Below are 57,397 nucleotides of genomic sequence, written 5' to 3'. Positions count from 1 at the left end.
GCATGCCCGCCACCACCCATGCCGCCGTCACATCGGAGGCCCCCGGCGCCCCGCGCGGCCGTGCCCCGCGCCGTTCCGTCCTCTTCTTCGCGTTCGCCTTCGCGGTGATCGCCGATCCGGTTTCCTCCGTGGCGTACGCGATCGAGGCGGCGCTGCGTGCTCTGCACGGCGACCTGGCGCTGCTGCTGCCCACGATGAGCCTGGTGATCGGGCTGGTCGTCGTGGTCACCGCCAACTACTGGCAACTGGTGCGCCGCTTCCCCAAGGGCGGCGGCGCGGCCGCGGCGGCGGCACGGGCGTTCGGTCCGAGGTGGACGTTTCTGCCCATCGGGGCGCTGGTGGTCGACTTCGTGCTCACCATCGGCATCTCGATCGCGGCAGCGTCGAGCGCGGTGATCGCCCTCTTCCCGGGTCTGTCGGCCTTCCGTGTCCCGCTGGCCTTGGTGCTGCTGCTCGTGGTGGCCGGGCTGACCTGGTTCGGGCACGGTGGACGGCTGCTGTTCGCCGTCATGACCGTGGCCTTCGTGGTGATCTCCGTGGCCGTGCTGGTCCTCGGATTCGCCGCACCCCACGCCACCGGCCACGCGGTCACCACGCACGACGCCGGCCACCCGGCGATGCTCGCCGTGGTGCTGGCCTTCCCGGTCGCCATGGCACTGGCCACCGGGGTCGAGGCGCCGTCGACCGCGATCGCGCAGCTCGGCCAGCTCGACGACACCCACCGCCGCCGTTTCGGCCGGGGCACCCTGGCCCTGCTGGTGGTGATCGTCGGCGGTCTGACGCTCGCACTGACCGCGCTCGCCGTCCGGCTGCACATCGGTATCCCGGGCGCCGACTCGACGCAGATCGCCGACATCGCCCACGCCGCCGCCGGACCGGGCTGGCTCTACGACGCCTTCCAGCTGACCAGCTCGCTGCTGCTGCTCGCCGCCGCCAGCTCCTCCTTCCAGGCCGGCCCCGGCCTGCTCAAGGCCCTGTCCGGCACACCCGAGCGGCCGGGCGTGCTGCCGCCGGTGCTCGGCCGGACCAACCACCACCACACCCCGTACTGGTCCGTGGTGGTCTACATGGCCGCGGCGGCGCTCATCATCGTCGCGGCGGCCGGCCAGGAACAGGAACTCGTCCTCTTCTACGCCGTCGCCGTCTTCGTCAGCTTCCTGGTGGGTCTGCTCGCCATGACCCGCTTCGCCCGCAGCGAGGACAAGCCCGTACTGGCCTGGGTCAACGGTGTCGCAGCCACCGCGGTGGCGTTCACCCTGGTGGTGAACCTGCTCCGCGGGTGGCCGATGCTGTCGATGGTGGCCACGCTCCTGATAGCCGCCGGTCTGTACGTCCGCTGGAACCGGGCCGGCCGGCCCAGCGGCATCGAGGACGTCGAGGCCCAGGCCGAGGCGGACTGAACCGACGGGTGGGACCCGCGCGGGGCGGCGGTCAGGCGGTCCTGCCGCCCCATCGGGGGTCGGCGCGCTCCCACTCCAGCGCCCACTGCCTCATCCGGCGCCGGTCCAGCAGAGCACGTACGGCTCGCGCGGAGCCCCAGACGGTTCCTCCCACGGCCATGGCCGCGCCCGCGCCGATGAGCGAGGACCTCAGCAGCGCGTCGGACCGGTCCGGAGGCCGGGGCACCAGGTCCCCGCGGGAAGTGATCCATACCGGCACGCGAGTCCCCTCAGGGGTGTGAGCGGGCACCGCGGCCCGCCCGGTCCGCGGGCGGCCGTCGGGAGTCGTCCACCGGACCGTCGCGCCGGCGTTGTCGCCCACGTCCGCGTGTGTGGGCGCCGCTTCCCTGACGCGCCCCAGGAGGACCGCCACGACCTGTCGGCGGGCGGAGCGGTCCTCCTCGAAACCCCGGTCCGCGGCCGCTGCGGCCACCGTGCCCGCGGCCGCGCCGCCCAGCACGCCCAAGGTCCACGCGGCGAGCAGCAGCCACGCCTCGACGACATCGCTGGTCCGCCGGAGCGGACTGCGTCGCCACCGCCAAAGCCTCGTACGGAACTCCTCGCACCGGCTAGGCGTCATCGCCATGGGCCGACACCCCCTTACGAGCACCAGCGCCTCTCCGTGGTGTTGTCCGGAACCGTAAGGAATGCTCCCGCCGAGCGAAAGACCCGGGAAGCGGTTATTGCCGCGGGCTGCCCATCTCCGCGGTGAAGAGCACCGGGTCGCTGTCGAAACCCCGGATCATCTCGTGCGGCTTCCAGGTTCCCGCGGAGTCTCTGGTGAACTCGACCACCGTCGCGGCAGTGGCATCGGCGACCTCCTGGAAGTCGTCCGCGATCAGCTGCCGGTACCCCTGGACGACGACCACCCCGGCGTTGGAGATGTCTCCGAACGTCCGGGGCCCGCTGTTCTGGTGGATGGCCACCCCGACCACCACACGCTGGTACTCGGGCGCCAGCCGGTCGGGCTCCAGCACCATCACCTCGACGAACCCGAAGCCCATACCGGTCTGGCTGTGCCGGCTCATGTTGATGGTGCCGTCCGGCGACCGGCTGTCGTAGTGCACGACGTACACCGGCCGCCCGTAGGGATCGTCCGACGAGTAGGTCGCGGCGATGATGTCGAGATGCCGGGGTGCTTCCCCGAGAGGGCTCGGATCCCACTTGAGCCGCACCTCGACCTTGCCCAGCTCCTTGCCGCCACCGCTCACCCTGCCGCTCCCCACTCAGCACCGCCGCGAACACCTCTGGTCAAGTATGTGTTCTGGACGCGGCTTTGACGCCTCCTTAGCGGTTTCTCACCGACGCCGAGATCGTGTCGCTCATGGTGCCCGGCTCGGCGCGCCGGCCGCTCAGGGGCTCCCGTGACCGCGGGCGCAGGCGGCGGGTCACGGCCGCGGCGCTCCGGGCTTGTGGCGGGCTTGTGGGGAGGGGGGTGGTGTCGAAGCTTCACGAGTTCCCGGACCGACGTGGCTCGGGGATCTCTTCTGAGCCACCCCCCTTGGTCGCGCGCTCTTCGTAGAGACAGCAGACCGACCCGACGTTCCGCAGCGTACTTGCAGCCGCTTCGGTTCTCGTCGTCCGCTCCGTGCGAAAATCCCAGGTCGGGTCACGTGACGACGGGGCTTCGGCGCTCGATGAGGAGGACGTCTCGCCAGAGGCCGTGAAGCTTCCCGATGCGTTCCCGGGTGCCGATGACGCGGAATCCCGCTCGCCCGTGCAGCGCGAGGCTGGCGGTGTTCTCGGGGAAGATTCCCGATTGGATCGTCCAGATCCCGGCGGCCTCGGTGGAGCCGATCAGTTCCTCCAGCAGTGCGGCGCCGATGCCGTGCCCGCGACTGGCGGGGTGGACGTACACCGAGTGCTCGACGACGCCGGCGTACGCGCATCGGTCCGAGACCGGTGCGGCGGCGACCCAGCCCAGGACGCCGCCCGCGTCGTCGAGGGCGACGTACCGGTGCCGCGGCAGCTTGGTCGTGTCGAACGCTTCCCAGCTGGGGGCGGTGGTCTCGAAGGTGGCGTCGCCCTCGTCGATGCCGAGCCGGTAGATCGTCAGGACCTGCCGGGCGTGCTCGGGGAGCATCGCGGCGACACGGTAGGTGCCGGCCGTGGCCATGTCAGCTCGTCGGGGCGATCTCTTCGATCAGGCCGCGGATGCGCCCTTCGATCTCGTCGCGGATCGGGCGGACCGCCGCCACGCCCTGCCCGGCCGGGTCGGGGAGCTGCCAGTCGAGGTAGCGCTTGCCGGGGAAGACGGGGCAGGTGTCGCCGCAGCCCATCGTGATGACCACGTCGGACGCCTGGACGGCCTCCACCGTGAGCACCTTGGGCACCTCGGCCGCGATGTCGATGCCCGCCTCCGCCATGGCCTCCACGACGGCCGGGTTGACGGTGTCGGCGGGGGCGGAGCCGGCGGAGCGGACCTGGACGCGGTCGCCGGCGAGGTGGGTGAGGAAGGCGGCGGCCATCTGGGAGCGTCCGGCGTTGTGGACGCAGACGAAGAGCACGGACGGCGCGGCGGTGTCAGGCATGGGCGGGGTCCTCCTGGGGCGTGGGGACGGCGGGGGCGGTGAAGTAGCGGCGGGCGTACAGGGCGACGTACACCAGGCCGATGAGGGCGGGCACTTCGATGAGGGGGCCGACGACGCCGGCGAGGGCCTGGCCGGAGGTGGCGCCAAAGGTGGCGATGGCGACGGCGATGGCCAGCTCGAAGTTGTTGCCCGCGGCGGTGAAGGCCAGAGTGGTGGCCCGCGAGTGGTCGAGCCCGACCGCACGGCCCAGGGCCATGGAACCGGCCCACATGACCGCGAAGTAGACCAGCAGTGGCAGGGCGATGCGGGCGACGTCCAGGGGCTGCGAGGTGATCGCGTCGCCCTGCAGGGCGAAGAGGACGACGATCGTGAACAGCAGGCCGTAGAGGGCGAACGGACCGATGCGGGGGATGAGCCGGGACTCGTACCAGGTGCGGCCCTTGGCCCGCTCGCCGATCCGGCGGGTGAGGTAGCCGGCCGCCAGGGGGACGCCGAGGAAGATGAGGACGCTGCGGGCGATCTGCCACACCGACACGTCGAGGCCGGTCCGTTGCAGGCCCAGCCAGCCGGGCAGCACGGACAGGTAGAACCAGCCGAGCGCCGCGAACGCGATCACCTGGAAGACGGAGTTCAGGGCGACCAGGACGGCGGCGGCCTCGCGGTGGCCGCAGGCGAGGTCGTTCCAGATGATGACCATGGCGATGCAGCGGGCCAGTCCGACGATGATCAGGCCGGTGCGGTAGGCGGGCAGGTCCGGCAGGAACAGCCACGCCAGGGCGAACATGAGCGCCGGGCCGACGATCCAGTTGAGCAGCAGGGACGGCAGCAGCAGGCGGCGGTCGCGGGTCACGGTGCCGAGGCGGTCGTAGCGCACCTTGGCCAGCACCGGGTACATCATCACGAGCAGGCCGAGCGCGATGGGCAGGGACACTCCGGTCACGGTCACCCTGGCCAGTACGTCGCCCAGGCCCGGGACGAGGCGGCCGAGGCCGAGCCCCACGGCCATGGCCGCGAGGATCCAGACGGCCAGGTAGCGGTCGACGAAGGACAGGCGTCCGGCCACGTTCCCCTCGGGGGCGGCAGTGCTCACGAGGCGGCTCCGGCCGGTGCGGTGCGCGCGGGCAGAGGCTCGCCGGCGGGGCGGGTCAGGATGCCGGCGAGACGGTCGGTCATCTCCGGCACGAGCCAGTAGTAGACCCAGGTGCCGCGCCGCTCGCAGTCGATCAGGCCCGCCTGCCGCAGCAGCTTCAGGTGATGGGAGATGGTCGGCTGGGACAGGTCGAAGGCCGGGGTCAGGTCGCAGACGCAGACCTCGCCGCCCGCCCGCGAGGCGATCATCGAGAGCAGGCGCAGCCGCACCGGATCGCCCAGCGCCTTGAACACCTTCGCCAGCTCCGCGGCCTGGTCCTCGTCCAGGGGAGCGGTCAGCAGCCCGGAGCAGCACGCTCCGACGTCATCGCTGCGGCCGAGCACCTTCAGCTCTTGTTTCGACATGCCTCTATGTTGACAGTTTTCGATCCAACGCGCAATCTTGCATCGACAGTCATCAATGCAAGTGGATGGGAGCCCGTCATGTCCCGCGCTCAGCTCGCCCTGCGTGTCAGTGACCTGGAAGCGTCGATCACCTTCTACTCGAAGCTGTTCGGCACCGCACCGGCCAAGCGGCGCGAGGGGTACGCCAACTTCGCCGTCACCGAGCCCCCGCTCAAGCTCGTACTCATCGAGGGCCGGCCCGGCGAGGAGACCCGTCTGGACCACCTCGGCATCGAGGTCGACTCCACCGACCAGGTGGACGCCGCCACCACCCGGCTCAAGGACGCCGGCCTGGCCACCTTCGAGGAGAACGACACCTCCTGCTGCTACGCCCTCCAGGACAAGGTCTGGGTCCACGGCCCCGGCAAGGAGCCCTGGGAGGTCTACGTCGTCAAGGCCGACGCGGACACCCTCGGCAAGAACGCCGGCCCCGGCACGGCCGGCGACGGCTGCTGCACCGGCCGGACCACCGAGGAGAACCCGGCGGCGGCCGGCGGCGCCTGCGGCTAGGCACCGGCGCCCTGCCCGCGGCGGCGCCGCGGGCAGGGCACGGCCGGCCGTCGGCGGCCGGACCGGTGGCCCGCGCGGGGCCGGGAGCCGGGTACGCCGGGTCGGTCAGGTGCGGGTGATCGTCCCGCATCCCGTGCCGTCGGACTTGGAGCCGTCGCTCAACGGGTGGCTGCGGTCGTAGGGGTCCTCGGCCGGGCCGGTGGCCGGGGCGCCCGAGGGGGCTTCGAGGGGGAAGGTGGGGTGGAAGTAGCCGTCGTAGATGCCGCACTCGTCGTTGTAGAACTCGGCGTTCCAGTGCTCCAGCATCAGCTTGCCCGGGGTGACGTCCCACCGGTTCGGGTCGGACAGCACCAGGGTGAGCTTGCGGCGGATGATCGTACGGGCCACGAAGTCGCTGTCTCCGCCGGCCTTCACCAGCGGATAGACGAAGGTGTAGTCGGCCTGCACACGGACCTGGCCCGCCCGTTCGGCGGCGAACGTCATGTGGCCGCGCACCTTGACGACGTCACCGGCCAGGCGCACCTCGTGCGGGTCGAAGCGGCTGAAGAGCGAGACGGGCTGGTTGTCCCGCGTGGGCTTGTCCAGTGCCCGGCGCAGCCGGGACAGCACAGCGGGCTCCTTCGGGTCGATGAGGGCGAACGCCTCGTCGGGCTGACCGCCACGCAGGACGTCCGGGTTCAGATTGGCCGCGACCAGGAAGTCCTTGGTGCGGCGCAACGCGAGCGACACGTCCTCCCGGCTCAGCCCGGCCACCGCCTTCGCCGCCGGCGGCTCGATGGCGGCCGCCCCGTCCGCCCATCGCGCCGCGGGCGAACCGCGGAACGGGTGCTCGAGGGTGGGCAGCGCCGTCTGGTCGGTCTCGTCCGGAGCGCTGGACGGCGCGGCCGTCTCGGCGGGCAGCCGCGACGGGGAGGCATCGACGGCGGACGCCGCCGAGTCGTGGCCGGGGAGCCGGTCCAGCAGCAGCGACGGCCGGACGGCGACCAGGGCGACCGCCACGGCCAGCAGCACACCGACGGCCGACCACGCCTGACGGCGGCGGGCACGGGTGCCGTTGATCTCCTGCCAGGCCGGGCCGGTGCGCCAGCCCGGCGGTGTCCACGGCTGCGGCTCCGCCGCCGGCTTACGCCGCCACCTCCGGCGTCCGCCGCCCTCGGAGTCCGTCGCCCCGTCCCGCTCGCGCAGCCGTCGGGTCACCATGCGCGCCCGCGCCGACGGCTCCTCCGGTCCGGCGCCGCCACCGCCCTCCGCGGCGTCCCGAAGAAACGCCTCCCACTGCTCGTCGGATATGGATGACTGATGGTCAGGTCGGTTGTCGGGCTGCTCGGGAGGTGGGGCGGTGGTCACTGGCTCGCTCTCGTCGTACCGTGCGAAAGATCTTCACAGCAGTGTTTCCGCTGCTCACGATGGGTGCACAGGGTCGTTTGAAAGCCGTGATCAAACCGGTGCGCGGCCGAGGCAACCGGAGGTGGCGGGGAGGCGTCGGTCGGCCGCGGGGCGCCGGTCACGCGGCGTGGCCGAAGACGGTCAGGCGGCGTACGTCCACGGCCGGCCGCGATGGTCCACCGCGCCGGGGCCGGCACCTCGGTCTCGCCCCCTCGGCACGGCATCGGCCCGGCCCCCTTCCGGTCCCTCACCGTCCGGCGGCCGACCGGTGGATCACCTGGCGGGCGTCGCTCCGCTCACCCGCGTCGTGCTCTTCCGCGAGCCAGGAGTGCGGCGGCGGCGCCCGTGAGCAGAGCGAGGCTCAGTCCGAGAACGACCGCGTCGACGAGTGACGGCCCCTGCGTCCGGGCCCATACGCAGCCGAGCGCGAAGGCCGCGGTCACCGCGACGCGTCCGGCGGCTCCCCCGGACGCGATCAGAGGAGCCCTTCCGGCCATGCGGCGGCGGTACTTCACCACGAGGATCACCGCGGCGGCCAGTATCAGTACGTCCGGTCCGGCAAAGGCGCCCATAGCCCGCGAATACCCCTCACGTTCCGGAGGCCGCCGTCCGTCGCCGGCCGCGCGCCGGCTTCTCGGAAGGCCCCCGCCCAACCTTCACGATCAAGGGGCGCAACCTAGCACGGGCGGCCGGGCCCGGACAGCGGGCGGGGCGGCCATGGGCCGGTTCGAGCCGGACCACCACCGCCGCCGCTCAGACCGAGTCGTCGAGAAGGGGCATGTGGCGTTCCGCGAGCGGGCCGACGCCGAGGTCCTCGCGCATGAGCCCGCGCATCTCGGCCGCCGCCCGGCCGCGCGCCTCCCAGCGGGCGCGGTCCTCCGGGCCGCCGACCGCGGTGCCGTAGGCGTAGCCGTCGCAGATGCGTCGCAGGCAGTGGAACACGCCGTTGGACGCCCTGACGACGGGCTGGGGCGCGATGAGCCACATCCGTTCGGACGCGATGGCTATGCCCGAGTCCCGGAAGGCCTCGCGCAACGCGAGGGCCCGCTCGTCGTCGGACGGGTGCTCCCGCCGGGCCAAGGCCCGCAGGGTCTCGCCGAGGACCTTCACGGTGGTGGTGTACTGCGTGTAGACGTCGAGCCGCAGCCGGAGGGCCTCCTTGGCGTCGTCGTGCTTCCACCGGTTCCGGTCGGCGATGACGGTCGCGACGATGCCGATCGCGGCACCGGCCAGGGTGGAGAGCAGCGGCAGCGAGTCCATGCGGGCCAGCTTGGGGCATCGTGTGGCGGCGGCACCAGGGGTGGGGCGGCGCCCGGACACCGCCCTTCAGCCGATGGTGACGACCCGTGCCCAGGACGGCGGGATGTCCGGCACGTAGTCGGGGTCCTCCTCGTCGGCGGCGCGGGCGGGGCGGGGGAAGAGTCCGACGACGGTACGACAGGGTGGTGGCGCGGAGGGCCAGGGGGTCTGGCCGTCGGTGAGGGCGACGATCACATCGGGGCGGGGCCGGGAACACAGGGCCCGAGCGAACCCGGAGCGCAGGTCCGTGCCCCCGCCGCCGACCAGCGGGATGTTCTCCGCGCGGCACAGCGGTACGGCGATCCCGGCCGCCGCGTCGCAGGAGAGCACCGAGACCAGGTCCCGCCGCCCGCCCACCGCCCGGGAGATCGCCGCCACCTCCAGCAGCGCGCTGCCCAGCTCGGCGTCGCTCACCGAGCCGGAGGTGTCGATCACCACGCACACCCGGGGCGGCGTGCGGCGCAGGCTCGGCAGCAGCACCCCGTGGACACCGGCCGAGCGGCGGGAGGGGCGCCGGTAGCTGTGGTTCTCGCCCGCCCCCGGCGCGCCGGCCGCCGAGCGGACCGCCGCGCCGAGCAACTGCCGCCATGGCTGGGGCGGATGGAACGCCTCGTCGGCCCACCGCCGCCATCCCTCGGGCGCGTCGCCGGGCCGGCCCTTGATGCCCTCCGCGACCCGGAAGCGGACCGCGTCGCGCTGCTGCCGGCTCAGTCCGTCCGCCCCGTCGGGCCCCAGTTCCCAGGGCCGCTGACGTCCGTCGGCGCCGCTGCCGCAGTCCAGCCAGGCCAGGTCCCCGCTGATCCCGGACATCGACGCCGTCCGCAGGTATTCCTCCATCAGGAGCCCACCGGGCAGCCCCAGCAGGGACGGCAGGACCGCCCCGGCCGGCATGGGCAGACCGTCGCCGTAGATGTCGTCGTTGATCTCGAAGTCGGCGGCGATGTTCTGCCGCAGCCGCAGCCACGCCCGGTCCTCGGCCGTCGCGCCGCGCCGCCCCGGCCCGGGGTCCTCGTGTTCGCACGCGTACCGCTCGCCGCGTCCGTGATGGTTCCGCAGGAGGTGGGAGACCTCGTGCACCCAGACGCCCGCCAGTTCCTCCAGCGGGGTGCGGGCCACGAAGCCGGGCGAGACGTAGCAGCGCCAGTGCGCGTCCACCGCCATCGTCGGCACCGAGCGGTCCTCGACCACGTGCAGCGCGAAGAGGGCGGCGGCGAGGTAGGGGCGGACCTTCACCGCGTGGAGGCGGGCGGCGAGCAACTTCTCCAGATCCAGGGGCGGTCCGGGGCGGGAGCCGCTGTTCCGTCCGGCGGGGGTGGCCGGGGAGGGTGAGGCGGTGGTTCGCGCCGGACGGAGCGGCGGGGGTGCGGGCACCGGGCGGGGCGAAGGGCGCGGCGCCGGGCGGTTCGCGGGAATCGGCGTCATCGGCGTGTGCCCGTCGCAGGCGCGGGGCCGGCGGGACGGGACGGAGGGGCCGGCCACGGCCGGGCCCGCCGCGCCGATACGAACGCCGCCGGTGCCGGCTCCGACTTGGCGGAGCCGGTGGCCGAGTCCACCGACCGGTCGGCCCGTTGGGCGAGTCCGATCACTCCGGCCAGGCGTTCCACCGCCTCCGGCACCTCCCACTCGTCGCGCCGCAGCGCGGCCAGCGCCGTCGCCGGGGCGACCAGCAGGTCCGGTGCGCCGGTCTCCAGCGCGCGGACGAGCACGGCCCAGCCCGCCTCCCACCGCTCCCGCCGCGGCCGCGCGCCGACGGCGGCCACCACCGCCTCCAGCGCCGCCTGCCGCAGATCGCCCCGCTCCGGCAGTTCGGCGGAGGCCGGGTCCGCGAGCAGCGATTCCGGGTCGGGGAGGTCCATCCGGTCGAGGTGGGCGAGGAGTTCGAACCCCGGTCCGTCCCCCACCGCCCCCCGCACCAGCAGCGCCAGCACCTCCTTGGAGACGCCGGCCGCCGTGCCGAAGGCGAGCAGGGTCAGCGCGGCCTCCCAGCTGCGCGGCGAGGGCCAGGCGCCGCCGCGCCGCGTCTCGGTGCTCGGCAGCCGGTGGATCAGCGTCGGCCTGGCCTCCAGGAACCCGCACACCGCGCGCCGGGCGTACGCCACCGCCGCCGGCAGCCGCTCCGGCACCAGCCGGGGCAGTTCGGCCCGGGGCCAGACCCCGCCGAGGCCGCGCACCACCACCTCCCGGTCGTGCACCCAGTACAGATGCACGAACCGGTTGGCGAGCGGCGGGCTCAGCTCCCACCCGTCCGCCGCCGAAGCGCGTGGATTGGCGGCGGCCACGATCCTTACGCCGGGCGGCAGTTGGAGCGCGCCGACCCGCCGCTCCAGGACGACCCGGAGCAGCGCGGCCTGGACCGCCGGCGTCGCGGTGGAGAGTTCGTCGAGGAAGAGCAGGCCCCGCCCGGCCCGTACCAGCTCCACGGCCCACTGCGGGGGCGCCATCGGTACGCCCTGTACCGCGGGGTCGTCGCCCACGATGGGCAGCCCGGAGAAGTCGGACGGCTCGTGGACGCTCGCGATGACGGTGGTCAGCGGCAGGTCGAGGGTGGTGGCGAGCTGCGTCAGCGCGGCGGTCTTGCCGATGCCCGGCTCGCCCCAGAGCAGCACGGGCAGATCGGCCGCGACGGCCAGGGTGAGCGCTTCGAGCTGTTCGTCGGGGCGCGGTTCCGTGACGCTCGCGCGCAGGAGGGTCAAAAGCTCTCCCGCTATGGCGAGTTGGGGGTCCGTGGGGGCGGACACCGGGCTGGGGAGGAGAGTGGCGGAGGTCATGGGCATCACCTGGGTGGAAGGGGGACGGGAACGGCCGTCCCGGATGACGGAGGGTCCTGCGGCGCGGGCGCGCGGTGCGAGCCGCCGGTGCGAGCCGCCGGTACGGCCGAGCGTGGCGGGGCCGAGCGTGGCGGGGCCGAGCAGGCGGGAGCGGATCGGGCCGGGCGGAGCAGGCGGGATCGGACAGGACGGGAGCGGACAGGGCCGGGTCAGATCTGGCCGGTGCGCGGCCGGGGACGGCTGGTTCGCTTGCGCCGCAGCGCGATCGGCGTACGGCGGTCGAGCCGGGGGCGGTGGTCCGCCTCGGCGGGCCCGGCTCCCGGGGCGCGCCGGGCCGCGGGGTGCGCGGCGACCAGCCCCGAGCGGAAGAGCCCGTGGTCGACTCGGCGGGCCGCCGCCGACTCCAGTTCCCTTCGCAGGGGTCCCGCGCGCAGCACCGCGGCGGGGCCGAGCAGGCCCTCGACGACGGCCAGCGCGCCGGCGACGTCGCCGTGCCCGAGCCGCTCCCGCACGGCGGGCAGCGCCTCCGGATCGCGGTGCACCGCGTCGATCGCCCGCAGGCACGGCAGCGCGGGGCCGCCGAGCGCCACGAGCAGTTCCTCGCGGCGCAGTTCGACGGGGTGGTGGTCGACCGCCGTGAGCACCCCGTCCCGCAGCGCGATCCGGTGGATCTCGCCCCGGCATTCCACGCGGTGCGGATCGTGGGGTTCGGGGACGGGACCGGACGGCTCCGGGCCCCGCGCGAGCGGGCCGACGGCCGTCAGCGCCTCGGCGACGAGCGGATGCAGCCGTTCGGCCCGGGTCAGCCCGTGCCGCAGCAGCTCCAGATCCGGGAGGACCCGGGCCGCGGCCTCCGGGAGCACCGGGAGCGCGGCGACTTCCTGGGGCGGCAGCCCGTGGCGCAGCGGCCGGCAGGTCGGGACGTGGCTGTCGTCGGGGGCGACGAGTTCGAGTACGGCGCGGGTGCGCGCGCCGAGCCGTACGGTGAAGGCGCCGCGCGGACGTCGGTCGGCCCGTAGGAGCAGCTCCGCCTCGGCGGCCCACCTGCCCGTCGCCCAGGGGGAGCCCTGGTCGCCCGGACCGCACCGCCGCGCCAGTTCGCCGCCACGCGCGACGTCCCAGAGGTGCCGGTGCAGGTCGAGCCGGAAGCGCCGGTCTGGGTGCGGGTGGGGATGGTGTCCGGCGGTGCCGTCGCCGGGCCCCTCCCAAAGGGTCAGGGACATCCGTTGTCCGGCGTCCGCGCGGGCCGGTGGCGTCCGCACCACCAATTGGGCGGCTGGGGCGCCGTCGTGACCGGTGTACCGGGCGAGGGAGATGGTGAGCCCGGGACGCAGGCGTCCGTCGGGGGCGATCCGGGGCATGTGCCAGCGCAGCAGATCGGGGGCCAGCCGGCGCAGGTCCGCACGCAGGCGGGTGGCGAGTTCGGTGCCGTGGCGGTGGCGCACGGCGCGCAGATCGAGATCGGCGTCGATCCGGGCGGCGGCGCAGGCCCCCGCCCAGTCGCCGGCCGCACGGCGCGCGGTCGCGGTCTCGATCATGGACGGTGGCACGGCGTACTCGCGCACGCGCTGCCACATCAGCAGGTGGGGCGGAAGGTCGTTCGCGATGTGAGATGCCATCAGCACTCACCCTGAGCGAACGATTCCCCCAATCCGTACGAGGAGAAGTTCTTCATCGCGAGCATCATAAGCACCGCTCCGGCGGTCTGTCAGTCGCGATTCCGGCGTCCGCGGGGGCCGCTCCCGGGAGCCGGGGCGTGGTGACTGCGGCGGGAGATACCTTGACGGCGCGCGGAGTTGCACGCGACGTACGCAGCCGGACCTGCTCGGGGCGCGCGTGGGCAAGCAGCGGAACGAGGAGTCCCCGCGGCAGGCGACGCTCGCCGCCGCCGACATCGTGACCGTCTCCCCCGCACCGCGAGGAGGCCGTGGCCCGGCCGCCGGAGCCGGCCCCGCACCACAGCGCCGCCCGCCCGGGGCGGGCCAGGGCCCGGCGGAGTGATCGCGGTCGGCCTGTGCCGGGCCGCCGGTGTCCGTCTCCCGGGAGTGGCTCCGCCGCCGTCACCCCGGCCACCGCGGGCACCACCGCGTCCGACGCCCCCGCACGGGTCCGGACCTCGGCGGCGGGGCCGTACGCCCCGCCTGGGCCGCCACGCCCGGAAATTTGCCACGGCCGGGATACATGTCCTCGACCGGCGGCACTAATGTGGTGCCACGAGGTGGACGGCACCGCACCCGCGCGGGACGGGCGCCGGGCTCCTCGCCGCAGTCCCCGGAACGAAGGTGTCATGCCCGCTGAGAGCGCCCCCGGCGTCGGTCACCTGGACGACGACGACTACCCCGCCTACACCATGGGGCGGGCCGCCGCCGTCCTGGGCATCACCCCGGCCTTCCTGCGGGCCGTGGGCAGGGCCGGGCTGATCGACCCGCTGCGTTCGGAGGGCGGCCACCGCCGGTACTCCCGCCGGCAGCTGCGCATCGCCGCCCGCGCCCGGGAACTGGTCGACCAGGGCACCCCCGTCGAGGCCGCGTGCCGCATCGTCTCGCTGGAGGACCAGCTCGCGGACGCCCACCGGCTGAACCGGGAAATGCGCCGGAAGCTGAACGGGCGCGACCCCGATACCTAGTCCCGCCGATACAGAATCTCCGGGCACAGTGGGACGAGAATCGGCCGGACGGCCGGAAAACCCCACGGCGCGGCCAAGCGACGTGTGTTAGCGTGATAGGCGTTGCAGTTTTGGTTGCCAGAGAAATTTTTTTCTTTGCAGAGCTTTCCGGATCTTTCCGGAGGGGTGATCACAGCGGCGACTCGGCTTCGCAAGGTGCGGAGTCCGGCACTGCCCCCCAAGGGAGATTCACATGGCAACTGGCACCGTGAAGTGGTTCAACTCGGAAAAGGGTTTCGGCTTCATCGAGCAGGACGGCGGCGGCGCTGACGTGTTCGCCCACTACTCGAACATCGCCACCTCCGGCTTCCGTGAGCTGCTCGAAGGCCAGAAGGTCAGCTTCGACGTCACGCAGGGCCAGAAGGGCCCGCAGGCCGAGAACATCGTTCCGGTCGCCTGACGCCGACACGCGTCGTCGCGGGCCGAGCGGCTCGCACATCATGAGGCTGGGGCCCGCGCTCTCGGGGTGCGGGCCCCAGCTCGTTGTCTTTTTCCGGGCCCTCGCCTTTTCCTGGACGACTCCAGCGCCAAGAGCGGCCCGGCTCTTCACCATTTCTTCGGCTCATTCTTGCGAATCCTCACGCGGTCGGCACCGCCGGACGGAATTCCTCGATACGCCGCATCGAGGAGGGTTCCCCCATGAACCGCACCCGCCGCACCAACGGCACCACCGGTGACCTCCGCGCCCCCCGCAGGTCCGCGCGTCCCCGTCCCGGCGCCGGTCGCCGGACCGGCCAGAACGCCCGGCCCGCCGCGCGCCGGCAGGAGTTCGCCCTGCCCACCACGGTCACCGAACCGCTGCCCGCGATCGAGGCGTTCGCCGAGCTCGACATGTCCGAGCGGCTGCTGACCGCGCTGGTCAACGAGGGCGTGACCGCGCCCTTCCCGATCCAGGCGGCCACCCTGCCGAACGCGCTCGCGGGCCGGGACGTCCTGGGCCGGGGCCGTACCGGCTCGGGCAAGACGCTCGCCTTCGGCCTGCCGGTACTGGCCCGGCTGGAGGGGCAGCGGGCCCAGCCCAAGCAGCCCCTCGCCCTGGTCCTCGTACCGACCCGGGAACTGGCCACGCAGGTCACCGACTCGCTCGCCCCGTACGCCCGCGCCCTGCACGTGCGGTTCGCCACCGTGGTGGGCGGTGTGTCGATCGGCCGCCAGACCAGCGCGCTGCGCGGTGGCGCGGAGGTCGTGGTCGCCACGCCCGGCCGCCTCAAGGACCTGATCGACCGCGGCGCCTGCCGCCTCGACCACGTCGCCGTCACCGTCCTCGACGAGGCGGACCAGATGGCCGACATGGGCTTCATGCCGCAGGTGACCGCGCTGCTCGACCAGGTCCCGGCCCGTGGCCAGCGGTTGCTGTTCTCGGCCACCCTGGACCGCAACATCGACCTCCTGGTGCGGCGTTACCTCCACGACCCGGTCGTGCACTCGGTCGACCCGTCCGCCGGTGCGGTCACCACGATGGAGCACCACCTGCTCCAGGTGCGGGACACCGAGAAGCACGACGCCGTGACCGAGATCGCCGCCCGCGACGGGCGCGTGATCATGTTCCTGGACACCAAGCACGCGGCGGACCGACTGGCCAAGCACCTGCTGTCCGTCGGGGTGCGCGCCGCGGCCCTGCACGGCGGCAAGTCCCAGCCGCAGCGCGACCGTACGCTGGCGCAGTTCAAGAACGGCCAGGTCTCGGCCCTGGTGGCGACCAACGTCGCCGCCCGAGGCATCCATGTCGAGGGTCTCGACCTCGTCGTGAACGTCGATCCCCCGGCCGACCACAAGGACTACCTGCACCGCGGCGGCCGTACCGCCCGCGCGGGCGAGTCCGGCACCGTCGTCACCCTCGTGCTGCCGCACCAGCGGCGCGCGATGGACCGGCTGCTGGCCGACGCCGACATCACCCCGCGCACCGCGCGGGTGCGCCCCGGCGAGGACGAGCTCCAGCGCATCACCGGTGCCCGGACGCCCTCCGGCATACCGGTCGTCCTCGCCCCACCGGCCGACGACCGCCGCGAGAACGGCGAGGGCTCCGGCCGCCGCCGGGGCCGTGGCAGGGGCCGCGGCGCGGGCGGCCAGGGCGGCGCCGGGCGCGCTGCCGGCCAGGGCGCCGGTCGCGGCGGGGCGAACGGGCAGGGCGCGGGCCGGGGCAGGAGCGGCCAGGGTGTCGCGGTGCGCGGCGAGGGCGGCGGCCAGGGTTCTGGTGGCCGTGGTGGAAGCGGCCGGGGCGGGGCGCAGGCGCGTCGGCCCCGCAGGGCCACCTCCTGACCCGGACACGCCGACGGGGAGCGCGGAGCGGGCTCTGACCCGCCTCCGCCCCGGCGGTGACGAGGACGCCGGGCCGGGCAGCGCCGTGACGCCGTCGCACCCGCCCGCGGACCCGTACCCCGGCCCTTTTCGGTCCGCCCCCTCCCCGGCCCTCTTCCTCCGCGGCTCTCCCCCGAGGGTGCTCACCGGCCGGCCGGGTCCCGGCAGGCGCCCGGCCTCCGGAATGCCGTCAGGCGCGGGCGTAGGACGCCAGCCGTTCGGTGAACTCAGCCATCAGGACGCGCAGTTCGTCCGGGCCCTCGATCGCGAAGGGCCGGTCCAGGGAGGCGAGGAGCGGGGGGAGCCAGTCGAGGTGTTCCGCGTGCAGGCGGACCCGCAGCCAGCGTTCGGCCGTCGGGTCCGAGTCCGCCGCGGGGTCGTCCAGGCCGGCGACGGTGACCGGGAGGCGGGTGCGGACCCGGGCCGGGGTGCCGTGGATCCGCAGGGTGACCTCGTGGCGGTACCCGGCCGCGGCGAAGCCGGACAGGACGCGCTCGGCCGGGTCGGGGCCGGAGGGCGGTTCGAACGTGCCGGGCAGGGTCCGCGCGGCGGTGATGCGGTCCAGTCGGAAGGTGCGGTCCTCGCGGAGTCCGGCGTCCTCGCCGGTGACGTACCAGCGGCCGCGGTGCGCGACGATCCCGTACGGGTACAGGGTGCGTTCGCTGCGCCGGTCCTCGCGGTCGGCGTAGCGGATCGAGACCGGCCGGCGGTGGCGCACCGCGTCGGCGAGGGCGAGGAGGACGGCACCGTCCGGGGCGTCGGGCGCGCCGGGCTCGTCCGTGACCGCCAGGGCGTCCAGGAGGGCGTCCAGGCGGGCGGCGATGTGCCGGGGCAGGACGCGCCGGATCTTCGCCGAGGCGGTCTCGTTCGCCGTGCGCTGCGCGGTCGTCAGCCCCGCCCGCCGGCCGGCGATCAGCCCGAGCAGGACGGCCAGCGCCTCGTCGTCGCCGAGCATGAGCGGCGGCAGGCGGTACCCGGGGGCGAGCCGGTAGCCGCCGTAGCGGCCGCGCACCGACTCCACGGGCACGTCCAGGTCGATCAGCTGGTCCACGTACCGGCGCACGGTCCGGCCCTCGACGCCGAGACGGTCGGCCAGCTCGGCCACCGTCCGGGTGCCGCCCGACTGCAGCAGTTCGAGGAGGGTCAGGACGCGGCCGGTGGGTCGGGACATGGGCACAATCTAAGCCGCTGAACGCCGATAGTGGACCGTTTCTGTCCACTATTTCTCCTAGCCTGCGGGACGACCAGCCTCCGGCACAGCCAGGGAGATCCCATGGACTTCGTCTCGATCCGCGTCATCACCGCCGACGTGGCACGCCTTGTCCGGTTCTACGAGCGCGCCCTGGGGGTGCGGGCGGAGTGGGCCACCGAGGACTTCGCCGAACTCCGGCCCGCGGGCGCCACGCTCGCGATCGCCGGCACCCGCACCGTCCCGCTGTTCGCGCCGGGCTCCGCCCGCCCGGCGGACAACCAGAGCGTGATCACCGAGTTCCTGGTCGACGACGTGGACCGCGTCCACCGGGAACTGACCGGCTTCGTCACCGAGTTCGTCACCGAGCCGACCACGATGCCCTGGGGCAACCGGTCGCTGCTGCTGCGCGACCCCGACGGCAACCTGGTCAACTTCTTCACGCCCGTCACCCCGGCGGCCGTCGAGAAGTTCGCGGGCCGAGGAGCCACGCCGCCGGTCACGCACGCCCCCGACCACGCCCGATAGCCTCCGGCAGGCGGCTCCCGGCGGGATTCGGGCAGCCCATGGAATCACCTGGACCGGCCGCGCGGGCCACCCCGCCGCGCGCCGGAACGGCCATGGCGCGGACAGGAGTCGTACGGGGTGACCGGCGGGGCGCACGCCACGAGGAACGGACACCGGCCCGCAGCCCGGCCGGCAGGCCCTGGTGACCGCGCCCGCCGTCGCGGCCCTCGGCGGCCGCGCCGGACCGGTCTCCGGCGCCGGGCAGGCTCGCGCCGCACCTGGTGCCCGCGGCGGTCGGCGAGGGCCACGGCCGGCAGCCGCGCGGCGCCGGCGGCCCGGTCGCCGGGCCCAAACCGCCGCTCGACCGGCTCCGCGTCCGGGGCGTCGCGGTCGCGGACGACGCCGTCCGCGACCTCCGCGGCCCGCCCGCCGGCACCGGCGCCGAGCCGACGGCCTCAGGAGGGCAGCACTCCCGCCCGGAACGGCTCCACCCCCACCACGTGCCGCACCCTCTCCGGCTCGACCAGCACATGCACCCGCTGCTCCCCCTCCAGCAGCCATGGGTAGCTGTCCAGCCCCAGGTACTTCCGCGCCAGCCGGTCCATCCCGCGCTCGGCCTCCTCGCCCGTCAGGAGGCGCACCGCGCGGCCGGCGATCAGCACCCGGTCGTAGGGGTCCTCGGCGGCGGCGTGGGAGAGGTGCACCCGGGCGTCATGGCGCAGGTTCTCCTCCTTGATCCGTCCGACCGACGTGTTGAAGACGATCAGCCCGTCCTCCAGCCCCACCCACATCGGCGTCGCGTGCGGCGCCCCGTCCGGCGTCACCGTGGCCACGGACCAGAAGTTCGTCCCCGCCAGCCGCTCCCGCACCAGCTCCGTCAGCTCCGCCGCCATGACAGCCCCTTTCCTTGATCATCATCGGTCCCGACCACCGTGCCACGGACGGCCGCCCGGCCGAAACCGTGCCCGCGGAAAGGCCGTGGGGAGACCGGCGACCGGCCGCACGGGCCGGTTCCGGCCGCCCGGCGCGGCCCCAGAGCCCTCGTGCGGGCCCCGTCCCCTCACCCTCCCCAGCCCGGGGCGACGGACCGGGGGAAAATATCTTGTTTATCGGTCAAATTGGGAATGGCACGGCGTGCGCATAGCCAGCGTCATCAGGGCCATGACACCCTCGTAGGCCCGGCCCGTACAGGTCCTACCGGCGGGAGGACGCTGGTGGAGTTCGAGATCCGGCTCTCAGGTTCGGTCGAGGTGCGCCTCGACGGGCGGCGCGGACCGCTGGGCCCCACGAAGACCCGTCTGCTCCTCGCCTCCCTCGCCTGGGACGCGGGGCGTTCCGTGAGCGTGGACAGCCTGGTCCACCGCATCTGGGACGAGCATCCGCCGGCCACCGCCCGCGAGACCCTGCACACCCACATCTCCCGGGTGCGCCGCGCCCTGCGGACGGCCGGCCCCGACGCGCCGGCCATCACCAGCCGGACGAACTCCTACGTCCTGCACGTCGATCCCGACCGGGTGGACCTGCGCGCCTACACCGGCCGCGTCGAACAGGCCCGCGCGCTCAAGGGCAGCGACGGCGAGGCGGCCCTCCGGCTGCTGGAGCGGGCGGACGCCCACCGGTACGGCGAGCCGCTCGCCGGGATCTCCGGCTCCTGGCCGGACCACCTGCGCGCCACGGTGGGCGAGACCACCCTCATGGCGGCCATGACCCGCGCCGAACTCCTCGTGAACGCCCAGAAGTTCACCGAGGCGGTACCGGTCCTCGCCCCCCTGGTGTCCGAACACCCGGTGGACGAGGCCCTGGTGGGACTGCTGGCCGTCGCGCTGCACGGCGGCGGGCGCACGGCGGAGGCGACCAGGCTGCTGCAACGCACCCGGCAGCGCGTCATCCGGGACGTCGGCCTGGACGGGGGCCGGCGCCTCCACCGCATCCAGGAGGGAATCCTGGCCGGCACCCCGGCAGGCGCGCTGTACGGCGAGGGTCCCCGCCGCCGGCCCTCCGCGCGGCCCGGCCGTCCCGTGCCGGACAACCTGCCGCGGGACGTCCCCTGGACCGGCCGCCGCGAGGAGTCGCGGCGGATCACCACGGCCTTGCGCGAGGGCGGGGGCGAAGGCGGTCCGGGCGCCGTGGTGACGATCGAGGGGATGGGGGGCGTCGGCAAGACCGCGCTGGCCGTGCACTGCGGGCACGAGGTGGCGGACCGCCATCCCGACGGCCGCTGCTTCGTACGGCTCGGCGGCCACGCGGCGGACCGGACGGCCGGCACCCCGAACCGCGCGCTCACCACGCTGCTGCGGGTGCTCGGCCCGGAGGGCAAGGAGCTGCCGCGGGACACCGAGGAACTCACCTCGATGTGGCGGTCGCTGGCGCGGGACCGGCGGATGCTGGTGATCCTGGACGACGCCGTCTGCTCGGAACAGGTACGGCAGTTGCTCCCCGGAGCCTCGCCGACGGCGGTCGTGGTGACCAGCCGCCGCCGGCTCACCGGCCTGCCGGGCGCGCGACCGGTCCCGCTCGACGTGCTGCCCCGTGCCGACGCGATCGCCCTCTTCGAACAACGCCTCGGGCCGGGCAGGCCGTCACGGGAGGCGGAGGTGGCGGACATCGTGCGGTTCTGCGGCCACCTGCCGCTGGCCGTGGAGATCGCGGCGAGCCGGCTGCTGGCCAGGTCGTCGTGGACCGCGGCGGATCTGTTGCGGCAGCTGACCGCCGGTGCGGGCGGGCTGGACGAACTCCGCGACGGGGAGAGGACATTGGAGCACGTCTTCGCCCTGTCCTATCGCGCGCTGAGCGCCGATCAGCAACTGGTGTTCCGGCGGATCAGCCTCCACACCGGAATGGAGTTCGGACCGCATGCGGTGGCCGCGCTGACGGGACTGTCCCTCGCGGCGACGGAACGGGCGCTGGAACAGCTGCTCACCCGGCATCTGGTTTCCGAACCGGCTCCGCACCGCTTCACCCTGCACGATCTTCTGCGCAAGTACGCCCGCTCGCTGAGCGAGGCGGAAGGCACGAAGTCACGGGCGGCGACGGCACGACTGGCGACGTTCTATATGGCGGCGGCGGATCGCGCGGACCGTCTGGTGCACCCCTACCGTTCTCGTACCGGTGTGGACACCGACGAGTTCATCACCCTCCCCGAGATCAATGACGTACACACGGCCGAACAATGGGTGATCAGCGAAAGCGGAAACCTCTCGGACACGCTGGAGTGGATCAGTGGGCACGGTTCCGAACATCAACTCGCCCTATGCGTTCATGTATTGACAGGACTGCTCGACATGCGCGGGCATCCGGCCACCACGGAGCCGCTGCTACGGCGGGCCGTGGACCACTGGGCCGCGGCGGGGAACAGCGGGGCGCGGGCACGGGCCCTGCTCGACCTCGGCGTCGCGCACAGCCATCACTCCCGTTACGAGGAGGCGATCTCGGCGGCGGGCGCGGCACGGGAGCTGGCGCGCGCGCTGGGGGATGCGGAACTGGAGATCGAATGTGTCGACCAGATGTGCATATCGCTGTGGCAGGCGGGCCGGTACAGGGCAATCCAATCCCTGCAAGAAGGGATACTTGATTCCCTGCTGCAAACCGGAAATTCCCTCCAAATTGCACGCAGCTACAACATACTTGGCGTCACCCATCTTCATCTCTCGGAATTCGACTCGGCCCGTGCTCACTTCGACTCCGCCCTCGGGCAATTCACGGCCATCGATCATGAGCGAGGAATCTTCAGCACGCTCAACAACATGGCCGAACTCGCCACAAGAACAGGGGACCCGGAGGGAGCCGAGAACGCTTACCGGAAAGCCATCTCCCTGGCCCTGAAAAGGTCCGACAGAAGAGAGCTGGCCACTCTGAGGATGAACTTGGCCAATGCCCTGATCGACCTGGGGAAAGCCGACGAGGCGCTGACTCTCTCGCATCACAGCCTGGACTTCTTCCGAAGCGTGGGCGACCGGCGCAGGGAGGCCATCGCCCTCAACCGGATCGGCCGGGCGCATCGCACGGCCGGCCGCGGCGAGCAGGCCATACCGCTGCATGTCGCCGCCCTCGCACTGGCCAGGCGCATCGGCGCGGCGGGCGAGGTGGTCGACGCGACCCACGAAGCCGCCCTGTCCCACATGGCCACCGGTCGCACGGCCCAGGCATTGACATATGCCGAAGAAAGTTTCAATTTGAGTATGCAGATCGGCGCTCACGCCGAAGCGGACCGGGCCTCGCACACTCTCGCCGCCCTGCGCGACATTCCGCGGACAACCGCGGGGTGACCAGCCTTTTCCCGTACCGCACGCGCTCGTTGATCCAGAGGGCTCCAGTGGGATATGAATGGCGCACCCGTTACCGCCGAGCGTTCGATCCAGACGCTCTTATGTAGCGCGGTCCGTACTGCCCCACCACTTGGAAAGCAGCTCCAGTGAGATCGATTCTTTACGTGGCCATGACATGCATGCTCTTTGCAATAGCATGCCATCCGCCGACATTCCCCTTCTCCTGAACACCCATAGCAGCGCGAAGGCCGCCCTCCCCCTCCCGTGGAGGCGGGGCGGCCCTCCTGCGCCCTGGGACGACCCCTGAAGTGACCCCCTAGGGCGACCCCCCTGGGGTGACTCCCTCAGGTGGACCCCTCAGGGCCGCACCATGTGCAGCCGCCCCGGATCCGCCTCCATCCGCAGCGGTGCCCGCACCTCGCGCACCGGGACTCCGTCCACGTCCAACCGGTGCGCACCCCAGGCCCGTTCGAAGCGCAGGCGTCGCACCCTGCGCATCCCGAAGGACTCCCCCCGCACCTCCAGCAGCCCCGACCCGGTCGCCCTGACGCCGAGGCGGCGGCCGTCCGGCATGGTGATCTTCTCGTTGTCGAGGATGAGGCGGATGGGGCCCGGATCGGCATTCAGGGACACCAAATCGGCCTGAAGCAGCGCGAGTTCGTAGCCGCGATCCGCGAGGTGGATGCCGATGACGTCCTTGTGGCAGGCCCCCGCGCCCGTCGTCCCGTCGGGCCGGTCGATCAGCAGCGGCAGGCGCCATAACGCCGCCGCCCGCATCGCCTGCTCCGGCCGCAGCCCCGGCGTGTGCACCAGCAGCCCCACCGACCGCGGCGGCAGACCGTACTGCGCGCCGCCCCGCTCGCCCGGCTCCGGCGCCGGGCTCAACTCCGCGCTGGATACCCCCCGTTCGGCCAACCGGGTCCGCAGCGCGGCCGCGCGTTCGCGCTCCGACCCGTGACGGCCCCGGACCACCCCGAGGGTTGAGCGGGTCGCCGGCAGGGTGGCCGACAGTCGCACGGCGGCGGTCAGCAGTCGGTCGACGCACATGACATGACGGGCGGTCGGTGGCGAGGACGAGGGCAGCATGCGGCTCCTTGCGCGCTCGGGACGGAACGCACGTGGCCGCCTGCACGGCTCGGCCCACGGCGGCACCGGTCGTTCAATCTCTAACGTAGTGCGAGAGTGCGGCCGGTGTGAAGCCGCGCCAGGAGGGGGTGAACACGGGCCGGCTCCCGTGTGTCGGGAGCCTTTCCCTGCGCCCCCGGTACGGCCCGGTCCGCCACCACCGCCACCCAGGCCCGGCCTCGCCGACGCCACCGACTGGTCGCGTGCACAGCCTGGTTCACCGACCCGGCGCGGTCAGACCGCCCCACCCGCCACCGGATCCGCCGACCGCTCCGCCGACCGCTCCGCCACCCGCCCCGGCCCCCGCTCCCCCCGCGGCACCACCCCGCGCGCCCTGACCGGCACCAGCAGCGGGTGGGCGACGCCCCACGCGGCGCCCTTGCAGATCGCCTCCTTGTAGCGGGCGGCGAGGCGGCCGGTCAGGGCACGGTCGACGGCGCGGTCGTCCGCGGTGACGAACTGGATCAGGCCGTCCCGGCGGCCCAGGGAGACGCACTGCTGGTAGTACCGCACGGAGGTCACCGGCACCTTCCTCCCGCCGAGCCGCGCCGCGATCGCGTCGGCCGCCTGCCAGGCGGCGGGCACCCCCGAGGCGCAGGACATCCGCAGCGGCTTGTCGCCGGGGCCCATGGCGAGGGCCGCGTCACCGATGGCGTACACCTGCGGGTGCGAGACCGAGCGCATCGACCGGTCGACCACGATCTGACCGCTCTCCCCGGTCTCCAGCGTGGTGGCCCGCGCGATCGGGTGGACGGCGAAGCCGGCGGTCCACACGGTGGCCGCGGACGGGAGCGTGGTGCCGTCCGCGGTGGTGACATGGCCCGCGGCCACCGCGGCCACCGCGGTGTGCTCGTGCACGGTGATGCCGAGCCGGTCACAGACCGCGCGCAGATGGCGGCGGCCCTTGGGCGAGAACCGCTCGCCCAGGGCGCCGCGCACGGCGAGGGCGACGTCCAGGTCCGGGCGGCTCTCGGCGAGTTCGGTGGCGGCCTCCACACCGGTGAGTCCGCCGCCGACCACGACCACGGGCGCACCGGCCGTCAGCTCGGCCAGGCGGGCGCGCAGCCGCAACGCGCCGGGGCGGCCCGCGATGTCGTGGGCGTGCTCGGCGACGCCCCGGACGCCCTGGTCGTGCCATCCGCTGCCGAGGGCGTAGACGAGGGTGTCGTAGGGCAGTTCCTCCGCCGTGCCCTGTTCCCCGGTGACGGTCACGGTCCTGCGGTCGGCGTCCACGGCGGTGACCCGCGCGAGCTTCAGGGTGACGCCGGTGCCCGCGAACATGGCACCGAGGGGCCGCGGCGGGAGTTCCTGTCCGGCGGCGAGCTGGTGCATCCGGACGCGCTCGACGAAGTCGGCCTCGGCGTTGACGAGGGTGATGGCGACGTCCTCGCGGCGCAGCCGCCGGGCGAGGCGCCCGGCGGCGATGGCTCCGGTGTATCCGGCGCCGAGGACGATGACGCGGTGCTGCATGGCCTGCTCCTGTCGCTCATGGGATGGGTCCCGGGCGGTTCCGCCCCTTGAACCGGGCGGCCCGCCGTTTCCTGACAGGAGCGGTCCGTGACGCGCGTCACACGTCACACGTCACGCGTCTCGCGCGGGCGCGTCAGAAGACCTTGAGCACGGGGTCGCCGTGCTCGCCGGCCGCCCAGCGCCGGGTCGCGCGCGCGAGCTTGTCCGGGTTGACCTGGCTGCGGAAGGCGGCGATGCCCTGCTGGGTGATCTCCAGGCAGGTGATGCCGATGACCCGGCCGTCGAGCACCACCACGAGCGCGGGAGCGCCGTTGACCGGCGCGACATGGAGGTCGGGCGAGCCGCCGACCAGGTTGCGCTTGGCCTTGCCGGGCTTGAACAGGCCCCGCATGAAGGTCGCGACCGCGCGGGCACCCTCGAACGCCCTGGCACGGGCCGGGACCTTCCCGCCGCCGTCACCGATCGCGATGGCGTTCTCCGTGAGCAGTCGTACCAGCGGTTCGGTGTGGCCGCTGGTGGCGGCGGCGAGGAACTCGTCCACGATCCGCCGCGCGGCCGCCTCGTCGATCTCGGCGCGCGTCCGGCCGGCGGCGACATGCCTCTTCGCGCGGTGGAAGATCTGCTGGCTGGCGGTCTCGGTGAGGTCGAGGATCCCCGCGATCTCCCGGTGCGGGTAGTCGAACGCCTCGCGCAGCACGTACACCGCGCGCTCGTTCGGGGTGAGGCGCTCCAGCAGGGTGAGGACGGCGTACGACACCGACTCGCGCTGTTCGGCGGTGTCGGCGGGGCCCAGCATCGGGTCCCCGGCGAGCAGCGGCTCGGGCAGCCAGGCGCCGACGTAGGTCTCGCGGCGGGCGCGGGCTGAGGCGAGCTGGTTGAGGCACAGGTTGGTGAGCACCTTGGTCAGCCACGCCTCGGGGACCTCGACGCGCCCGGTGTCGGCACCCTGCCAGCGCAGAAACGTCTCCTGCACCGCGTCCTCCGCCTCGCTCGCCGAGCCGAGCAGGCGATAGGCGATGGCTTCCAGACGGTGCCTGGACGCCTCGAACCGGTCCACGTCGTCCACGGTCAGGGCCATGACCGGGATCCTAGCCCGCACAACCGGTCGACCGCCCCGGATATGGAGAGGCCCGTGGCCTCCGGCCCGAGGCCGGCCAGGGGGATCAGCGGCGGCGCGGCCGGCGGGGCACCGCCGGATCAGGGATGCGCCGCGTGGCCCTCCCGCGGGGTCCGGTGCGGGGGCTCCGCCGCCAGGAACTCCACCACCGCCAGCGCGAACAGCAGGCACAGGGCGATCCCGAGGACCACCCAGCCCGTGGGGTACGGCCACAGCAGGCAGACCAGCACCGCCACGGCGACCAGGATCCAGGTGAACCAGGGGCGGTGCCGGCGCACGAAGGGTCCGACCGGGCCGGTGCGCAGGCCCGCGTGGTCGGCGGTGCCGCGGGCCGCGCCGATGCCGTCGGTCCACAGGCCCCGCACCAGGCCGGCCCGCCGCCCGGGGCCGCTGAGCCAGGCGCCCAGGGCGATCACGACGCCGAGCACGATCACCGTCCGCACGGCGGTCTCCAGGAAGCGGGTCAGGGTGTCGTAGACCGCGCCGGCCGCGCCCGGGGAGACGTCGGCGGGCAGCCGGTCCAGGTAGAACACGCGGAAGACACGCAGTCCGATGCCGAGCAGGGCGGTGGCGACCGCCGCGCCGAGGCAGCCGGCGACGAGGGCGCGGCGGCGGCGCAGCGAGAGCAGGACGCCGGCGGCGATCAGCAGGACGGCGAGCACCGGCAGCCAGTTGCCGGCGATGCGCAGCAGCCGTACGTACGTCTTCACCTTGCCCACCTGCTGGGACTCCACGAGCGTGAACTGGGCGTGGACGGCGGGGATATGACTCGCGAAGGTCATTCCCGCGTCGACCATGCGCTTCTTCACGTCGTCGATGAGCGGGGCGAGGTCGAGGGTGACGGTGTCGTCGTTCAGCTGCACCGCGCCGCCGCCCGTACCGGTCAGCGCCTTGTCCAGGGAGGCGTGGATCCTTCGGTTGGCGTCGGTCCACACCGTGGCGAAGGCCGAGGACGCGACGACCTTGCGGGCCTGGTCGTGCACGAACCCCCGTACGGCGTTCTCCAGTCCCCCGCCCAGCGCGCCCAGCGCCTTCTCCAGCAGGGGCCGGTCCTTGGGGGCCACGTCGGAGAGCAGCGTGGGCAGGTGGATCCGGTCCATCAGCGCGTCCGTGGCCCGGTTCGCGGCGGCGTCCTGCACGGCGGGGTCCGAGGCGAGCGGGGCGACGGTGGCCACATAGCGGTCGGTGTCGCCGACCAGGTCGGCGGCCCAGGTGGCGACGACGGCGAGCGGGGCGAGCAGGCAGCCGATCACGAGGAGGACGGCGGCGAGCGCGGAGGCGGGCCGGTGCCGGGTCCGCGTCCCCTCCCCCTGCCGGGCGTGCCGCTCGGCTTCGAGGGCGGCGAGCCGGGCCCGCAGGTCGTCCAGCTCGGACCGGTCGGGGCGGCCGGAGTCGCCAGGGCGGTCGGAGCGGTCCGGGTCGCCGGGGTGGTCCGGGGTCGCACCGTTCATCACTGGCACCTCCTCGCCGTACAGATCACCAGCGCACCGCCCCGGGCCCGCGGGCGCGAGCAGGGCGGGGCCGTTCGGGTCAGGCGGACCGCACGGGCGGGGCGGCACCCCGCGTCGGGACCTGATATCGTCTACATACTTGTAGACGTTTACCTCGGAGACGTCCGCTCTTCATCCGTACGTCCGATCGGTGCCCGCGCCCGTTCCCCGGAGTCCGCGGCACACGCAGCACGGCCCCCGGAGACCCATCTGATGACGACTTCCCCCCTGACCACCCAGGCGCTCGACGGAGCGGCGATAGACGGCGGGCTGTACACCGACGTCACCGACTTCGCCCGGCACACGCACTGGCTGAACGAACCGGTGTCGGTGTTCAGCGCCTTCGGCATCGGCCTGTTCGCGGTGTATCTGCTGGTGGCGTGGTGGCGGGCCAGAGGCCAGGGCAGCACCGCGATGGCCGCCGTGCTGGCGACGCCCATCGCCGTCGTCCTCGCCTATGTGGTCAACAGCGGGATCAAGGACGTCTTCGACGAGCCCCGGCCGTGCCGCGCGCTCCCCCACGACTTCCTCCTGGAGGCGTGCCCCGCACCAGACGACTACGCCTTCCCCAGCAACCACACCACCGTCGCCTTCGCCTTCGCGGTGGCCCTCCTGCTGATCAGCCGCCGCCTCGGCGCCCTCGCCCTGGTCACCGCGATCGCGATGGGCGCCTCCCGGGTGTACGTCGGCGCGCACTACCCGCACGACGTCGCCGTGGGCGCACTGGTCGGCAGTGCCGTCTCCCTCGTCACCGTCCTCGTGCTGCGCCGGATCGCCCCACCGCTGGTGGAGCGGCTGCGCGCGGGCGCCCTGCGTCCGCTGCTGACGTCACAGCCCTCCTGATCCCCGCCGGCGCGCCCCGCGGTCGCGGCCGCGGCCGTCCCCGCGGGGTGCCCGACGGCGCCGAACCCACCGCGGACCCGCTCCTCGGCCTCCCGCGCGCCGCGACCGGCTCCCCGCCCGTCCCAGCCCCGCCCCGGTGCCCCCGCGGCGGGGCTTCTGCTGTCTTGGACCGTCACCGCGCGGCGCGCGGCCCGGAGGGGTCCGAGACGCGCTCGTCGGCGAGGCGGGCCGCCGCGGCCGCACCGGACGCGGGCCGAGCCGGGTCCCGCCGGCCCGCACGGCGCCGCACCGGACCGTGCCGCCTCCCCGAAGCGGCGGGTCCACCCGCACCGCGACGGCCGGGGTCTACTCGTCGAGCCGGAACACGGTGGACTCCCTCGGCCGGAAGCCGATCCGCTCGTACAGCCGGTTCGCGGAGGCCCGGTCCGGCCGGGAGGTGAGGTCGAGCGTGCGCACCCCCGCCTTGCGGGCGAGCCGCACCGCCTCCTCGATCAGCAGCCCCGCGACACCCCGGCCGCGCGCCGCGCCGTCGACCACCACGTCCTCGATCCGGCCGCGCAGCCCGGACGGCAGGGGCAGCAGCACCAGGACCAGGGTGCCGACGATCGCCTCGGGGGTGCGGGCCACCAGCACCGTGTTGGCGTCATGGGCCACCAGCCGGTCGACAGCGGCGCGGTCCAGGGGCGCGGCGGCCCCGGACAGCTGCGGAAGCAGCCTGCCGAAGGCGTCGGCCAGTTCCCGGGACGGCTCCCGTACGACCTCCACACGGATATCCATGCGGGGAGGATACCGATCGCCCGACGGGACCTTCCCGGCGTTTCGAAATACCCCATGGGGGTACTGAGGCCGGGGTGGCGGAACCGCAGCACCGTGAAGGGAGTGCGCTGCATGCACGCGATAGGACACGCCTTGTTCATCACCGGATCGATGACGTGGGAGATCACCTGGGCGCTGATCCTCGGCTTCACCCTCTCGGCCGTCGTCCAGGCGGTGGTACGCCGCGAGACGGTCGTGCGACTGCTCGGTGACGACCGCCCGCGCACCCTGGCCCTGGCCGCGGGCCTCGGCGCCTCGTCGTCCTCCTGCTCGTACGCCGCCGTCGCCCTCGCCCGCTCCCTGTTCCGCAAGGGCGCCGACTTCACCGCGGCGATGGCCTTCGAGATCGCCTCGACCAACCTCGTCATCGAACTCGGCGTGATCCTGGCCCTGCTGATGGGCTGGCAGTTCACCGCGGCGGAGTTCGTCGGCGGGCCGATCATGATCGTCGTACTCGCGGTGCTGTTCCGCGTCTTCCTGCGCGAGCGTCTGCTGCGCGGGGCCCGGGAGCAGGCCGAACGCGGCGTCGCCGGGTCGATGGAGGGTCACGCGGCGATGGACATGTCGGTCCAGGGGGAGGGCGGCTTCCTGCGCCGGCTGCTCTCGCGCGCGGGGCTCACCTCCGTGTCGCACATCTTCGTCATGGAGTGGGCCGCGATCCTGCGCGACCTGGTGGCCGGGCTGCTGATCGCCGGCGCCATCGCCGCCTGGGTGCCCGACACCTTCTGGCACACCTTCTTCCTGGCCGGCCACCCCCTCGCGGCCAAGCTGATCGGCCCTCTGATCGGCCCGGTCGTCGCCGTCGCCACGTTCGTCTGCTCCATCGGCAACGTGCCGCTGGCGGTGGTCCTGTGGAAGGGCGGCATCAGCTTCGGCGGTGTGATCGCCTTCATCTACGCCGACCTGCTGATCCTGCCGATCCTCAACATCTACCGGAAGTACTACGGCCCCCGGATGGCCGGCTTCCTGCTCGCCACCTTCTTCGCCGCCATCGCGGTGGCCGGCTACGTGGTGGAGTTCCTCTTCGGCGGACTCGGCCTCGTCCCCGACCAGGCCGTCGCCAGGCTCCCCGAGGAGGGCGTCCGCTGGAACTACACGACCTGGCTCAACATCGCCTTCCTGCTCCTCGCCGCGTCCCTCGTCATCCGCTTCCTGCGCACGGGCGGCGGGGCGATGCTGCGGACGATGGGCCGGGCACCGGAGAACGGCGCGGAGCACGGGCACGGGGAGCACGCGCACGGGGCGCACGGCGACCCCCACCACGGGTGAGGCGCGAGCCGCCCCGCCGGTCAGCCCGTCGCGGCGCCGGCCGGGCACCCGGTGTTCCGGCGGCAGCCCCTTCTCCTCCGTCTCCCGGAGGACGGGCGCGGCGCGGCTCCGGCGACCACGCCCGGACTCCGCGCACGAGCACGGGGACGGCCCTCAGCGGGAGGTGCCCCGGTCCTCGGTCGCGGTGGCCCGGCTGATGGCCGACTCCACCGCCGCCACCCGGTCCGCGAGGAGGGTGAGGGCGGCGACCGCCCGGGTCAGCGGGTCCTCCTCGGGGCCGCCGAGGGTGCGGGTGCGGACGTGGGCGGCCTTGATCTCCGTCCAGCGGGCCGACCGGACCGGGTCCAGAACGCCCCGCAGTTCGGCGAGTTTGAGGAGGTTGGCCTCCGCGCCCGTGGTCAGGGTCTGGGCCTCGGCCGTGTAGTGGTCCTGGACGACGGCCTCGCGCTCGGCGGTGTTCATGACCGGGCGCAGCCGCTGGACGATCTTGTTCATGTCGCGGTAGGAGCCCTGCAGCCGGAACGGCGGCTCGGTGCGGGCGTCGGCGGACTGGGCGGCGGAGGCGATGTAGGCCGCGTTGACCGTGAGGAGCGTGTCCCGGACGGCGAGGACATGGCGCAACAGGGCCAGGACACCGTCGAGTTCGGTGGGCGCCGGCGCGGTGGACAGCCGGTCGGCGCGGGCTGTCGGGTCGCCCGCGGCCAGGCGGACCAGCAGGTCCAGGTCGGCGCGCTCGCGGGCGGCGAGCGGAGCGAGGACCGGGTTGGCGGTCAGGGCGTTCTCCACGAAGCTCAGCGCGAACACGTCCTCCTTGCCGGTCAGGACGTCGCCCAGGTTCCACACGTCGGCACGGTTGGCGAGCATGTCGGGGATGCGGAACCGATCCCCCGACTCCGTGTACGGGTTGCCCGCCATGCACACCGCGAACCGCTTGCCGCGCAGGTCGTAGGTGCGCGGCTCGCCGTCCCACACGCCGTCCACCCGCCGCGTCGCATCGCACAACGGGATGAACTTCTGCAGGAGTTCGGGCGAGGTGTGCTGGATGTCGTCCAGGTAGAGCAGCGTGTTGTTGCCCGCCGCGAGCGCGAAGTTGATCTTCTCGACCTCGCGGCGCGCGGTGGCGTTCGGCGCGTCGGCCGGGTCCAGCGAGGTGACGTGGTGGCCGAGCGCCGGGCCGCTGATCTTGACCAGCATCAGGCCGAGCCGGTCGGCGACGTACTCCATGAGCGTCGTCTTGCCGTAGCCGGGCGGCGAGACCAGCAGGAGCAGGCCGCCGGTGTCGGTGCGCTTGCCGGCGCCGGTGGTGCCCAGCTGGCGGGCGAGGCTGTCGCCGATCAGCGGCAGATAGACCTCGTCCACGAGGCGGTTTCGGACGAACGCCGGCATCACCCGGGGGCGGTGGTCGTCCATGCGCAGCCGTTCGCGCTCGCCGGTGAGCAGCGCGCCGCGGCGGCGCTGGTAGGCGCGGAAGCCGGGCACGTCGTGCGCGGTGTGCCGGGCGGTACGGGCCAGGAACTCGTCCAGGCGCAGCTCCAGCCGCCCGCCCGGCACCCGGGGGTGAGCGCCGAGCAGGCCCTCGACGGTCGTGCCGAGCCGGGCGTCGCCGTCGTAGCGCGGCAGCGCCGGGCACAGTTCGGCGGCGACCGCCTCCGCCAGCTCGCCGGGGGCGGCGTCGCTGCCGCTCGCGGTGGCGTACGCGGTCAGCCAGGCCTCGACCACCTGGCGGCGGGCGCGCAGCTCGGTCAGCCCCTCCAGGTCACGGCCGTAGTCCGAACCGGCCAGCGCCTGCCGGAACTTGTCCAGCAGCGCGCGGGCCACCCCGCCGAGCACGAAGTCCTCGGGGCCGGTGCCGCCGGTCAGTTCGTCGAAGAGATAGGCGGCGGCCGCCTCGGCGGACCACCGGCCTTGGCCGGCGTCCGCGCGGTCGTCGGCGGCGGACGGCTCTCCGCCCGCCTCGGTCCGCGCCCACCGGCCGATGGCCGCCGCCAGCTCCGCCACCAGGTCCCCCAGTGCGGCCGTCGGCCCGAAGGCGTCCCGGGCGCGGGCCAGGGAGACGGCGCGGCGGGTCCATGCGGCGCGGGCCGCCTCCGTGGTGCCGTGGGTCCAGAAGAGCTGCGCCCCGGCGCGGGCGGCGGGCTCGTGCCGCAGGGGTCCCGCGGCGTCGTACAGGGGCAGGAGCGCGGCCAGGATCAGGGTCGCGTCATGGTCGTGGACACCGCGCTCGTAGCCCTCGTCGTACGACTCCTGCGCGGCCCGGCGCACCAGTCCCGCCAGGTCGTCGGCGGCGGCGAGGGCGGCGGGGCCGTGTGCCGTGAGGAGGCGGGCGGCGAGGTACTCGGCGCGGTAGACCTCGGGCGACTCGGAGGGCAGGTGCCGGTCCCAGTAGGGGCGGGTGGAGGCGAAGCCGGGATCGGTGACCGGGGCGCGGTAGTCGGTGCCGGTGACCGCGAGGGCGAGGCCGTCGGCGGCCGGGACGAGGGCGAGGTCGAGCGGCTGGGTGTTGACGGCGAAGCGGTGGCCGCCGAGCAGCAGGGTGCGGCCGTCGTCGGCGTACAGGTCGCCGCGGTCGCGCAGGGCGCGGGCGGCCTCCTGCCGGGCGGCCTTCAGCCGCCCGTCGAGTTCCTCCGCGCGCACGCTGTCGCCCAGCTCGCGCAGCTCACCGGCGACGCGGGCGATCTTGGCGACCAGTGGGTCGGAGGCGAAGTACGCGGTGACCGCGTCCGCGTCGGCGAGCCCCGCCGCGCGCCGGGCCACCGTCTCCAGCATCCGCCCGGCCGACACGGCGAGTTGCTCGGCCCGGCGGGCCCGGACGTCGGCGAGTGACTGCTTGCGGGCGGCGAACGCCTCGTAGATCTCGGTGCGCTTGTCGGCGAGCTCGGCCAGGAAGTCGTCGAACTCGGCGAACCGTCCGTCCAGATCCTCCAGCCGCGCGAGCACGGAGGCGAGTTGGTCGTCGCAGGCCTCGGGGGTGGTGGCCCCGGCGAGCGCGGCGGTGACGGCCTGGGCGAGCAGGGCGGTCTCGGCGGCGAACTCCGCGCGCCCCTCCTGGTCCTGGAGGGAGCGGCGGCGGGCGTCGAGGGTGGCACGCGCCCGGTTGACGCCGCCCAGGACGTCCGCGATCCGTTCCAGCACGGCGGTGCGCACGGTGGCGTCGGCGATGTCGAGGCCGGTGACCACCTCGGTGACGGTGCGCAGCCCGTCCGCCAGCTCGTCCAGGCGCTCGGTGACGGGCCCGGCGCCGGCGACCGTGCGGATCGCGTCCGCGTCGGCCACCAGTCCTTCCACCTCGGCGCGCTGGGCGGTGAAGGCGTCCTCGCGGGACAGGAAGGTCACCGCCCGTCTGCCGAACGCGGCCAGGTCGGACTCCGCCTCGGCGGCGAGCGCGGCCACCCGCTCGGCGTCCACGTACCGCAGCTCGCGCAGGGTGAGGAGGTGGCCGTGCGCGTGCCGGAGTTCGGTCAGCCCGCGCACCCAGGCGGCTGCCTCGCGCGGGGCCTCGCCGCGCAGCCGGCGCACCACGGCCGCGATCCGTTCCGCGGCCTCCTCCAGCGCCTCGGCGGCGCCCCGGGTCAGCTCGCGCACGGTCTCGAACTCGGCCAGCACCTGTTCGGCGGTCTCCCGCACGTCCGCCAACGGCACCTGGATCGCACCGAGTTCGGGGTCGGCGAGCCAGTGGTGGGTGTCGGCCGCGCGGACGCAGGCGACGGTCAGCGCGCGGTAGCCCTCGCCGGTGGTGATGCCGTCGGCCACCAGCCGGGCCACGGAGAGGCAGTCGGCGAGGCCGCGCACCAGGTCCGCGTTGCCTACGCGGGCGAGCGGGCCGCTGCCGGTGCGCAGCGCGGCGGCGTGGGTGTCGGAGACGTACGGCGAGGTCCACCACTGGAGGGGGTGGGTGTGCGCGGGCTCGCCGCCCCCGGCGCGCAGCACGGCGAGCGACCCGTCCTCGAACAGCGCCCAGCCCTGGCAGGGCAGCGGGGTCGCCACCTCTTTGCGCAGGGTGTTGTACGACAGCAGGAGCGTGCCGCCACCGGCACGGTCCCGGAACGCGTACAGCACGTCCTCGCCGTTGGGCGCGCGGACCTCCTGCTCGAACTCCAGCCCCGTCACGTCGAGTTCGTACGACTTGTGCTGCCCGCTCGCCAGGCAGAACCCGCCCGGGAAGACGACGCCCTGCTCCTCGGGGAGCCGCCGGCACGCCTGGCCGAGGCCGTCGAGGCGGACGACCGTCCGGGTCAGGGCGTTGAAGACCAGGTATCGGTCGGTGTCCTCCTTGTACGGCCGCACGCGCAGCAGCGTCAGGGGGCCGACCCCCGCGTACGCCACGGCGGCGTCGGCGAGCGACTGGAGGGGTTCCGCGACGGGCTCGGAGTACAGCTGTGCGCCGTCCTCGGCGCGGACGGTGAGGGTGCCGCCGAGGGCCGCGACGCCGAGCCCGCCGGGTACGGCGACGTACGGCTCCCGGCCCAGCACGTGGTCCGCGCGGCCGGTGTCGGTCCAGGTGACGTCCTGGGCCGGCGGTACGACGTCGTCGCGGTCGCCGCGCGCGTCCAGGAACTCGGCGCGGCCGTCCTCGGTCAGGTTCCAGCGCAGGGCGCGGACGTCGTCGGCCTTCTCGCCGGTGCGGAACACCGCGAGCAGACGGCCCTCGGTCCGGCGCAGGCGCAGCAGGCGGGCGTCGCGGTAGTAGCGGGTCAGGGCGGTGAACTCGCGGACGAACGCGGGTTCACCGAGGAAACCGGCGTCCGCGGGGAGGCGGTTCCCGTCGCGGTCGTAGAGGGCGAGGACGTCCTCGACGGACGGGATGTCGCCGCCGCGCGCGGTGCCGAGGAGGAGTCTGTCGCCGACGGCCACGACGTCCTGCCGGAGGGCGGCGTGGGGGGTCCTGAGGCTGGTGGTGGAGGAGAGGCCGAGCCTGGTCGAGCCGAACTCCCGCGCGCGGCGGGTGTTCAGTTCCTCGGCCCGTCGCGCCAGCTCGGCGGCGTGCGCGGCCAGCCGGTCGCGGAGGACGTCGTAGGTGCCGGCGTCGACGGTCTCGGTGGCCATGGTCGCCTTTCGTGGTTCAGCGGGGTTCGGATCGGCCGCGGGGGGTGCGGGGTTCGTCGCGGAGCGCGGGTGCGCCGGGCCGCTCGCGCGGTTCCCCGTGCCCCTTCGGGGCGCCCCGGCCCGCGGGCCGGGGCGCCGCCGGGGCGACGGGGGTCCCCGCCCCCGTCGCCCCGGCCGGCCTCAGTTCCGGGCCGCTCCGTTCAAGGACGCGACCGGCACCTCCGCCAGCCCCAGCTCCCCCGCCCTGTCCAGCAGCTGGCGGAACCGGGAGGCCTCCGCGCCGCCGCCGTTCATCAGTTTCATCAGCAGCGCCGACACCGTGAGGTTCTGGACGTCCGCCGTGCTCACGGACCCGAGCACCCGGCTCAGGTCCTCCGTGAAGCTCCCCGACCCGTCCAGCCACGGCTTCGCCAGGGTCTGCGCGGTGCGGGAGTTGGCCACGAAGCCGTCGACTCCCTTGCCGAAGGACACCGCCGAGACGAGACGGTCGAAGAAGACCGACTCCCCGCCGACGATGTCGATGTCGGCGTTCTCCAGCCCCGTCGCCAGCACCTTCGCCTGCGCCTCGGCCACCTGCCGCTGCGTCTCCAGGCCGGCCAGCCGGATCTCCTTCTCGGCCTGGAGCCGCAGCCGGTACTCCTCGTGCCCGCGCGACGCCTCGTCCAGCGCGGCCATCGCCGCCGCCTTCTCGGTGAGCCCCGCCGCCTCGGCCTTCAGCTTCTCGCCGACGCCGGCGGCCTCCGCGAGCGCCGCCGCCTTCGTCCCCTCGGCCTCGGCAAGGGCCTTCGCCCGCGCGCCCTCCGCCTCGGCCCGCAGCCGCGCCTCCGTCGCCGCGGCCGCCGCCTGCGCGCCCTCGGCCTCCGCGAGCCCCCTGGCCCGCGTGCCCTCGGCCTCCGCCAGCGCCTTCGCCTGCGTGCCCTCGGCCTCCGCCCGCAGCCGCGCCTCGGTGGCCTCCGCCTCCGCGCGCCCGGCCTTGACCGTGACCTCGGCCTCCTTGTCGCGGACCTGCACCGCGGCGAGACCCTCGGCGGCCGACTCGGCCTGCACGCCCTCGGCGAGCCGCAGCTTGGCCCGCGCGTCGAGGTCGGCGGTCTTCAGCCTGGCCTCGGCCAGCGTGAGTTCCTCGGCGGCCCGGTGCGTCGCGGCCTGCTCGGCTGCCTCCGCGGCCTTGATGTCCTTGACCAGCTTCTCCTGCGCCTCCGCCTCGGCGGCGATGACGAGGGCCTGCCGCTCGCGCTCGGCCTCCTCGACCACGCGCAGCTTCTTGATGGACTCCTCCTGCTCGGCGACCGTACGGTCCACCGCGACCCGCTCCCGGATGACCTCGGCGATCTCCCGCTTCTCCGCCTCGACCTCCTTCTCCGCGGAGATCTGGGTCAGCTGCGTCTCCCGCTCCCGGGCGATGACCTCCAGCAGGCGGTCCTTCTCGATGCGCTCGTTCTCCACGGCGATGACCCGCTCGCGGTTCTTCGAGGCGACCGCGATCTCCCGGGCCTGGTTCTCCCGCTGCACACCGAGCTGCTCCTCGGTGCGCAGGAAGGCGGTCTGCGCGCGCAGCCGCTCCTCCTCCATCACCCGCGCGGTCTCGGCCTCCTCGCGGGCGCGGGACGTCTCGATCTCCCGCTTCTGCTTGATCTCGGCGTCCGCCTGCCGGCGCTCCAGCTCCAGGATGGCCTCGCGGGCGTCGACGTCCTGCCGGGTGATCTCCTTCTGCTCCGTGCGCTTGGCCTCGTTGGTGCGCACGTGCTCGACGGCGGTCAGCTCGGTGATCTTGCGGATGCCCTGCGCGTCCAGCACGTTGGCCGGGTCCAGCTGGGTCAGCGGCGTCTGCTCCAGATAGTCGATCGCCGCGTCCTCCAGGTGGTAGCCGTTGAGGTCGACACCGATCAACTCGATGATGTGGTAACGCAGTTCCTCGCGCTTGGTGTACAGGTCGGTGAAGTCCATCTGCTTGCCGACGGTCTTCAGCGCCTCGGAGAACTTGGCGTGGAACAGCTCCTGGAGCGTGTCCTGGTGGCTGGCCCGCTCGGTGCCCACGGACTGGGCGACCTTGATGACGTCCTGGACGGTCTTGTTGACCTTGACGAAGAACAGGATCCGGATGTCGGCACGGATGTTGTCCCGGCAGATCAGCCCGTCCCGGCCGGAGCGGCTGATCTCGATGGTCTTCACCGAGATGTCCATGACCTCGGCCTTGTGCAGGATCGGCAGCACGACCTGTCCGGTGAAGGACACGTCCACGCGCCGCGTCCTGGAGACGATCAGGGCCTGGCTCTGGTCGACCTTGCGGTACAGCCGGGACAACCCGAGCAGCAACAGCACGGCGAGGATCACACAGGCGGCGACGAGCACGCCGAGGGCTTCCATGGCATACGTCCTTGTGTCAGACGGCGGACCGGAGCTCCCCCGAGGCCCCGGCGCCGGGCATCCCCCCGCGATGTCCGGCACCGGAGCCCTCCGCAGTGCTCCCCGCAGAGGATGGTGCGTCCCCGGGGACCGTTTCCGCATTGCCGGTTTCCGGCAGTGTTCACTACTGTCTGCATGCCGAAATCGCGCTAAGAAAGCGTCACCGGCACGTCAAGATCACGGGGGAACGGGGCAGGGTGGGCGACCAGGAGATATCCGAGCGCTATCTGGACGGCTTCGCGGGGGTGCTGGCCGAGGTCGCGACCACCGGCCGGCGGCTGACCCGGGAGGAGCTGAAGTCCCGTCGGTCGCTGGGCGAACAGGCCGCCGAGGCGGGGTTCGGGCTGCGCGCCCTGGTCGTCGCCCACCTGGCCGCCGCCCGCGCCGCCTGGCCGCTCGGACCCGGTTCGGCCGAGAGCACCCTCGCGGCGCTGGCCGCCGTGGAGCAGGCCGTCGACGTGTTCGCGGAAGGCTACGAGCGCGCCCAGCGGCTGACGGTACGCCGGGAGGAGGCGGCCCGCCGGGAGTTCATCGACGATCTGCTCTACGGCCGCAGCGACCTGGGCCGGCTCGCCGAGCGCGCCGAACGGTTCGGGCTGCGGCTCTCGCGCGCCCACGCCGTCGCGGTCGCCGAGGGCCCCCAGGCCTACGGCGAGGGCGGCGCCGTCGCCCGGCGGGTGGAGACCGCGGTGCTCGCCCGCTTCGACTCCCACAGCATCCTGCTCACCACCAAGAACGGCCGGCTGCTGTGCGTCGCGCCCGGCGACACCGACGAGGTCCTCAGCTACTTCGCCCGGCAGGCGTCCGCCGCCACCGAGGGCGGCCGGGTGGCCATCGGGCGCCCGCAGACCGGTCCCGGCGGTGTCGTGCACTCGTACGAGGAGGCCCTGGCGGCGCTGGAGATGGCCGACCGGCTCGGGCTGCCCGGCCCGGTGCTGCGCGCCGCCGACCTGCTGGTCTATCCGGTGCTCGCGCGCGACCGGCAGGCGATGGCCGACCTGGTGCAGCACACTCTGGGCCCGCTGACCGCGGCCCGGGGCGGCGCGGTCCCGCTGCTGGAGACGCTGGTCGCCTACTTCGACTCCGGCTGCGTGGCCGCCGAGGCCGCCCGCCGGCTCTCGCTGAGCGTGCGGGCGCTCACCTACCGCCTGGAGCGCATCCACCAGCTCACCGGCGCCGACCCGGCCGATCCCGCGCACCGGTACATGCTCCAGACCGCGGTGATCGGCGCCCGCCTGCTGGACTGGCCCGACCAGTCGCTGTGAGGGGTCCGGGACCGGAGTACGGGAGGACGACGCCGTGAGCCGCGCCGCCGAGGGGAGCAACCGCCGCATGCTGCGCGCGCGGGACACCATGGACCGGGACTACGCGCGGCCGCTGGACGTGCCGGCGCTCGCCCGCGTCGCGCATGTGTCACCGGCGCACTTCGCGCGCACCTTCCGGGCCACCTTCGGCGAGACGCCGCACCGCTATCTGCAACGCCGCCGGGTGGAACGGGCGATGTACCTGCTGCGCGAGAGCGACCGGAGCGTGACGGACATCGCCTTCGAGGTCGGCTTCGGCAGTCCGGGCACCTTCAGCCGCACGTTCCGCGGCATCGTCGGCAGCTCGCCGCGCGCGTACCGCAAGGAGGCGGTGGCCGCGGCCGTGCCGACATGCTTCACGATGGCCTGGACCCGGCCGGGTTGAGCAGTTTCGGATAAGTTCCGGCGCCGCCCGGCGGATAGCGTGGACGTCATGTTCAACGCGATCACACAGTCCCAGATATACGTCCTCGACCAGGACGAGGCCCTCGACTTCTACGTCGGCAAGCTCGGCCTGGAGGTCGTCGCCGACGTCCCCCTCGGCTTCATGCGCTGGCTGACCGTCGGTGTCCCCGGGCACCCCGAGCGGCAGATCCTGCTGGAGAGGCCGGGCGCCCCCGCGATGTCCGAGGAGACCGCGGAGCAGGTGCGCGAGCTGGTCACCAAGGGCGTCATGGGCGGCTGGCTCATCTTCACCACGGACGACTGCCGGGGCACCTACAAGACACTGCTGGACAAGGGCGTGGAGTTCACCGAGGAGCCCACCGAGCGCCCCTACGGGATCGACTGCGGCCTGCGCGACCCCTTCGGCAACCGCATCCGCTTCACCCAGCCGAAGGCCTGAGGACCCGGACGTCCCGGCCGGCTACCGCGGTCGGTCCGGGCGCGCCCGGCCCGGCTCCGGGGGCTGGTGCTGGACGGCGCGTACCACCAGGACGTCACCGATGAACAGGTCGTACACCAGGACCCCGATGACGCCGCCGACCAGCGGGCCCACGATGGGGATCCACCAGTAGTCGCTGAACGCCCCGGCCAGGCTGCCCGGGAAGGCGAGGCTTCCCCAGCCCTCCGCGTAGGTGAGCAGGCGGGGGCCGAAGTCGCGGGCCGGGTTGATGGCGTAGCCCGCGTTGGCTCCGAAGGACATTCCGATGGCGGCCACGACGAAGCCGATGATCAGTGGGGTGAGGTTGGACTGGACGGCCTGGTTGCGCAGGTCGATGACGGCCACGACGAACATCACCAGGAACGCCGTACCGACGATCTGGTCGATCAGCGGGCCCCAGATTCCCCCGTGGAAGTACTGCGCGGGGAAGGTCGCGAAGATGGAGAACGAGGCGTTCGTGTGGCCGTTCACCTTGGGCCCGGTGGCGGCGGCGTCGTAGGCGCCGATCGCCTGGTGGTAGACCAGGTACACCAGCGCCGCGCCGGTGAAGGCGCCGACCACCTGCGCGAACCAGTACGGCAGCACCTTGACCCAGGGGAAGCCCCGGCGCACCGCCATCGCGAGCGTCACGGCGGGGTTGATGTGGGCGCCGCTCACGCCGCCGGCCACGTACACGCCGAAGGTGACGGCCATCGCCCAGCCCCAGGTGATCAGCAGCCAGTCGCCGGCGGCGAGGAAGATCGTGGTGGGCGTGGCGGCGCGGCCCGAGCCGGGCAGCGCCGCGACGGCCATCGCGACCACACCGCAGCCGAAGCAGATGAGGACGAACGTCCCGAGGAACTCCGCCAGGCACTCGCCCAGCAGGCCGCCTCGCGCCCTCAGCCTGGAGGGTTTGATGAGCGACGGAATCTCGACAGCCATGAAAGGCCCCCTTGGAGAGGAGCGAAACGGCCAACGTCCCCATATTGACCCACAAATGCTCTTCACGCAGGGGGAGCCGAAGGGTCGTCACCCCTTCGCGCGATCCGTCATCGGCCGTCGAGGTCGTCCGCGAAGTGCCGGAACCCGTGCCGCTCCCGGTGCATGCCCCACAGCATCTCGGCGAGCACGGCTGGGTCCTTGCGGGCGTGGCCCGGGACGATGGCGCCGGGGACGACGAGTTGCGCGACGTGGATGCCCTCGGCGGCGAGGCGTTCGTGCAGCAGGTGCCCGTACGCGCTCTGCGCGGCGAACGCGACCGACGTACCGGCCCGCTCGACATGGGGCACGGCGGCGGTGCCCCCGTTCACGAACAGTATGGTTCCGCGGCCCAGGGCCCGCATCCCGGGCAGTACCTGCTGTACGGCGGCGACGGGACCGTACACCGAGAACTCGATGGGCCCGGTCAACTGCCGGTGGCCGGTCTCCAGGACGGGCCGCATGAAGTCCCGCTGCGGCACCGGGCTGTACTGGAGCACCTCGACGGTGCCCAGCTCCCGCGCGGCGTCGGCGAGGGCGCGGGCCAGCCGGTCCGGCTCGCGGACGTCGGCGGGGTAGGCGCGCGCGGTGACGCCCTCCTCGGCCAGCTCCCGGACCAGCGCGTCCAGCCGGTCGTGGTCGCGGGCGACGAGGGCGACGGCGTACCCCTCGTGCCCGAACCTCCGGGCGACCGCGGCGCCGAGTCCGGGACCTGCGCCCACTACGGCGACAACGCTCACGCCCACCATCCGTACCGCACGCCGGGCCGCCCCGCACCGCGGACCGGCGACCCGCCCGTCAGGCCATCCAGAAGAAGACGGCCGTCATGCGCTTCTCCTCCAGCGTGCCGCCGGTGTAACCGGTGGCGCTGTGCACGAGGTTGGCGTTGTAGAGCAGCAGGCGGTTGTACCTGTGGGGGACGCGGACGTCCTCCTCGAAGGCGTCCGGGGCGACGAAGCGGGTGCCGAGGGCCTCGACCAGGTTGTTGTGCGGGGCCTGGACGACATTGCCGCCGAGCCGGCCGCCGGGCAGGTGCTGGCGGTAGAAGCTGGTGCCGCAGTCCTTGGGGACGCCCGGGTTGAGGTAGAGCACGGCCGCGTACCGGCACAGCGCGCGCGAGTCGGTGTGCGGCCGCGGCTCGCTCTCGCCCGCGCCGACGACCTGGACGCAGTTGTGGTTGAGCGTGCCGCCGCCGGGCGCCTTCTGCACCCACAGCTCCCCGGCGCCGGTCGCCTTGCGCACCTGCCGCTCGATGACCGCGAGTTCGGCGGGTTCGAGGCCCGGCATGGCACGCAGGCCCGGCCAGGTCTCGGAGGTGTACGGGTAGCCCTCGACCCAGTCGTCCTTGGCCAGGCACCGCGCGCGTACGGCGTCCACGTCCGGCAGGACGTCGTCCAGGACCCAGTAGTCGCGGCCCTTGGTGGGCTTGCGGTACGGCAGCACGGGCAGCGCGCCCGGGGCGCGGGCCGCGGGCATCCTGGGAGGTGGCTGTGGGGGCATGCGGCGAATCTAGGCCCGCGTTCTCCCCGCCTTCTCCCGAGGACCGGTCAACGTTTCCCCAACCATGTGTCATGTACACCAACAGGCGGCAATGAGGCCGGTCCCGCCGCCCACCGGCCCCTTCGGCCCGCAGATCAGCCGAGCCAGACCGTCGTGTCCGGCGGCAGCTCCCCGCCTCCGGGCAGGGGCCCGCTGCTCAGGAGCACCTCCCCGGCCGGCACCGCCACCGCCTCCGCTCCCAGGTTGGCGACACACCGCCACCCCTCGCGGCGGCTGAAGTCCAGTACTCCTTCAGGGGAATCGGTCGACCACCTGAGCGACTCCCCGTCGATCAGCTTGCGGCGCAGGCGCAGCGCGGTGCGGTACAGCTCCAGCGTCGAGCCCTCGACCCCGCGCTGTGCCTCGACGGCGTACGCCGCGAACCCGGCCGGCTGCGGCAGCCAGGAACCGCCGGGCCCGAAGCCGTACGACGCCCCGTCCGCCGTCCACGGCAGCGGCACCCGGCATCCGTCGCGGCCCTTGCGGACATGCCCGGTCTGCTCCCAGACCGGGTCCTGGAGCACCTCGGTGGGCAGGTCGGCGACCTCGGGCAGGCCCAGCTCCTCCCCCTGGTAGAGGTACGACGCCCCGGGCAGCGCCAGCATCAGCAGGGTCGCGGCACGGCCCCGGCGCAGGCCCGCCTCCCGGTCGACCGCGGGCGCGTGACCGCCGGACAGCAGCCAGGCACCGGGGTCGGTGCCGGGCGGGAGCATCAGCCGGGAGTGGTGCCGTACGACGTCGTGGTTGGAGAGCACCCAGGTCGCGGCGGCGCCCGCGGCCCGCGCGGTGGTCAGTTCCTCACTGATGACCCGGCGCAGTTCCTCCGCGCTCCAGCCGGCCTCCAGGTACTCGAAGTTGAACGCCTGGCCGAGTTCGTCGGGGCGGGCGTACAGGGCGCGGCGGGGGCCGGGGACCCAGGCCTCGGCGACGGCGCTGCGCGGTGGCCGGTAGGCGTCGAGGACCTTGCGCCAGTCGCGGTAGATCTCGTGCACCTCGTCGCGGTCCCAGTAGGGGTGGTCGCCGGGCGGGACGCGGAGCAGGGCGCTCTCCCCGGTGGCGCCGATGCCGCCGATGTCGCGCAGCGGCTCGGTCAGCTCCTTGGCCAGGCCGTGCGCCACGTCCACGCGGAAGCCGTCCACGCCCCGGTCGGACCAGAACCGCAGGGTGGTGCGGAAGTCGGCGCGCACCTCCCCGTTGTCCCAGTTGAGGTCGGGCTGTTCGGCGGCGAACAGATGCAGATACCACTCGCCGTCGGACACCCGCCGCCAGGCGCTGCCCCCGAAGACGGACTGCCAGTCGGAGGGCGGGAGTTCACCCCGGGCACCCCGGCCGGGCCTGAAGACGTACCGCTCGCGGGCGGCCGACCCGGGCCCGGCCCGCAGCGCCTCCTGGAACCACGGGTGCTGGTGGGAGGTGTGGTTGGGCACGAGGTCCACCACGACCTTCAGGCCCAGCCGGTGCGCCTCGGCGACCAGGGTGTCGAAGTCGTCCAGGCTGCCCAGGCGCGGGTCCACGTCCCGGTGGTCGGCGACGTCGTACCCCCCGTCGGCGAGTTCGGACGGATAGAACGGGCTCAGCCACAGGGCGTCCACGCCGAGCGCACCGAGATGGTGCAGGCGCTGGGTGACGCCCCTGAGGTCCCCGAGCCCGTCCCCGTCGGCGTCCGCGAAGCTGCGCGGGTACACCTGGTAGACGACGGCCTGCCGCCACCAGTCGGGGTTCCTGGAGGAGAGGTCTGCCATACGGGTTCCCTTCGGTACGACGGACGAAGCGGACACGACATGGAGAATCTGTCCACATTGCCCGGAAAGGGAACCCCGGAAACCGGACCCGGCCTCAGGGCCGCCCGACCGTCTCCAGGTACAGCCGCGCGTACCGGTCCGCGTCGACCGCCAACCCGACGTCGACCAGGGCCCGTTCGCGCTCCCCGTGGTGGATCTCGGCCTCGCCCGGCCGGGACCGCCGGTCGACGATCGTCTGCCCGCGTCCCGGCCCCGGCGCGAGGCTGACCTCGACCGGCAGCAGCCGGGTGGTCAGTCCGCCCGGATCGGCGACCGCGCACACCGCGCCCGCGTCGCCGAGTCCGCCCGCCTCCTGCGCCTCGGGCGGTTCGCCCTGGGCCGCCGGACGGTGCGCGAGCAACTCCCCGGCCAACCGCGCCCCGCGGTCCCCGCTCGCCCGCAGCCGGCGCACCTCCGCGGCCCCCACGACCACCTGCCGGAACACGTCCAGGCCGTACATCGTGATCGGCACACCGGCGGTGAGCAGCACGGCGGCCGCCTCCGGGTCGTGCCAGACGTTGAACTCGGCGACGGGCGTGGCGTTCCCGACCTCGACCGCGCCGCCCATGAAGACGATCCGCTCGATGTTGCGGGTCACCTCGGGGTGGGTGCGCAGCAGCAGCGCGATGTTGGTCAGCGGCGCCGTGGGGACCAGGGTGACCGGGCGGGGCGAGGCGAGGATCTCGCGGCGCAGCAGGGTGACCGCGTCCACGTCGGCGGCCCGCCGGGCCGGGGCGGGCAGCCCCAGGTCCCCCATGCCGTCCGTCCCGTGCACATGCGTGGCCGGTCGCGCCGGCTCCACCAGCGGCCGCTCGGCCCCCCGCCCCACCGGTATCTCCGGCGCCCCGGCCTGCTCCAGCACGGTCAGCGTGTTCCGCACCACCCCGTCGACATCGGTGTTCCCGGCCACGCAGCTCACCGCCCGCAACTCGATGCCGGGATGCCGCACGGCGAACAGCAGCGCGAGGGCGTCGTCGACCCCGGTGTCACAGTCCATGATCACGGGCACGGGACGGCCGGGCATGGAGGCTCCTTCGTCACGGACGATCGCGGCTCGGCCCGCCGGGGCACGAGGGGGCTCACACACTAGTTCAGGCCGGCGGGACCGGCTCCGGTCCGGTACACCCTCCGGGCGGCCCGGCCCGGTGGACGCCGCCGGACTCGGCGAGGAGCCCCTCACCCGGGGGTCCGCCGCTCACCCGTCCGGCCTTCCGCGCTGGTGGGGCGCCCGGGGTGGTGGTGCCGTGGGAGCAGGCACCAGGACCGGGAGGCACCGTGATGTACGAGGGGATACGCCCGCGCGGACGCCTGCCGAGGTTCCTGACCGGGCTCGGGCTGCTCGGGATCGGGGGGTGCGCCGCGCTGACGTTCAAGCAGCCGGAGACGGCGCCGCAGCCGTTGCCGACGATCGACAGGCCGGCCCAGAGTTCCAGGGCTCCCGCCCGGCCCGACGGCTCCTCGCTCACCGACGCGCAGGCGCGGGCCGCGCTCATCGGCCAGAGCGATCTCGGCGCCCCGTGGACCGCGACACGCGGCGCGGCGACCTGGCGGGACGGGATGCTGAAGGCGAGCACCTCGGCCGGCGGGTGCCAGAAACTCCTCGACGTCCTCTACAGCGACCAGCTCCTCGGCGGCCCGGCCCGCGTCGCCGTGGGCCTGGACGACGCCGACACCGACGCGCAGCTCCGCTACCAGATCGGCGCCCGCCGCCCGTCCGACGTGGACGCCGCGCTGAAGTGGCTGCGCACCATGCCGGTGGACTGCGCCCGCTTCACCGCCACCACCGGGCAGAACCTCCAGGAGGACGTCCGGGTCTCGGAACTCGCCCTCCCCGAGGTCGGCGACGCCCGCCAGGGCCTGCACATCACCGTCTCCGCCACCACCGAGGACGAGCAGGACGTCCGCCTCACCCTCGACGTCGCCACGGTCCGCGTCGGTGACGACGCCTTCGCCTTCACCAACGGCGGCCTGGGCGACGTCCCCAACGACGCCACCCAGGCGGCCGTGCAGGTGGGCGCGCTGCGGCTGGCGGACGTGCGCAGGCAGGGGCGGGTGAACGTCTAGGGATCGGCGGGTCAGGGCTCAGTTGGTCAGGGATCAACTGGTCGGCGGGTCAGAGGGGTGGCGGGTCAGAGGGGTGGCTGGGCGGGGGCCGGGCCCAGCGTGGTGGTGCCCGGGGCGGTCCGGTGGCCCAGGCCCGTGCGATAGGCGTCCAGGGCGGCCTCCGTACGGCCGGTGCGGCGCAGCAGGTCGCCCAGGAGACGGCAGAGGTCGGCCAGATCGCCCGCGGCGCCCGCGCGCTCCAGGAGGCTGAGGGCACGGACGTAGTGCTCCTCGGCGGACTCGGTGTCGCGGGTGTCCTCGGCGATGATGCCGAGGAGGCGGTGCGCGGCGGCGGCGTGCACCGCGCCCCGTTCGGAGGAGAAGTCGCCCAGCACTCCCTCCAGGAGGTCGGCGGCCTCCGCCGGGCGGCCCAGGCGGTGCAGCACATCGGCCAGTTCCACCGCGGCCTGGCTGCGGTAGAGGGCGGCGCTGGTCTCCGAGAGCATGTCGAGCGCCTGCCGCAACTCAGCTTCCGCCGCCTCCAGTTGCCCGTTCTGCGCGTGCACGTACCCGCGCATCCAGTGGCAGTTGGCCAGCTCGGTGCGCAGCTGGAGCTGGCGGTACAGCTCGGCGGCCTTGGCGAGGGAGGCGTCGGCCTCGGCGGGGCGGCCCTCGGCGAGCAGGGTGCGGGCCACCGAGCGGTGCATCCGGGCGATCAGCGCCGGGTCACCGGCCCGCGGGGCGAGCGCGAGCGCGAACTCGGCGGCCTGGGCGGCGCGCGCGTGGGCACCCATGTCCATGTAGGGGCCGATGACGCTGGCGTACAGGAGCAGCAACGCGTCCGGGTCGTGCAGGCCGCCCCGGTTGAGCTCGTCGAGGGTGGACTCCAGCAGGTAGACGGCGTAACGGAGTTCGCCCGCCAGGTAGTGGGCGACCGCCCGGCCGCGCACGGCGGGGGCGCGGGCCGCGGGGGAGGCGTCCGCGAGGTGTTCCTCGGCGCACTCGAAGTGGGCGTGGGCACTCGCCAGCTCCCCGGTCTCCAGGGCGCATTCGCCCAGCCCCAGCAGCGCGGTCGCCTGCTCGCCCGGCAGGCCGTGCGACCGCGCCTCGGCCAGCAGTTCGGTGTACCGTCCCGCCGCCGCCTCGGCCCGCCCGTCCGCGAGCATCCGCCGGGCCTCGGTCAGCCGCAGCCGCAGCTCCGTGGCGAGATGGGCGGGCCGGCCCAGGGCCAGTTCCTCGAAGCTCACGCCGAGCCGCCGCGCGATGTGCCGCAGCGCCTCGTCCGAGGCGCGCACCCGGCCCGCCTCCAGGGTGGAGATGTACGCCGGTGTGTAGGCCGGCTCGGCCAGCTGCCGCTGGGTCAGCCCGCGCTCGCCGCGCAACCGCTGCACCCGCCGCCCCACCGTCTCCGGATCGTCCCGCTCAGGCACCGCAGCAACCCCCAACTGGCCCGCCGGACCTTGCCGTTCGGCTTGGAATGCCTCTAGGTTAAACGGCGGATCAAGCCTGCTTGATACGCCGCTGTCGTGTTGCGAGGTAGCCGTGTACGGACGTCCATCCGCTCCCTACGGATACTCCACCGCGCGCAGGGCCCTCGCCGCCGCCGTGACAGCCGCGGCGTCCCTGATACTCGCGGCCAACGCGGGCCCCGCCCGCGCCACGGCACCGGCGGCCCCCGACATCCGGGTCACCGCCTCGGCTCCGGCGGCGGCCGCCCGCTGACCGTCCGGTCGCACCGGCCGGCCGGGCGACCGGAACTCAGGAACCTCAGGAACCGACGGTGCCGGAATCCCCGCCACCCGCCTAACCTGCCCGCATGACCTCTGCCGCCGCCCGCACCGCGCGGGACCTCACCGCCGACCTCCCGCTCCCCGGCCTGGAGGACCTCTACCGGGACCTGCACCGGCACCCGGAGCTGTCCCTGCGCGAGCACCGCACCGCCGGGAAGCTGGCCGGGCGGCTGACGGACGCCGGGTTCGAGACGGCGGAGGGCGTCGGCGGCACCGGCGTCGTCGGGCGGCTGGCCAACGGCGACGGCCCCACCGTGCTGGTGCGCGCCGACATGGACGCGCTGCCCGTCGCCGAGGCCACCGGGCTGCCGTACGCCTCCGCCACCGACGGCGTGATGCACGCCTGCGGGCACGACCTCCACGTCACCTGGCTGGCCGGGGCCGCCGCCGCGCTCGCCGCGGGCCGGGACACCTGGCGCGGCACCCTGCTGGTGGTGGGGCAGCCCGCCGAGGAGAGCGGCCAGGGCGCCCGGCGGATGCTCGCCGACGGCCTGTACGAGCGCTTCGGGCGGCCCGACGTCCTGCTCGGCCAGCATGCCGCGCCCGGCCCCGCGGGCCTGTACCCGCACGCGCCGGGGCTGATCATGTCCGCCGCGACGGACGTGGACATCGTGGTGCACGGCCTGGGCGGCCACGGCTCGCGCCCCGAGGCCACCGTGGACCCGGTGGTCACCGCCGCCTACCTCGTCACCCGGCTGCAGACCGTGGTCTCGCGCGAGGTCGCCGCGGGCGAGTCCGCCGTCCTCACGGTGGGCCGCATCGAGGCGGGCACCCGGCACAACATCATCCCCGGCGAGGCGCGCATCGCCCTGAACCTGCGCACCCAGTCCGAGGCGGTACTACAGCGGATGCTGGCCGCCGTCCGCCGCATCGCCCGGGGCGAGTGCCTGGCCGCCGGCTGCCCCCGCGAGCCGGAGGTGACCGTCGGCGCCACCTTCCCGGTGACCGTGAACGACGCGGCCACCGACACCGCCGTGGCCGCCGTGCACGGTGAACTCTTCGGCGCCGCGACGGTGTTCGACCCCGGCCCGGCGATGGGCAGCGAGGACTTCCCCGAACTCGCCCTGGACGGCGCCATCCCCTACTCGTACTGGTTCGTCACCACCACGCCCCACGACACCTGGGACGAGGCCCCCGGCGACACCCTCCCGGAGAAGCTCGCCGCCGTCCCCAGCAACCACAGCCCGCACTTCGCCCCCGACACGGCCACCGTCGCCCCGGGCGTGCGCACCCTGGTGTCGGGGGCGCTGGCCCTGTTGTCGGAGGCGTGACCCGCTCTTCGGACACTCGCCACGCGGGGCACACGGGCCCACCGGCGGCGGTTCAGATCTGCTGAAGCTCCCTGAGCTGCCGCCGTACGTCCTCCAGCGCGCCGCGCCGCCGTCCCGGCACCCGGGCGCGCAACTCGGCGAGCGCGGAACCGAGTTCACGGGCCCGCGTCGCTGCGTCGATCCGGCCCCACTGGTGGTGCGCCCGGTCCACCGCGGCCTCCACCGCCGGCGCGTCCGCCTCCTGCCCGGCCGCGAGCCGGCTCTCGGCGACCCGCATCCACCCCTCGCAGCTGCGCGCCGCGTCCCCGGCGAACATCGCGAGATCGGCGCGCACCTCGGCCCAGTGCAGGGCGTCCTCGGAGGCCGGCCCGTGCTCGTCCGCGGCGGCCTCCTGGTGCCGGGCCGCGATCTCGTCCGCTTCCTCGTGCCGCCCGGCCTGTACGGCGGTGCTGATGGCGGCATGGGGGTCGGGGGCCGAGGTGCCGGGGGCGGGGTCGTCCTCGGGCCGCGGGGGGACATCGAGGGGGGCGCCCGGTTCCGGGGCCGCGCCCGCGCCCGCGCCGACGGGAGCGCCGTACGTCCGCTGCGCGCCCACGACCGGCCCGAGCCCGGGGGGCCCGCCGGGTGCCGGGTACGGGATCGGCGGGTACGGCTGCGGGACCGGAACCTGGGCCGGGGCCAGCAGGATGTTGGTCGGGATCTCCTCCGGGATGCGGGCGAGGGCCTGCTGGTGCAGGTCGTCCAGCGGAGGGCGGTGGCCGCTGCGCAGCAGGGTGGCCACCGTCTTCATGTACGACGGCTCGGCCAGGCCGCGGCGGCCGTGCGGCGGGGCGATCCGGCCGTAGACCGCGGTGGCGCGGCCGCAGTCCAGCGGGTGTTCGTGCAGGTGCCGCCAGACCTCCGGGTCCGCGTGCAGGTCGACCACCAGGGCCGTCTGCCCGGGGGCGCGCAGCCGCAGTTCCTCGCGGATCCAGTGCCAGGGCACCGCGGTGTAGCGGACCGTGGCGGGGGTGGTGCGGGCCAGCGCCAGATGCGGCAGCCGCTGCCGGCGGTCCAGGTGCAGCTGGCCGGTGAGATACACGGTGAGCGGTCCCGGCGCGGCCGCGGCGCCACGCAGCCGGGTGAGGACGCCCTGGGGCTCCACCGGGTCCGCGAGCTCCACGACGTTGGCGGTGTCGGTGCCGGACAGCACGGCGGGGGCGACGGCGGCCAGCACCGGCAGCACGGCGGCCGCGTCCACCAGGCGTCCCCGGCCCAGCGGCGAGGCCGCGAGCAGCAGCACGGTTCCGGGCATGGTCCCTCCCCCTGTAGGCCCAGCGGTCCCTGTGGATCCGCTCTCTCCCGTCAGCACCGTAACCGCTGTGACCCCCGCCCCGCGCCTCAGCCCGGGGAACCTCCCCCTTCGGGCGCTTCCGGCTGCCCCCCGGTCCCCTCGGGGCCGCCCTCACGGGGAATCCCGGCCGCCGGCAGCGGCCGCGTTCCCGGGCATTCACTTGTCGCCGGGAGGCGGCGGACCGCGAAGGCCGTGGTGTCGTCGGCCAGCCGGCCCCCGCTGTGCCGGAGCACCCCGTCGCGGACGTGCCGGACCAGCCGGCCGGGGTCGGCGCAGCGGGGATCGGCGGCGACCGCGCGGGTGACGTCGCCGATCAGGTCGTAGAACTCACCCTCGCCGTCGCGGGCCTCGGTCACCCCGTCGGTGACCACCAGCAGCGTCTCCTCCGCGGCGAGCGGCACCCGGCGCACCGGCGGCAGCCCGCCGACCAGGTCGCACAGGCCGAGCGGCAGGCCGTCCCCGCAGGGCAGCTCGCGCACCCCGTGCGGTCCGACCGCGAGCGGCGCCCCGTGCCCGAAGTTGATGACGTCGATCGTTCCGGGCCCGTCCCGGGAGAACGCGGCCAGCACGGCCGTGGCGAACCGGTCCCCGTCCCGGCGGCCGATCGCGCTGGTGTGCAGCCGGTGCCGCAGTATCCGGATCTCCAGGCGCTCGCCGACGGTCCCGAGGTCCTCCTCGTGGTACCCGGCCTCCCGGAAGGTGCCGAGCAGCGCGGCCGCCGCGTCCACCGCGCCCAGCCCCTTGCCCTGCACGTCGCCGAGGAGCAGGCGGGTGCCGTGCGGGCCGGGCTGGATGTCGTAGAAGTCGCCCCCGACCTGCGCCTCCACGTCCGCGGCGAGGTACACGCCTGCCTGCTCCAGACCGGCCCAGTACTTGGGCAGGGGCCGCAGTACGGCCCGTACCGTGGTCTCGGCGACGTCCTGCATGCGCAGCATGTGCCGCTCCTGCCGCATCCGCAGCGCCGCCGTCAGCGTGGCCAGCACGCCACCGAGGGCGACGAGGACGAAGTCGGGCAGGCCCGCCTGGTACTGGTCGGGCCAGGCGTTGTCCACGAGGACGTACGTCACCAGGGACGTCACGGCGAAGCAGGCCGTCGTGCGCACCCCGCAGACCGCGGCGGCGAGCCCCGGCACCAGGACGATCCAGGAGACGATCCGGAACTCCGCGGCGGTGTTGAGGTCCAGCAGCGCGATGCCGATGAGCAGCAGCGACGGCAGCAGCCAGCCGTAGCCGCGCCCGCAGGGTCGCGGCGGGCGCCACCTCTGGTACCTCGTCCCGGTCACGGCGTCCGAGTCTCCACGTTCCTCCGGGAAACACGGGGAACCACGCCGCGGCGTGCGCCCGCGCCCGGCAGGAGCGGGCGTCCGGCGCCCCCTGGTCCCCGTGGTCGCGGGCCCGGGGTCCTGCCGACTTGCCGGAGCCCGCACCCAGGTGTGCATTGGATAGCGGAACGGGGGCGAGGAGAGAGGAGTGCTCTCATGGCTCATGCGGCACCCGCACCCGGCGGAATCCCCCGGCGCGCACCGGCGCCAGAGGTGCAGGCCGGCACCTCCCCCGAGCAGCACCCGACACCCGACGTGCTCGACGCCCGCACCCATCGCATCGCCCGGATCGCGGTCCCCGTCGCCCTGGCCCTGGTCTACGGCTACTGGGTCGCGGCCGACAACCGCGCCGGAGGCCCCATCACCGGCTGGAACCTGCTGCTCGGCTTCGCCAGCGCCCTCGTCTTCGCCGTGGTCTGCATCGCGCTGCTGGCGCTGGCCCCCCGGATGATCCGGGAGGTGCACGCGCTGCTGTGGACGGCGTTCGTCGGCATCGCCTTCGGCTTCCTCTACAGCCAGAGCGACCACTCGATCGTGCGGTCCCTCCTGATCTCCCTGCTCGTCGCCGGGGCCACCTTCCTCGCCTTCTTCTACCGGTACTACACACGCGAGGACGCCTTCGGACGGCGGATCCGCTGAGGCGGACGCGATCCACCGGGATCCCCCGAGCGGACGCACTCCGGTCGCGTGCCGGGCCCGCGGGCCGTTGCCTGAAAGGGTGCCGCCACGTCTGAGGAGCTCCCTGTCGGCCGTACTGATCACCCTGTCCTGCCTGCTCGTGCCGTTCGGCACGCTGGCACTCTGGGCGGCGTACGGGCTCACCGACACGGGCCGGTACGTCACCACGATGGCCCCGCTCGCCGCCGACCCCGACGTGCGGGAGGCCGTCGCGGACGCCGTCGGGGACAGCCTGCTCCGCGAGGCCGGCCGACGGCTGGACACCGGTCCGCTGCGGGGCTCCGTACGCCCCTTCCTGCACGACGCCGTGCGCTCCTTCACCCACACCGAGGCCTTCCGGCTCGCCTGGGACGCCGGTAACCGGGTCACCCACGACGCGGTGCTGCGGGCCCTGCGCGACGACCGCGACGAAGCGGCCGCCGAGCCGGTCACCGTGGACTTCGCCCCCGTCACCGCCCAGGTGAAACAGCAGCTCCGCGACGAGCACATACCGCTCGCCGCCCGCATCCCGGTGCAGCACACCGCGGTCGCCGTGCTCCCGGCCGACGAACTGACCTCGCTACGAAAGGGGTTCCACGTGCTCGAAGTCGCCGGATTCTGGCTTCCGCTCGCGGCCGTGGCTTTCGCCGCCGCGGGGATCGCCCTGGCCGTGCGCCGCCGCCGGGCCATCGCCGCGACCGCCCTCGGCACCGCCCTCGGGGGCGCGCTGCTCGCTCTCGCGATCGCCGTCGGCCGCTCCATGACCCTCGCCGGCCTGCCCTCCGACGTGCCCCGTCCGGCCGCCGGCGCCGTCTACGACGCCCTGACCGGGACCCTGCGCACCGTCTCCTGGCTGCTGCTCGGCCTCGGCCTCACGGTGGCCCTCACCACCTGGCTGACCCGGAACCTGCGGCCCGCCCGTCTCGTGCGACGGCTGCGAGGACCGAAAGAGCCCGCGCCAGCTCCGGCTCAGGAGCCGACCCGAGTCCAAGCCTGACCGCGTCCGGCGCCCCGCCGGGCCCCACCGAGAACGCCGTTCCCGGCGTGACGGCGATCCCGCGCTCCCGCGCCGCCGCCGCGAAGGTGTCGGCCCGCCACGGCGCCGGCAGCTCCCACCAGGCGAAATAGGCGGACGGGTCCGACCGCACGGCGAACCCGTCCAGTTCCTCGGCCACCAGCCGCCGGCGCCGGGCGGCATCCCGCCGCTTGGCCGCCACCAGCCGTTCCACGGTCCCGTCGCCGATCCACCGCACCGCCGCCTCCAGCGCGAAGGCGCCCGCGCTCCACCCCCCGGACCGGATCGCCCGCGCCACGGCCTCGGTCCGGTCCCCCGGTACCACCACGAAGCCCACTGTGAGTCCGGGAGCGACACGTTTGGAGAGGCCGTCGACGAGGTGGACGAGATCGGGGGCGAGGGCCGCGAGCGGAGGCGCGCCGCCCTCGGCCGACGGGCGCAGGAAGGACCAGATCCGGTCCTCGACCACCGGTATCCCCAGCCTGTGGACGACGTCCGCCAGCTCGGCCCGGCGGCTCGCGCTCATGGTCAGCGTGGTCGGGTTGTGCAGGGTCGGCTGGAGGTAGAGGGCGGACAGGGGCGCGGCGCGGTGCGCGGCGGCGAGCGCCTCCGGCCGGGGGCCCTGCTCGTCCATGGCGAGCGGCACCAGGGTCCGGCCGAGCCGGGCACCGATCTCCTTGACGAGGGGATACGTCAGCTGTTCGACGCCCACGCGGCCACCGGGCCGGACGAGGGAGACGAGCGTGGCGGCGATGGCCTGCCGGGCGTTGCCGGTGAAGAGGATGCGCTCCGGATCGACGCGCGCACCCCCCTGCGCCAGCATCCCGGCGACCGCCTCCCGCGCGGCCGGCGTCCCCGAGACCGAGGCCGGCCGCAGCGCGCCCCCGAGCGCGTCCGACCGCGCCAGCGACGCGAGGGCCGGACTCAGCAGCTCCGACTGCCCCGGCAGGTAGGGGTAGTTCAGCTCCAGGTTCACGGGTTCGTCGCCCACCGCCTCGGTCAGGGCGCGCCCCGGCTGCCCGTCCGGTGCCCCGGCCCGTACGAACGTCCCGCGCCCGACCTCCCCCACCACCAGCCCCCGGCGCACGAGTTCCGCGTACACACGGCCCGCGGTGGAGGGCGCCAGTCCGTGCCGTCGCGCGAACGCCCGCTGCGGCGGCAGCCGCTGCCCGGCCCGCAGCCGGCCGCTCGCGATGTCGGCGGCTATCCGGTCGGCGATACGCCGGTAGTCGTTCACAGATCCCCCTGATGTCTTCCGCTCTCGACGCGGCCACACATTGCACCGAGGGCAAAGATCTTATTGCACCGAGGAGTTGAGCCCCCTAGGGTCACTCACATGCCCCCTTACCTCTCCTACACCGACAAAGGCCCTGAAATATCCCACCGGGTCCCCCTCCTCCTCCTCCACGGCCACCCCTTCGACCGCACGATGTGGGACCCGCAGGTGGCGCGGTTCTCGTCCGAGCGCCGGGTGATCGCCCCGGACCTGCGCGGCTACGGCGCCTCGCCGGTGACCCCGGGTACCGTCCCGTTCGCCCGCCATGCCGACGACCTGGCCGAACTCCTGGACTTCCTGGGGGTGGACACGTTCGTGACGGCGGGACTGTCGATGGGCGGCCAGATCGCGATGGAGTGCCAGGACCGCTTCGGCGACCGGGTCCGGGGCCTGGTCCTCGCGGACACCTTCGCCGCGCCGGAGACACCCGAGGGGAAGCGGGGCCGGCGCGCGATGGCGGACCGGCTGCTCGCGGAGGGCATGCGGGGGTACGCCGACGAGGTGTTGGAGCGGATGGTCGCGCCGTACGCCGACGCCCGGGTGAAGGCCCACGTCCACGGGATGATGACGGCCACACCTCCGGAGGGCGCCGCGGCCTCGCTGCGCGGCCGCGCCGAACGCCCCGACTACCGGCCCGTGTTGTCCCGGGTCACGGTCCCGGCGCTGATCGTGGTCGGCGCCGACGACACCTACACGCCCGTCTCGGACGCCGAGTCCCTGGGCGCCGCGGTGCCGGACTCGGTCGTCGAGGTGGTCGAGGGCGCGGCCCATCTGCCGAATCTGGAACGTCCCGAGGAGTTCAACCACGCGCTGCGGGACTTCCTGCTGCGCGTGGACGGCACCGCGTAGGCACGGACGCGGAGCGGGCACCGGGTCCAGGGCCGCTAACCTTACGTGTCCGTCCTGGCCAGCGATTGACGGTGTCACCTCAGCGAAGGGTTGCACACATGGGCATTCTCACTCTCCTGCGAAACGCATTCGGCCGCTCACGCAAGCCCCGAGCCGCCGAGGCAGAGGGTGCGACGACCCAACCGGAACCGGCCGCCCCCGAGGCGACCCCGCCCCTCCCGGACCCGGCCCCCACCGAGGCGACCCCGACGATCCCGGAACCCCGCGAGTCCCCCTCGCTCGAACAGGAGACAGCGGACGCCGAGGAACACGACCTGGTGACGGCCGCGTTCGACAAGGTGCGGGTCCCACGGCAGGCGGGAGAGGCCGAGGGCGCGGCCGGGGCCGACTCCGAGGGTGAGGCCGGGCTCGTCGCGGCCGAGGAGGAGGCGACCGTCGCGGCCGAGACCGAGACCGAGGCTGACGGGGCGGCGGCGGAAGCCGAGCCCGAGCCGGCGGCCCGGGAGAACCCCGAGCCCGTCGCGGAGGCGAAGGCCGAGACCGAGCCCGAGGCAGCGGCGACGAAAGCCCGGCCCGAGCCTGCCGCAGAAACCCAGACCGACGCCGAACCTGCCACGACGGTCGCAACCGAAGCCGCTCCGGAGACCGAGACCGCGGTAGCGACGGACGCCGAGGCCGAGAAGCAGACCGCGCCCAACCCGACGGCCGAGCCCGAGCCGGCGGCGGAAGCCTCGATCGAAACGCCGGTCGAGGCCGAGGAAGAGTCCAAGACCCCGACCGGACCGCAGGCCGGACCCGAGACGGACGTCGAGCCGCGGGCCGAGGCCGAGGCGGAGCCCGCGACCGAGCCCGGCGCCGGGCACGCGACGGAGGCCGGGGCGGTCCCCCAGCCGGAGGCCGCGGCTCGGCCCGAGACGGCGGTCGAGTCCGGGGCGGCAGCGCGCGAAGAGGCTGAGGCTGAGGCCGAGACCGGGGAGCAGGCGGAACCGGCGCCCGAGCCGGCTTCAGACCCGGAACCGACGGCGGAGACGGCGGAGGCCGAAGCCTCCCCGGAGCCGGCGGCGGAAGAGACGTACGAAGCCGCCGCCACGTCCACGGTGCCCACGGACGAGGAACCCTCGAACCCGTCGGCACCCGTCTCGGACGAGCCGGCGACGGCAGCGGACACGGCCACGGGGACCACTGCCGACGAGGCCCTGCCCGAGGACCCGAGGGCCACCCCCGAATCCGAGCTGATCGAGGCCACGCCGGACGCCGAGCCCGCCGAGGCCGCCGAGCCCGCCGAGGCCGAGCCGCAGGCACCCGTCGCCCCCGCCCCCGCCCGCGTCGCCGAAACCCCCCACGCCCCGCAGCCCGCCGACGCCGAGTCCGCCCCCCAGGCTGCGCCCGCCTCCGAACCCCTCCGGGC

47 protein-coding genes and 1 pseudogene are annotated in these 57,397 nt (G+C 74.1%); 19 read left to right on the top strand and 29 right to left on the bottom strand.

All coding sequences use genetic code 11. From position 1 onward, the window contains the following. Positions 1-2: 2 nt before the first annotated feature. Positions 3-1,400, top strand: a complete 1,398-nt coding sequence (locus tag VT52_RS08235; RefSeq protein WP_079174915.1) for an APC family permease — start codon at positions 3-5, stop codon at positions 1,398-1,400. Between the two features lie 31 nt (positions 1,401-1,431). Here the strand turns inward: VT52_RS08235 and VT52_RS08230 are convergent, their stop codons facing one another. The 6 genes from VT52_RS08230 to VT52_RS08205 form a co-directional block, all read right to left on the bottom strand. Then, positions 1,432-2,025 (bottom strand): Rv1733c family protein, encoded by a 594-nt coding sequence (locus VT52_RS08230; RefSeq protein WP_053055433.1) that lies wholly within the window; start codon positions 2,023-2,025, stop codon positions 1,432-1,434. Between the two features lie 94 nt (positions 2,026-2,119). Continuing rightward, the gene (locus VT52_RS08225) at positions 2,120-2,650 is read right to left on the bottom strand and encodes a TerD family protein (protein ID WP_046417674.1); all 531 of its coding nucleotides are present in this window, start codon (positions 2,648-2,650) and stop codon (positions 2,120-2,122) included. A gap of 398 nt (positions 2,651-3,048) precedes the next feature. After that, positions 3,049-3,555, bottom strand: a complete 507-nt coding sequence (locus tag VT52_RS08220; protein WP_046417677.1) for a GNAT family N-acetyltransferase — start codon at positions 3,553-3,555, stop codon at positions 3,049-3,051. Between the two features lies 1 nt (position 3,556). Further along, positions 3,557-3,970, bottom strand: coding sequence for an arsenate reductase ArsC (locus tag VT52_RS08215; protein ID WP_046417679.1), 414 nt, complete (start codon positions 3,968-3,970; stop codon positions 3,557-3,559). Beyond that, positions 3,963-5,060 carry an ACR3 family arsenite efflux transporter gene (arsB, locus tag VT52_RS08210; protein ID WP_046417681.1) on the bottom strand — a complete coding sequence of 366 codons (1,098 nt, stop codon included), beginning with the start codon at positions 5,058-5,060 and terminating at the stop codon, positions 3,963-3,965. Before arsB ends, VT52_RS08215 begins: the two co-directional genes overlap by 8 nt. Next, positions 5,057-5,464 (bottom strand): ArsR/SmtB family transcription factor, encoded by a 408-nt coding sequence (locus tag VT52_RS08205; protein WP_046417682.1) that lies wholly within the window; start codon positions 5,462-5,464, stop codon positions 5,057-5,059. Before VT52_RS08205 ends, arsB begins: the two co-directional genes overlap by 4 nt. Positions 5,465-5,542: 78 nt before the next feature. On the opposite strand from VT52_RS08205, the gene VT52_RS08200 reads away from it, so the two are divergent. Beyond that, a complete protein-coding gene (locus tag VT52_RS08200; RefSeq protein ID WP_046417685.1) occupies positions 5,543-6,013 on the top strand; it encodes an ArsI/CadI family heavy metal resistance metalloenzyme in 471 nt (156 codons plus the stop codon). Between the two features lie 105 nt (positions 6,014-6,118). On the opposite strand, the gene VT52_RS08195 is transcribed toward VT52_RS08200, so the two are convergent. The 5 genes from VT52_RS08195 to VT52_RS08170 form a co-directional block, all read right to left on the bottom strand. Then, positions 6,119-7,360 (bottom strand): hypothetical protein, encoded by a 1,242-nt coding sequence (locus VT52_RS08195; protein ID WP_046417687.1) that lies wholly within the window; start codon positions 7,358-7,360, stop codon positions 6,119-6,121. A 792-nt stretch (positions 7,361-8,152) separates the two neighbouring features. Next, positions 8,153-8,659: a hypothetical protein gene (locus VT52_RS08185; RefSeq protein WP_240509684.1), complete on the bottom strand. Its 507-nt coding sequence runs from the start codon at positions 8,657-8,659 to the stop codon at positions 8,153-8,155. Between the two features lie 66 nt (positions 8,660-8,725). After that, positions 8,726-9,964, bottom strand: a complete 1,239-nt coding sequence (locus VT52_RS08180; protein ID WP_046417772.1) for a vWA domain-containing protein — start codon at positions 9,962-9,964, stop codon at positions 8,726-8,728. A gap of 152 nt (positions 9,965-10,116) precedes the next feature. After that, positions 10,117-11,466 (bottom strand): AAA family ATPase, encoded by a 1,350-nt coding sequence (locus VT52_RS08175; RefSeq protein ID WP_240509683.1) that lies wholly within the window; start codon positions 11,464-11,466, stop codon positions 10,117-10,119. Between the two features lie 209 nt (positions 11,467-11,675). Further along, positions 11,676-13,085 (bottom strand): hypothetical protein, encoded by a 1,410-nt coding sequence (locus tag VT52_RS08170; RefSeq protein WP_046417776.1) that lies wholly within the window; start codon positions 13,083-13,085, stop codon positions 11,676-11,678. A 668-nt stretch (positions 13,086-13,753) separates the two neighbouring features. Here VT52_RS08170 and VT52_RS08165 point away from each other — a divergent pair. From VT52_RS08165 to VT52_RS08155, 3 genes are all read left to right on the top strand, one after another. Further along, positions 13,754-14,092, top strand: coding sequence for a MerR family transcriptional regulator (locus tag VT52_RS08165; protein WP_046417690.1), 339 nt, complete (start codon positions 13,754-13,756; stop codon positions 14,090-14,092). A 232-nt stretch (positions 14,093-14,324) separates the two neighbouring features. Beyond that, positions 14,325-14,531: a cold-shock protein gene (locus VT52_RS08160; RefSeq protein WP_046417692.1), complete on the top strand. Its 207-nt coding sequence runs from the start codon at positions 14,325-14,327 to the stop codon at positions 14,529-14,531. 239 nt (positions 14,532-14,770) lie between these two features. Continuing rightward, entirely contained in the window at positions 14,771-16,390 is a 1,620-nt protein-coding gene (locus VT52_RS08155; protein ID WP_046417695.1) for a DEAD/DEAH box helicase, read from the top strand. A gap of 229 nt (positions 16,391-16,619) precedes the next feature. Here the strand turns inward: VT52_RS08155 and VT52_RS08150 are convergent, their stop codons facing one another. Then, complete coding sequence (locus VT52_RS08150; protein WP_046417696.1) at positions 16,620-17,600, bottom strand: helix-turn-helix transcriptional regulator; 981 nt, start codon at positions 17,598-17,600, stop codon at positions 16,620-16,622. A 102-nt stretch (positions 17,601-17,702) separates the two neighbouring features. Here VT52_RS08150 and VT52_RS08145 point away from each other — a divergent pair, with 102 nt between their 5' ends. Then, positions 17,703-18,146: a VOC family protein gene (locus VT52_RS08145; protein ID WP_046417699.1), complete on the top strand. Its 444-nt coding sequence runs from the start codon at positions 17,703-17,705 to the stop codon at positions 18,144-18,146. A gap of 434 nt (positions 18,147-18,580) precedes the next feature. On the opposite strand, the gene VT52_RS08140 is transcribed toward VT52_RS08145, so the two are convergent. Beyond that, the gene (locus VT52_RS08140) at positions 18,581-19,018 is read right to left on the bottom strand and encodes a TIGR03618 family F420-dependent PPOX class oxidoreductase (RefSeq protein WP_046417701.1); all 438 of its coding nucleotides are present in this window, start codon (positions 19,016-19,018) and stop codon (positions 18,581-18,583) included. A 321-nt stretch (positions 19,019-19,339) separates the two neighbouring features. On the opposite strand from VT52_RS08140, the gene VT52_RS08135 reads away from it, so the two are divergent. After that, entirely contained in the window at positions 19,340-22,390 is a 3,051-nt protein-coding gene (locus VT52_RS08135; RefSeq protein WP_046417702.1) for an AfsR/SARP family transcriptional regulator, read from the top strand. A gap of 357 nt (positions 22,391-22,747) precedes the next feature. Here VT52_RS08135 and VT52_RS08130 read toward each other — a convergent pair whose 3' ends face one another. The 4 genes from VT52_RS08130 to VT52_RS08115 all read right to left on the bottom strand — a co-directional run bounded on the left by VT52_RS08130 (position 22,748) and on the right by VT52_RS08115 (position 27,553). After that, positions 22,748-23,476, bottom strand: a complete 729-nt coding sequence (locus VT52_RS08130) for a hypothetical protein (protein WP_046417703.1) — start codon at positions 23,474-23,476, stop codon at positions 22,748-22,750. Between the two features lie 273 nt (positions 23,477-23,749). Then, positions 23,750-24,985 carry an NAD(P)/FAD-dependent oxidoreductase gene (locus tag VT52_RS08125; protein WP_046417704.1) on the bottom strand — a complete coding sequence of 412 codons (1,236 nt, stop codon included), beginning with the start codon at positions 24,983-24,985 and terminating at the stop codon, positions 23,750-23,752. Positions 24,986-25,118: 133 nt separating this feature from the next. Next, entirely contained in the window at positions 25,119-26,063 is a 945-nt protein-coding gene (gene sigJ / locus VT52_RS08120; RefSeq protein WP_046417706.1) for an RNA polymerase sigma factor SigJ, read from the bottom strand. Between the two features lie 119 nt (positions 26,064-26,182). Next, complete coding sequence (locus tag VT52_RS08115) at positions 26,183-27,553, bottom strand: hypothetical protein (protein ID WP_240509682.1); 1,371 nt, start codon at positions 27,551-27,553, stop codon at positions 26,183-26,185. A gap of 252 nt (positions 27,554-27,805) precedes the next feature. Here VT52_RS08115 and VT52_RS08110 point away from each other — a divergent pair, with 252 nt between their 5' ends. Continuing rightward, a complete protein-coding gene (locus tag VT52_RS08110; RefSeq protein ID WP_046417707.1) occupies positions 27,806-28,435 on the top strand; it encodes a phosphatase PAP2 family protein in 630 nt (209 codons plus the stop codon). Between the two features lie 345 nt (positions 28,436-28,780). Here the strand turns inward: VT52_RS08110 and VT52_RS08105 are convergent, their stop codons facing one another. Beyond that, positions 28,781-29,212, bottom strand: a complete 432-nt coding sequence (locus VT52_RS08105) for a GNAT family N-acetyltransferase (RefSeq protein WP_046417708.1) — start codon at positions 29,210-29,212, stop codon at positions 28,781-28,783. 111 nt (positions 29,213-29,323) lie between these two features. Here VT52_RS08105 and VT52_RS08100 point away from each other — a divergent pair, with 111 nt between their 5' ends. Further along, the gene (locus VT52_RS08100) at positions 29,324-30,520 is read left to right on the top strand and encodes a permease (RefSeq protein ID WP_046417709.1); all 1,197 of its coding nucleotides are present in this window, start codon (positions 29,324-29,326) and stop codon (positions 30,518-30,520) included. A gap of 153 nt (positions 30,521-30,673) precedes the next feature. On the opposite strand, the gene VT52_RS08095 is transcribed toward VT52_RS08100, so the two are convergent. Both VT52_RS08095 and VT52_RS08090 read right to left on the bottom strand, forming a co-directional pair. Continuing rightward, positions 30,674-35,563 (bottom strand): DNA repair ATPase, encoded by a 4,890-nt coding sequence (locus tag VT52_RS08095; RefSeq protein ID WP_046417711.1) that lies wholly within the window; start codon positions 35,561-35,563, stop codon positions 30,674-30,676. Positions 35,564-35,743: 180 nt separating this feature from the next. Next, a complete protein-coding gene (locus VT52_RS08090; protein ID WP_046417713.1) occupies positions 35,744-37,930 on the bottom strand; it encodes a hypothetical protein in 2,187 nt (728 codons plus the stop codon). A gap of 236 nt (positions 37,931-38,166) precedes the next feature. On the opposite strand from VT52_RS08090, the gene VT52_RS08085 reads away from it, so the two are divergent. The 3 genes from VT52_RS08085 to VT52_RS08075 are packed head-to-tail and all read left to right on the top strand — an operon-like array spanning position 38,167 to position 40,117. Next, complete coding sequence (locus VT52_RS08085; protein ID WP_046417715.1) at positions 38,167-39,234, top strand: PucR family transcriptional regulator; 1,068 nt, start codon at positions 38,167-38,169, stop codon at positions 39,232-39,234. 34 nt (positions 39,235-39,268) lie between these two features. Further along, positions 39,269-39,658 (top strand): helix-turn-helix domain-containing protein, encoded by a 390-nt coding sequence (locus tag VT52_RS08080; protein ID WP_206306462.1) that lies wholly within the window; start codon positions 39,269-39,271, stop codon positions 39,656-39,658. A gap of 48 nt (positions 39,659-39,706) precedes the next feature. Continuing rightward, positions 39,707-40,117: a VOC family protein gene (locus VT52_RS08075; RefSeq protein ID WP_046417782.1), complete on the top strand. Its 411-nt coding sequence runs from the start codon at positions 39,707-39,709 to the stop codon at positions 40,115-40,117. A gap of 21 nt (positions 40,118-40,138) precedes the next feature. On the opposite strand, the gene VT52_RS08070 is transcribed toward VT52_RS08075, so the two are convergent. The 5 genes from VT52_RS08070 to VT52_RS08050 all read right to left on the bottom strand — a co-directional run bounded on the left by VT52_RS08070 (position 40,139) and on the right by VT52_RS08050 (position 45,457). After that, positions 40,139-41,077: an MIP/aquaporin family protein gene (locus VT52_RS08070; protein WP_046417718.1), complete on the bottom strand. Its 939-nt coding sequence runs from the start codon at positions 41,075-41,077 to the stop codon at positions 40,139-40,141. Between the two features lie 107 nt (positions 41,078-41,184). Then, positions 41,185-41,862 carry an SDR family NAD(P)-dependent oxidoreductase gene (locus VT52_RS08065; RefSeq protein WP_046417720.1) on the bottom strand — a complete coding sequence of 226 codons (678 nt, stop codon included), beginning with the start codon at positions 41,860-41,862 and terminating at the stop codon, positions 41,185-41,187. A 49-nt stretch (positions 41,863-41,911) separates the two neighbouring features. Next, positions 41,912-42,613: a DUF6445 family protein gene (locus tag VT52_RS08060; RefSeq protein WP_046417722.1), complete on the bottom strand. Its 702-nt coding sequence runs from the start codon at positions 42,611-42,613 to the stop codon at positions 41,912-41,914. A gap of 134 nt (positions 42,614-42,747) precedes the next feature. After that, entirely contained in the window at positions 42,748-44,394 is a 1,647-nt protein-coding gene (locus VT52_RS08055; RefSeq protein ID WP_046417724.1) for a glycoside hydrolase family 13 protein, read from the bottom strand. Between the two features lie 94 nt (positions 44,395-44,488). Next, a complete protein-coding gene (locus VT52_RS08050) occupies positions 44,489-45,457 on the bottom strand; it encodes a nucleoside hydrolase (RefSeq protein WP_046417726.1) in 969 nt (322 codons plus the stop codon). 254 nt (positions 45,458-45,711) lie between these two features. On the opposite strand from VT52_RS08050, the gene VT52_RS08045 reads away from it, so the two are divergent. Next, positions 45,712-46,497 (top strand): hypothetical protein, encoded by a 786-nt coding sequence (locus VT52_RS08045; RefSeq protein WP_046417729.1) that lies wholly within the window; start codon positions 45,712-45,714, stop codon positions 46,495-46,497. Positions 46,498-46,562: 65 nt separating this feature from the next. On the opposite strand, the gene VT52_RS08040 is transcribed toward VT52_RS08045, so the two are convergent. Further along, on the bottom strand, positions 46,563-47,906 hold the full coding sequence (locus VT52_RS08040; protein WP_046417731.1) for a tetratricopeptide repeat protein: 1,344 nt from the start codon (positions 47,904-47,906) through the stop codon (positions 46,563-46,565). Positions 47,907-48,018: 112 nt separating this feature from the next. Here VT52_RS08040 and VT52_RS36790 point away from each other — a divergent pair, with 112 nt between their 5' ends. Together VT52_RS36790 and VT52_RS08035 are read left to right on the top strand one after the other, a co-directional pair. After that, the gene (locus tag VT52_RS36790; RefSeq protein WP_107481265.1) at positions 48,019-48,198 is read left to right on the top strand and encodes a hypothetical protein; all 180 of its coding nucleotides are present in this window, start codon (positions 48,019-48,021) and stop codon (positions 48,196-48,198) included. 94 nt (positions 48,199-48,292) lie between these two features. Beyond that, the gene (locus VT52_RS08035) at positions 48,293-49,537 is read left to right on the top strand and encodes an amidohydrolase (RefSeq protein ID WP_046417733.1); all 1,245 of its coding nucleotides are present in this window, start codon (positions 48,293-48,295) and stop codon (positions 49,535-49,537) included. A gap of 52 nt (positions 49,538-49,589) precedes the next feature. Here VT52_RS08035 and VT52_RS08030 read toward each other — a convergent pair whose 3' ends face one another. Beyond that, complete coding sequence (locus VT52_RS08030; RefSeq protein ID WP_046417734.1) at positions 49,590-50,831, bottom strand: hypothetical protein; 1,242 nt, start codon at positions 50,829-50,831, stop codon at positions 49,590-49,592. An 86-nt stretch (positions 50,832-50,917) separates the two neighbouring features. Continuing rightward, positions 50,918-52,153 (bottom strand): PP2C family protein-serine/threonine phosphatase, encoded by a 1,236-nt coding sequence (locus tag VT52_RS08025; RefSeq protein ID WP_046417737.1) that lies wholly within the window; start codon positions 52,151-52,153, stop codon positions 50,918-50,920. Between the two features lie 195 nt (positions 52,154-52,348). Between VT52_RS08025 and VT52_RS08020 the strand changes: the two genes are divergently transcribed. Further along, positions 52,349-52,831 carry a hypothetical protein gene (locus tag VT52_RS08020; protein ID WP_046417739.1) on the top strand — a complete coding sequence of 161 codons (483 nt, stop codon included), beginning with the start codon at positions 52,349-52,351 and terminating at the stop codon, positions 52,829-52,831. A 79-nt stretch (positions 52,832-52,910) separates the two neighbouring features. Next, positions 52,911-53,846, top strand: a complete 936-nt coding sequence (locus VT52_RS08015) for a hypothetical protein (protein WP_046417740.1) — start codon at positions 52,911-52,913, stop codon at positions 53,844-53,846. Here VT52_RS08015 and VT52_RS08010 read toward each other — a convergent pair. Beyond that, positions 53,734-55,101: an aminotransferase-like domain-containing protein gene (locus VT52_RS08010; protein WP_046417742.1), complete on the bottom strand. Its 1,368-nt coding sequence runs from the start codon at positions 55,099-55,101 to the stop codon at positions 53,734-53,736. The genes VT52_RS08015 and VT52_RS08010 overlap by 113 nt on opposite strands. A 99-nt stretch (positions 55,102-55,200) precedes the next feature. On the opposite strand from VT52_RS08010, the gene VT52_RS08005 reads away from it, so the two are divergent. Both VT52_RS08005 and VT52_RS37860 read left to right on the top strand, forming a co-directional pair. Further along, complete coding sequence (locus tag VT52_RS08005; protein ID WP_046417744.1) at positions 55,201-55,989, top strand: alpha/beta fold hydrolase; 789 nt, start codon at positions 55,201-55,203, stop codon at positions 55,987-55,989. A 98-nt stretch (positions 55,990-56,087) separates the two neighbouring features. Continuing rightward, positions 56,088-57,397, top strand: a pseudogene (locus tag VT52_RS37860) (hypothetical protein); the annotation flags it as partial.

This window comes from Streptomyces malaysiense (assembly GCF_000980885.2).
GTDB classification, from domain to species: Bacteria; Actinomycetota; Actinomycetes; order Streptomycetales; family Streptomycetaceae; genus Streptomyces; species Streptomyces malaysiense.
This window is presented reverse-complemented; position numbering and strand designations above follow the sequence as displayed.

Coding starts and splice junctions, on each gene's coding strand:
- VT52_RS08035 (WP_046417733.1), top strand. CDS start 48,293: ATGACCTCTGCCGCCGCCCGCACCGCGCGGGACCTCACCGCCGACCTC.
- VT52_RS08175 (WP_240509683.1), bottom strand. CDS start 11,466: ATGACCTCCGCCACTCTCCTCCCCAGCCCGGTGTCCGCCCCCACGGAC.
- VT52_RS08045 (WP_046417729.1), top strand. CDS start 45,712: ATGTACGAGGGGATACGCCCGCGCGGACGCCTGCCGAGGTTCCTGACC.
- VT52_RS08065 (WP_046417720.1), bottom strand. CDS start 41,862: ATGGTGGGCGTGAGCGTTGTCGCCGTAGTGGGCGCAGGTCCCGGACTC.
- VT52_RS08165 (WP_046417690.1), top strand. CDS start 13,754: ATGCCCGCTGAGAGCGCCCCCGGCGTCGGTCACCTGGACGACGACGAC.
- VT52_RS08230 (WP_053055433.1), bottom strand. CDS start 2,025: ATGGCGATGACGCCTAGCCGGTGCGAGGAGTTCCGTACGAGGCTTTGG.
- VT52_RS08130 (WP_046417703.1), bottom strand. CDS start 23,476: ATGCTGCCCTCGTCCTCGCCACCGACCGCCCGTCATGTCATGTGCGTC.
- VT52_RS08115 (WP_240509682.1), bottom strand. CDS start 27,553: ATGAACGGTGCGACCCCGGACCACCCCGGCGACCCGGACCGCTCCGAC.
- VT52_RS08060 (WP_046417722.1), bottom strand. CDS start 42,613: ATGCCCCCACAGCCACCTCCCAGGATGCCCGCGGCCCGCGCCCCGGGC.
- VT52_RS08055 (WP_046417724.1), bottom strand. CDS start 44,394: ATGGCAGACCTCTCCTCCAGGAACCCCGACTGGTGGCGGCAGGCCGTC.
- VT52_RS08030 (WP_046417734.1), bottom strand. CDS start 50,831: ATGCCCGGAACCGTGCTGCTGCTCGCGGCCTCGCCGCTGGGCCGGGGA.
- VT52_RS08100 (WP_046417709.1), top strand. CDS start 29,324: ATGCACGCGATAGGACACGCCTTGTTCATCACCGGATCGATGACGTGG.
- VT52_RS08200 (WP_046417685.1), top strand. CDS start 5,543: ATGTCCCGCGCTCAGCTCGCCCTGCGTGTCAGTGACCTGGAAGCGTCG.
- VT52_RS08155 (WP_046417695.1), top strand. CDS start 14,771: ATGAACCGCACCCGCCGCACCAACGGCACCACCGGTGACCTCCGCGCC.
- VT52_RS08150 (WP_046417696.1), bottom strand. CDS start 17,600: ATGTCCCGACCCACCGGCCGCGTCCTGACCCTCCTCGAACTGCTGCAG.
- VT52_RS08145 (WP_046417699.1), top strand. CDS start 17,703: ATGGACTTCGTCTCGATCCGCGTCATCACCGCCGACGTGGCACGCCTT.
- VT52_RS08160 (WP_046417692.1), top strand. CDS start 14,325: ATGGCAACTGGCACCGTGAAGTGGTTCAACTCGGAAAAGGGTTTCGGC.
- VT52_RS08005 (WP_046417744.1), top strand. CDS start 55,201: ATGCCCCCTTACCTCTCCTACACCGACAAAGGCCCTGAAATATCCCAC.
- VT52_RS08105 (WP_046417708.1), bottom strand. CDS start 29,212: ATGGATATCCGTGTGGAGGTCGTACGGGAGCCGTCCCGGGAACTGGCC.
- VT52_RS08170 (WP_046417776.1), bottom strand. CDS start 13,085: ATGGCATCTCACATCGCGAACGACCTTCCGCCCCACCTGCTGATGTGG.
- VT52_RS08110 (WP_046417707.1), top strand. CDS start 27,806: ATGACGACTTCCCCCCTGACCACCCAGGCGCTCGACGGAGCGGCGATA.
- VT52_RS08050 (WP_046417726.1), bottom strand. CDS start 45,457: ATGCCCGGCCGTCCCGTGCCCGTGATCATGGACTGTGACACCGGGGTC.
- VT52_RS08095 (WP_046417711.1), bottom strand. CDS start 35,563: ATGGCCACCGAGACCGTCGACGCCGGCACCTACGACGTCCTCCGCGAC.
- VT52_RS08090 (WP_046417713.1), bottom strand. CDS start 37,930: ATGGAAGCCCTCGGCGTGCTCGTCGCCGCCTGTGTGATCCTCGCCGTG.
- VT52_RS08220 (WP_046417677.1), bottom strand. CDS start 3,555: ATGGCCACGGCCGGCACCTACCGTGTCGCCGCGATGCTCCCCGAGCAC.
- VT52_RS08215 (WP_046417679.1), bottom strand. CDS start 3,970: ATGCCTGACACCGCCGCGCCGTCCGTGCTCTTCGTCTGCGTCCACAAC.
- VT52_RS08185 (WP_240509684.1), bottom strand. CDS start 8,659: ATGGACTCGCTGCCGCTGCTCTCCACCCTGGCCGGTGCCGCGATCGGC.
- VT52_RS08205 (WP_046417682.1), bottom strand. CDS start 5,464: ATGTCGAAACAAGAGCTGAAGGTGCTCGGCCGCAGCGATGACGTCGGA.
- VT52_RS08140 (WP_046417701.1), bottom strand. CDS start 19,018: ATGGCGGCGGAGCTGACGGAGCTGGTGCGGGAGCGGCTGGCGGGGACG.
- VT52_RS08235 (WP_079174915.1), top strand. CDS start 3: ATGCCCGCCACCACCCATGCCGCCGTCACATCGGAGGCCCCCGGCGCC.
- VT52_RS08125 (WP_046417704.1), bottom strand. CDS start 24,985: ATGCAGCACCGCGTCATCGTCCTCGGCGCCGGATACACCGGAGCCATC.
- VT52_RS08020 (WP_046417739.1), top strand. CDS start 52,349: ATGGCTCATGCGGCACCCGCACCCGGCGGAATCCCCCGGCGCGCACCG.
- VT52_RS08075 (WP_046417782.1), top strand. CDS start 39,707: ATGTTCAACGCGATCACACAGTCCCAGATATACGTCCTCGACCAGGAC.
- sigJ (WP_046417706.1), bottom strand. CDS start 26,063: ATGGCCCTGACCGTGGACGACGTGGACCGGTTCGAGGCGTCCAGGCAC.
- VT52_RS08070 (WP_046417718.1), bottom strand. CDS start 41,077: ATGGCTGTCGAGATTCCGTCGCTCATCAAACCCTCCAGGCTGAGGGCG.